64 protein-coding genes, 1 other RNA gene and 1 pseudogene (2 of these 66 only partly in view) are annotated in these 53,434 nt (G+C 64.0%); 29 read left to right on the plus strand and 37 right to left on the minus strand.

What is annotated here, in order from left to right; all coding sequences use genetic code 11:
- Positions 1-1,083 carry the end of a TonB-dependent receptor gene (locus Q0D44_RS09645; protein ID WP_294135886.1) on the plus strand. The gene continues 1,539 nt to the left of window position 1, outside the view, so only the last 1,083 of its 2,622 coding nucleotides appear in the window; its start codon lies off the left edge, out of view; it ends in the stop codon at positions 1,081-1,083.
- Between the two features lie 108 nt (positions 1,084-1,191).
- On the opposite strand, the gene rplS is transcribed toward Q0D44_RS09645, so the two are convergent.
- The 10 genes from rplS to Q0D44_RS09695 form a co-directional block, all read right to left on the minus strand.
- The gene (gene rplS, locus Q0D44_RS09650; protein ID WP_217673508.1) at positions 1,192-1,560 is read right to left on the minus strand and encodes a 50S ribosomal protein L19; all 369 of its coding nucleotides are present in this window, start codon (positions 1,558-1,560) and stop codon (positions 1,192-1,194) included.
- A 6-nt stretch (positions 1,561-1,566) separates the two neighbouring features.
- The gene (gene trmD, locus Q0D44_RS09655) at positions 1,567-2,304 is read right to left on the minus strand and encodes a tRNA (guanosine(37)-N1)-methyltransferase TrmD (protein ID WP_294135891.1); all 738 of its coding nucleotides are present in this window, start codon (positions 2,302-2,304) and stop codon (positions 1,567-1,569) included.
- Positions 2,301-2,573 carry a hypothetical protein gene (locus Q0D44_RS09660; RefSeq protein WP_294135894.1) on the minus strand — a complete coding sequence of 91 codons (273 nt, stop codon included), beginning with the start codon at positions 2,571-2,573 and terminating at the stop codon, positions 2,301-2,303. Before Q0D44_RS09660 ends, trmD begins: the two co-directional genes overlap by 4 nt.
- Before the next feature lie 56 nt (positions 2,574-2,629).
- Positions 2,630-3,004: a type II toxin-antitoxin system VapC family toxin gene (locus Q0D44_RS09665; RefSeq protein WP_294135897.1), complete on the minus strand. Its 375-nt coding sequence runs from the start codon at positions 3,002-3,004 to the stop codon at positions 2,630-2,632.
- Positions 3,001-3,270, minus strand: coding sequence for an AbrB/MazE/SpoVT family DNA-binding domain-containing protein (locus tag Q0D44_RS09670; RefSeq protein WP_294135900.1), 270 nt, complete (start codon positions 3,268-3,270; stop codon positions 3,001-3,003). Before Q0D44_RS09670 ends, Q0D44_RS09665 begins: the two co-directional genes overlap by 4 nt.
- A 31-nt stretch (positions 3,271-3,301) precedes the next feature.
- Positions 3,302-3,796 carry a ribosome maturation factor RimM gene (gene rimM, locus Q0D44_RS09675; protein WP_294135903.1) on the minus strand — a complete coding sequence of 165 codons (495 nt, stop codon included), beginning with the start codon at positions 3,794-3,796 and terminating at the stop codon, positions 3,302-3,304.
- Positions 3,797-3,801: 5 nt separating this feature from the next.
- Positions 3,802-4,266 carry a 30S ribosomal protein S16 gene (rpsP, locus tag Q0D44_RS09680; RefSeq protein ID WP_294135906.1) on the minus strand — a complete coding sequence of 155 codons (465 nt, stop codon included), beginning with the start codon at positions 4,264-4,266 and terminating at the stop codon, positions 3,802-3,804.
- A 129-nt stretch (positions 4,267-4,395) separates the two neighbouring features.
- Positions 4,396-5,871, minus strand: a complete 1,476-nt coding sequence (gene ffh / locus Q0D44_RS09685) for a signal recognition particle protein (protein WP_294136181.1) — start codon at positions 5,869-5,871, stop codon at positions 4,396-4,398.
- A gap of 215 nt (positions 5,872-6,086) precedes the next feature.
- Positions 6,087-6,341, minus strand: a complete 255-nt coding sequence (locus tag Q0D44_RS09690; protein WP_294135908.1) for a BrnA antitoxin family protein — start codon at positions 6,339-6,341, stop codon at positions 6,087-6,089.
- Positions 6,334-6,582, minus strand: a complete 249-nt coding sequence (locus Q0D44_RS09695) for a BrnT family toxin (RefSeq protein ID WP_294135910.1) — start codon at positions 6,580-6,582, stop codon at positions 6,334-6,336. Before Q0D44_RS09695 ends, Q0D44_RS09690 begins: the two co-directional genes overlap by 8 nt.
- Before the next feature lie 101 nt (positions 6,583-6,683).
- Between Q0D44_RS09695 and Q0D44_RS09700 the strand changes: the two genes are divergently transcribed.
- Positions 6,684-8,090, plus strand: a complete 1,407-nt coding sequence (locus Q0D44_RS09700) for an amino acid permease (RefSeq protein ID WP_294135912.1) — start codon at positions 6,684-6,686, stop codon at positions 8,088-8,090.
- On the plus strand, positions 8,087-8,713 hold the full coding sequence (locus Q0D44_RS09705) for an energy transducer TonB (RefSeq protein WP_294135913.1): 627 nt from the start codon (positions 8,087-8,089) through the stop codon (positions 8,711-8,713). The genes Q0D44_RS09700 and Q0D44_RS09705 overlap by 4 nt, the downstream gene beginning before the upstream one ends.
- Before the next feature lie 20 nt (positions 8,714-8,733).
- Here the strand turns inward: Q0D44_RS09705 and Q0D44_RS09710 are convergent, their stop codons facing one another.
- A complete protein-coding gene (locus Q0D44_RS09710; protein WP_294135917.1) occupies positions 8,734-9,030 on the minus strand; it encodes a HigA family addiction module antitoxin in 297 nt (98 codons plus the stop codon).
- 194 nt (positions 9,031-9,224) lie between these two features.
- Between Q0D44_RS09710 and dapF the strand changes: the two genes are divergently transcribed.
- The 4 genes from dapF to ispZ all read left to right on the plus strand — a co-directional run bounded on the left by dapF (position 9,225) and on the right by ispZ (position 12,930).
- On the plus strand, positions 9,225-10,025 hold the full coding sequence (gene dapF, locus Q0D44_RS09715) for a diaminopimelate epimerase (protein ID WP_294135919.1): 801 nt from the start codon (positions 9,225-9,227) through the stop codon (positions 10,023-10,025).
- A complete protein-coding gene (mtaB, locus tag Q0D44_RS09720) occupies positions 10,025-11,275 on the plus strand; it encodes a tRNA (N(6)-L-threonylcarbamoyladenosine(37)-C(2))-methylthiotransferase MtaB (protein WP_294135922.1) in 1,251 nt (416 codons plus the stop codon). Before dapF ends, mtaB begins: the two co-directional genes overlap by 1 nt.
- Positions 11,265-12,203, plus strand: a complete 939-nt coding sequence (ftsY, locus tag Q0D44_RS09725; RefSeq protein WP_217673521.1) for a signal recognition particle-docking protein FtsY — start codon at positions 11,265-11,267, stop codon at positions 12,201-12,203. The genes mtaB and ftsY overlap by 11 nt, the downstream gene beginning before the upstream one ends.
- A 100-nt stretch (positions 12,204-12,303) precedes the next feature.
- The gene (gene ispZ, locus Q0D44_RS09730) at positions 12,304-12,930 is read left to right on the plus strand and encodes a septation protein IspZ (protein ID WP_294135926.1); all 627 of its coding nucleotides are present in this window, start codon (positions 12,304-12,306) and stop codon (positions 12,928-12,930) included.
- Positions 12,931-12,970: 40 nt separating this feature from the next.
- Here the strand turns inward: ispZ and Q0D44_RS09735 are convergent, their stop codons facing one another.
- The gene (locus Q0D44_RS09735) at positions 12,971-13,534 is read right to left on the minus strand and encodes a urate hydroxylase PuuD (protein ID WP_294135929.1); all 564 of its coding nucleotides are present in this window, start codon (positions 13,532-13,534) and stop codon (positions 12,971-12,973) included.
- Between the two features lie 212 nt (positions 13,535-13,746).
- Here Q0D44_RS09735 and Q0D44_RS09740 point away from each other — a divergent pair, with 212 nt between their 5' ends.
- Positions 13,747-14,361: a superoxide dismutase gene (locus Q0D44_RS09740; RefSeq protein ID WP_294135932.1), complete on the plus strand. Its 615-nt coding sequence runs from the start codon at positions 13,747-13,749 to the stop codon at positions 14,359-14,361.
- Positions 14,362-14,457: 96 nt separating this feature from the next.
- Positions 14,458-14,928: a hemerythrin domain-containing protein gene (locus Q0D44_RS09745; protein ID WP_294135935.1), complete on the plus strand. Its 471-nt coding sequence runs from the start codon at positions 14,458-14,460 to the stop codon at positions 14,926-14,928.
- Positions 14,929-14,933: 5 nt separating this feature from the next.
- Here Q0D44_RS09745 and Q0D44_RS09750 read toward each other — a convergent pair whose 3' ends face one another.
- From Q0D44_RS09750 to mscL, 13 genes are all read right to left on the minus strand, one after another.
- Positions 14,934-16,466, minus strand: coding sequence for a methyl-accepting chemotaxis protein (locus tag Q0D44_RS09750; RefSeq protein ID WP_294136184.1), 1,533 nt, complete (start codon positions 16,464-16,466; stop codon positions 14,934-14,936).
- Positions 16,466-16,759: a hypothetical protein gene (locus tag Q0D44_RS09755; RefSeq protein WP_294135937.1), complete on the minus strand. Its 294-nt coding sequence runs from the start codon at positions 16,757-16,759 to the stop codon at positions 16,466-16,468. Before Q0D44_RS09755 ends, Q0D44_RS09750 begins: the two co-directional genes overlap by 1 nt.
- A gap of 53 nt (positions 16,760-16,812) precedes the next feature.
- Positions 16,813-17,151, minus strand: a complete 339-nt coding sequence (locus Q0D44_RS09760) for a (2Fe-2S) ferredoxin domain-containing protein (RefSeq protein WP_294135939.1) — start codon at positions 17,149-17,151, stop codon at positions 16,813-16,815.
- Complete coding sequence (locus Q0D44_RS09765) at positions 17,124-17,672, minus strand: J domain-containing protein (RefSeq protein WP_119747805.1); 549 nt, start codon at positions 17,670-17,672, stop codon at positions 17,124-17,126. The genes Q0D44_RS09760 and Q0D44_RS09765 overlap by 28 nt, the downstream gene beginning before the upstream one ends.
- Before the next feature lie 179 nt (positions 17,673-17,851).
- An RNA gene (rnpB, locus tag Q0D44_RS09770) (RNase P RNA component class A) lies at positions 17,852-18,240 on the minus strand.
- A gap of 41 nt (positions 18,241-18,281) precedes the next feature.
- The gene (locus tag Q0D44_RS09775) at positions 18,282-18,980 is read right to left on the minus strand and encodes an N-acetylmuramoyl-L-alanine amidase (protein WP_119747904.1); all 699 of its coding nucleotides are present in this window, start codon (positions 18,978-18,980) and stop codon (positions 18,282-18,284) included.
- A gap of 99 nt (positions 18,981-19,079) precedes the next feature.
- Positions 19,080-19,958, minus strand: coding sequence for a protein-glutamate O-methyltransferase CheR (locus tag Q0D44_RS09780; protein WP_294136189.1), 879 nt, complete (start codon positions 19,956-19,958; stop codon positions 19,080-19,082).
- Positions 19,958-21,040 (minus strand): chemotaxis protein CheB, encoded by a 1,083-nt coding sequence (locus tag Q0D44_RS09785; protein ID WP_294136193.1) that lies wholly within the window; start codon positions 21,038-21,040, stop codon positions 19,958-19,960. Before Q0D44_RS09785 ends, Q0D44_RS09780 begins: the two co-directional genes overlap by 1 nt.
- 72 nt (positions 21,041-21,112) lie before the next feature.
- On the minus strand, positions 21,113-21,478 hold the full coding sequence (locus tag Q0D44_RS09790; protein WP_006958812.1) for a response regulator: 366 nt from the start codon (positions 21,476-21,478) through the stop codon (positions 21,113-21,115).
- A 115-nt stretch (positions 21,479-21,593) separates the two neighbouring features.
- On the minus strand, positions 21,594-22,031 hold the full coding sequence (locus Q0D44_RS09795; RefSeq protein WP_294135956.1) for a chemotaxis protein CheW: 438 nt from the start codon (positions 22,029-22,031) through the stop codon (positions 21,594-21,596).
- A gap of 4 nt (positions 22,032-22,035) precedes the next feature.
- Positions 22,036-24,423, minus strand: coding sequence for a chemotaxis protein CheA (locus tag Q0D44_RS09800; RefSeq protein ID WP_294135959.1), 2,388 nt, complete (start codon positions 24,421-24,423; stop codon positions 22,036-22,038).
- A gap of 131 nt (positions 24,424-24,554) precedes the next feature.
- Positions 24,555-24,824 carry a hypothetical protein gene (locus tag Q0D44_RS09805; protein ID WP_119747796.1) on the minus strand — a complete coding sequence of 90 codons (270 nt, stop codon included), beginning with the start codon at positions 24,822-24,824 and terminating at the stop codon, positions 24,555-24,557.
- Between the two features lie 144 nt (positions 24,825-24,968).
- Positions 24,969-25,406: a large conductance mechanosensitive channel protein MscL gene (gene mscL, locus Q0D44_RS09810; RefSeq protein ID WP_217673532.1), complete on the minus strand. Its 438-nt coding sequence runs from the start codon at positions 25,404-25,406 to the stop codon at positions 24,969-24,971.
- Positions 25,407-25,507: 101 nt separating this feature from the next.
- Here mscL and Q0D44_RS09815 point away from each other — a divergent pair, with 101 nt between their 5' ends.
- From Q0D44_RS09815 to Q0D44_RS09830, 4 genes are read left to right on the plus strand one after another with little or no spacing between them, the layout of a single operon-like run.
- Positions 25,508-26,110: a LemA family protein gene (locus Q0D44_RS09815; protein WP_119747792.1), complete on the plus strand. Its 603-nt coding sequence runs from the start codon at positions 25,508-25,510 to the stop codon at positions 26,108-26,110.
- A 4-nt stretch (positions 26,111-26,114) separates the two neighbouring features.
- Positions 26,115-26,903, plus strand: a complete 789-nt coding sequence (locus Q0D44_RS09820; protein WP_294135970.1) for a TPM domain-containing protein — start codon at positions 26,115-26,117, stop codon at positions 26,901-26,903.
- Complete coding sequence (locus Q0D44_RS09825; protein WP_294135972.1) at positions 26,903-27,580, plus strand: hypothetical protein; 678 nt, start codon at positions 26,903-26,905, stop codon at positions 27,578-27,580. The genes Q0D44_RS09820 and Q0D44_RS09825 overlap by 1 nt, the downstream gene beginning before the upstream one ends.
- Complete coding sequence (locus tag Q0D44_RS09830; protein ID WP_294135975.1) at positions 27,577-28,107, plus strand: NUDIX hydrolase; 531 nt, start codon at positions 27,577-27,579, stop codon at positions 28,105-28,107. The genes Q0D44_RS09825 and Q0D44_RS09830 overlap by 4 nt, the downstream gene beginning before the upstream one ends.
- A gap of 4 nt (positions 28,108-28,111) precedes the next feature.
- Here Q0D44_RS09830 and Q0D44_RS09835 read toward each other — a convergent pair whose 3' ends face one another.
- Entirely contained in the window at positions 28,112-28,570 is a 459-nt protein-coding gene (locus tag Q0D44_RS09835; RefSeq protein WP_294135978.1) for a DUF6456 domain-containing protein, read from the minus strand.
- A 103-nt stretch (positions 28,571-28,673) separates the two neighbouring features.
- Here Q0D44_RS09835 and Q0D44_RS09840 point away from each other — a divergent pair, with 103 nt between their 5' ends.
- The gene (locus Q0D44_RS09840) at positions 28,674-29,237 is read left to right on the plus strand and encodes a helix-turn-helix transcriptional regulator (protein ID WP_217673537.1); all 564 of its coding nucleotides are present in this window, start codon (positions 28,674-28,676) and stop codon (positions 29,235-29,237) included.
- Positions 29,238-29,295: 58 nt separating this feature from the next.
- Positions 29,296-30,471 carry a glycosyltransferase gene (locus tag Q0D44_RS09845; RefSeq protein ID WP_294135983.1) on the plus strand — a complete coding sequence of 392 codons (1,176 nt, stop codon included), beginning with the start codon at positions 29,296-29,298 and terminating at the stop codon, positions 30,469-30,471.
- 104 nt (positions 30,472-30,575) lie between these two features.
- Here Q0D44_RS09845 and Q0D44_RS09850 read toward each other — a convergent pair whose 3' ends face one another.
- Positions 30,576-32,192 (minus strand): molybdopterin-dependent oxidoreductase, encoded by a 1,617-nt coding sequence (locus Q0D44_RS09850; protein WP_294135986.1) that lies wholly within the window; start codon positions 32,190-32,192, stop codon positions 30,576-30,578.
- Between the two features lie 107 nt (positions 32,193-32,299).
- Between Q0D44_RS09850 and modA the strand changes: the two genes are divergently transcribed.
- Positions 32,300-33,067 carry a molybdate ABC transporter substrate-binding protein gene (gene modA / locus Q0D44_RS09855; protein WP_294135988.1) on the plus strand — a complete coding sequence of 256 codons (768 nt, stop codon included), beginning with the start codon at positions 32,300-32,302 and terminating at the stop codon, positions 33,065-33,067.
- A gap of 2 nt (positions 33,068-33,069) precedes the next feature.
- Here modA and Q0D44_RS09860 read toward each other — a convergent pair whose 3' ends face one another.
- The 7 genes from Q0D44_RS09860 to thiS form a co-directional block, all read right to left on the minus strand.
- Positions 33,070-34,350, minus strand: a complete 1,281-nt coding sequence (locus tag Q0D44_RS09860; RefSeq protein ID WP_294135990.1) for a capsular biosynthesis protein — start codon at positions 34,348-34,350, stop codon at positions 33,070-33,072.
- Positions 34,343-35,869 carry a beta-3-deoxy-D-manno-oct-2-ulosonic acid transferase gene (locus Q0D44_RS09865; protein WP_294135992.1) on the minus strand — a complete coding sequence of 509 codons (1,527 nt, stop codon included), beginning with the start codon at positions 35,867-35,869 and terminating at the stop codon, positions 34,343-34,345. The genes Q0D44_RS09860 and Q0D44_RS09865 overlap by 8 nt, the downstream gene beginning before the upstream one ends.
- Before the next feature lie 37 nt (positions 35,870-35,906).
- Positions 35,907-37,202: a glycosyltransferase family 1 protein gene (locus Q0D44_RS09870; protein ID WP_294135996.1), complete on the minus strand. Its 1,296-nt coding sequence runs from the start codon at positions 37,200-37,202 to the stop codon at positions 35,907-35,909.
- Positions 37,203-37,256: 54 nt separating this feature from the next.
- Positions 37,257-37,697 carry an HIT family protein gene (locus tag Q0D44_RS09875; RefSeq protein WP_294135998.1) on the minus strand — a complete coding sequence of 147 codons (441 nt, stop codon included), beginning with the start codon at positions 37,695-37,697 and terminating at the stop codon, positions 37,257-37,259.
- 7 nt (positions 37,698-37,704) lie between these two features.
- Positions 37,705-38,364, minus strand: a complete 660-nt coding sequence (locus Q0D44_RS09880; RefSeq protein ID WP_294136001.1) for a CoA transferase subunit B — start codon at positions 38,362-38,364, stop codon at positions 37,705-37,707.
- On the minus strand, positions 38,364-39,074 hold the full coding sequence (locus tag Q0D44_RS09885) for a CoA transferase subunit A (RefSeq protein WP_294136004.1): 711 nt from the start codon (positions 39,072-39,074) through the stop codon (positions 38,364-38,366). The genes Q0D44_RS09880 and Q0D44_RS09885 overlap by 1 nt, the downstream gene beginning before the upstream one ends.
- Before the next feature lie 82 nt (positions 39,075-39,156).
- Entirely contained in the window at positions 39,157-40,158 is a 1,002-nt protein-coding gene (thiS, locus tag Q0D44_RS09890) for a sulfur carrier protein ThiS (protein WP_294136007.1), read from the minus strand.
- Between the two features lie 123 nt (positions 40,159-40,281).
- Here thiS and aroQ point away from each other — a divergent pair, with 123 nt between their 5' ends.
- The 7 genes from aroQ to Q0D44_RS09925 all read left to right on the plus strand — a co-directional run bounded on the left by aroQ (position 40,282) and on the right by Q0D44_RS09925 (position 44,350).
- Complete coding sequence (gene aroQ, locus Q0D44_RS09895) at positions 40,282-40,722, plus strand: type II 3-dehydroquinate dehydratase (RefSeq protein WP_294136010.1); 441 nt, start codon at positions 40,282-40,284, stop codon at positions 40,720-40,722.
- Between the two features lie 107 nt (positions 40,723-40,829).
- On the plus strand, positions 40,830-41,306 hold the full coding sequence (gene accB / locus Q0D44_RS09900) for an acetyl-CoA carboxylase biotin carboxyl carrier protein (RefSeq protein WP_294136012.1): 477 nt from the start codon (positions 40,830-40,832) through the stop codon (positions 41,304-41,306).
- Positions 41,307-41,319: 13 nt separating this feature from the next.
- The gene (gene accC / locus Q0D44_RS09905) at positions 41,320-42,669 is read left to right on the plus strand and encodes an acetyl-CoA carboxylase biotin carboxylase subunit (protein ID WP_294136015.1); all 1,350 of its coding nucleotides are present in this window, start codon (positions 41,320-41,322) and stop codon (positions 42,667-42,669) included.
- A gap of 42 nt (positions 42,670-42,711) precedes the next feature.
- On the plus strand, positions 42,712-42,984 hold the full coding sequence (locus Q0D44_RS09910; protein WP_294136017.1) for a BrnT family toxin: 273 nt from the start codon (positions 42,712-42,714) through the stop codon (positions 42,982-42,984).
- Positions 42,965-43,189, plus strand: a complete 225-nt coding sequence (locus Q0D44_RS09915; RefSeq protein WP_294136019.1) for a hypothetical protein — start codon at positions 42,965-42,967, stop codon at positions 43,187-43,189. Before Q0D44_RS09910 ends, Q0D44_RS09915 begins: the two co-directional genes overlap by 20 nt.
- On the plus strand, positions 43,186-43,530 hold the full coding sequence (arsC, locus tag Q0D44_RS09920; protein ID WP_294136021.1) for an arsenate reductase (glutaredoxin): 345 nt from the start codon (positions 43,186-43,188) through the stop codon (positions 43,528-43,530). Before Q0D44_RS09915 ends, arsC begins: the two co-directional genes overlap by 4 nt.
- A gap of 70 nt (positions 43,531-43,600) precedes the next feature.
- Complete coding sequence (locus Q0D44_RS09925) at positions 43,601-44,350, plus strand: ParA family protein (protein WP_294136023.1); 750 nt, start codon at positions 43,601-43,603, stop codon at positions 44,348-44,350.
- Here Q0D44_RS09925 and Q0D44_RS09930 read toward each other — a convergent pair.
- Entirely contained in the window at positions 44,347-46,644 is a 2,298-nt protein-coding gene (locus tag Q0D44_RS09930; protein WP_294136195.1) for an EAL domain-containing protein, read from the minus strand. The genes Q0D44_RS09925 and Q0D44_RS09930 overlap by 4 nt on opposite strands.
- A gap of 128 nt (positions 46,645-46,772) precedes the next feature.
- Positions 46,773-48,533 (minus strand): fatty acyl-AMP ligase, encoded by a 1,761-nt coding sequence (locus Q0D44_RS09935; protein ID WP_294136026.1) that lies wholly within the window; start codon positions 48,531-48,533, stop codon positions 46,773-46,775.
- Positions 48,534-48,682: 149 nt separating this feature from the next.
- Here Q0D44_RS09935 and Q0D44_RS09940 point away from each other — a divergent pair, with 149 nt between their 5' ends.
- From Q0D44_RS09940 to Q0D44_RS17485, 4 genes and pseudogenes are all read left to right on the plus strand, one after another.
- The gene (locus tag Q0D44_RS09940) at positions 48,683-49,207 is read left to right on the plus strand and encodes a regulatory protein RecX (RefSeq protein WP_294136029.1); all 525 of its coding nucleotides are present in this window, start codon (positions 48,683-48,685) and stop codon (positions 49,205-49,207) included.
- A gap of 47 nt (positions 49,208-49,254) precedes the next feature.
- Entirely contained in the window at positions 49,255-49,791 is a 537-nt protein-coding gene (locus Q0D44_RS09945) for a DUF192 domain-containing protein (protein WP_294136032.1), read from the plus strand.
- Between the two features lie 222 nt (positions 49,792-50,013).
- Complete coding sequence (locus tag Q0D44_RS09950; RefSeq protein ID WP_294136035.1) at positions 50,014-50,412, plus strand: NADH:ubiquinone oxidoreductase subunit NDUFA12; 399 nt, start codon at positions 50,014-50,016, stop codon at positions 50,410-50,412.
- Between the two features lie 233 nt (positions 50,413-50,645).
- Positions 50,646-50,816 (plus strand): annotated as a pseudogene (locus Q0D44_RS17485) (DUF2155 domain-containing protein); the annotation flags it as partial.
- Positions 50,817-50,851: 35 nt separating this feature from the next.
- On the opposite strand, the gene aat reads toward Q0D44_RS17485, so the two are convergent.
- Complete coding sequence (gene aat, locus Q0D44_RS09960; RefSeq protein ID WP_366009341.1) at positions 50,852-51,601, minus strand: leucyl/phenylalanyl-tRNA--protein transferase; 750 nt, start codon at positions 51,599-51,601, stop codon at positions 50,852-50,854.
- A gap of 103 nt (positions 51,602-51,704) precedes the next feature.
- Here aat and Q0D44_RS09965 point away from each other — a divergent pair, with 103 nt between their 5' ends.
- Together Q0D44_RS09965 and Q0D44_RS09970 are read left to right on the plus strand one after the other, a co-directional pair.
- A complete protein-coding gene (locus Q0D44_RS09965) occupies positions 51,705-52,802 on the plus strand; it encodes a potassium channel family protein (protein WP_294136041.1) in 1,098 nt (365 codons plus the stop codon).
- Between the two features lie 46 nt (positions 52,803-52,848).
- A protein-coding gene (locus tag Q0D44_RS09970) for a dipeptidase (RefSeq protein WP_294136044.1) crosses the window boundary here: on the plus strand, positions 52,849-53,434 show its 5' end (the start). The gene runs 644 nt beyond the window's last position; only the first 586 of its 1,230 coding nucleotides appear in the window; it begins with the start codon at positions 52,849-52,851; its stop codon lies off the right edge, out of view.

The following is a 53,434-nucleotide window of genomic DNA, read 5'->3' on the forward strand; positions in this document are numbered from 1 at the left end:
AGCGGCTATGGCGGCACCAGCCCGGATGCAGCCGACAGCTTTTCGCAGAATTCCTATGCCGGCTATCTCAGCGCAGAGGTCGACTTGACCGATACATTGTCGGTGGGTGCCGCTGGTCGCTATGAGCATTATAGCACATTCGGGTCAGCCACGGTCGGCAAGGTAAACGCGCTGTGGAAGATCACACCGACAGTCTCGGTACGCGGCACGATCGGCACCGGCTATCACGCGCCGTCGCCTGGCCAGAGCAACGTCCAGATTCTGACGACGGCCTTCACCAACGGTATTCAGGTGCAGACGGGCACCTATCCCGTCGGCAATCCGATTGCGCAATATTTCGGCGCAACGTCGCTGAAGCCGGAGAAGTCCACCAACTATGGTTTGGGCTTCGTGTTCAAGCCCATGCCGAACCTGACCGTGACAGTCGATGGCTATTGGATCAAGATCAAGGATCGCATCGGCACATCGCAGACCTATAGCGTCACAGCTGCGGACATCATTGCCCAGCCTGCTCTTGCGGCGGTAGGAGAAGGCGGTGATGTGAATTATCCCACGAGCGCCTATGATTCACGCACCGCCGGCATCGATTTTGTCAGTAGCTATCGGACAGGGTTAGGTGCAGGCTCGCTCAATCTGACACTTGCCTATAACTATAATGAGACCAAGGTAACGAAGTTCGATCCGGTCATCATCAGCGCCTCTCAGAAAAAGGATATTGAAGGCACGATTCCAAAGCATCGCGCCACTTTCACCGGCAACTATGCCATCGGCGATTTCACGTTTACGGCCCGCGAGAACTTCTACGGCTCGTTCATTCTGGAAGACGCTTTCCCTGGTCAGAAATTCAGGTCCAAATTCACCACCGACCTGGAACTCAGCTACACGATTGCCAAGCACTATACGCTGGCGGTCGGTGCAACCAATTTGTTCAACACCTATCCGGACAAAATCAAGGCGACAGCCGCCAACCCGATCTATGTCCTGACAAACAGCCTGTCCAATGGCCAAGTCTATCCCAACAGTGGTGGGCCTTTCGGTGCCAATGGCGGCTTCTGGTACGCCCGTCTGAAGGTGAAAATCTGACAGCCAGCGTAACGCAAAAAGAAATCGGGCGCCTTTCGGCGCCCGATTTTTATGTCTCGTCGCGAAGTGGCGAAGAAGACGCTCGCAGCGCCTTCAACATCCAGCCCTTCAACCCTCGGTGCGCACGTCGCGGCGTTCGGCGATGCGCGCGCGCTTGCCGGTGCGGCCGCGCAGATAATAGAGCTTCGCACGACGCACAACGCCACGGCGGACGACGACGATCGAATCGAGGTTGGGCGAATAGAGCGGGAATACGCGCTCCACGCCTTCGCCGAACGAAATCTTGCGGACGGTGAAGTTGCTGCCCATGCCCTTGTTCGAACGCGCGATGCACACGCCTTCGTAATTCTGGACGCGGCTGCGTTCGCCTTCGACCACCTTCACGCCGACGCGCAGCGTGTCGCCGGGGCGGAAATCGGGAATGTCCTTGGCGAGGGCGGCAATGCTTTCCGCCTCGATCTGCTGGAGGATGTTCATGAAACGTCAGTCCTTCAAGTCGCGTTGCGCGCCAGAGGGCGACTGGACCCGAACGCCGATGTGACGTTCCCAAAGGTCCGGCCGCCGTGACCGTGTATCAACCTCCGCCTGCTGTTTCCGCCAGGCAGCGATCTTCGCATGATCCCCCGATCGCAACACTTGCGGGATCGTGCGCCCCTCCCATTCAACCGGTCGGGTATAGTGCGGATATTCGAGCAGCCCCGTTTCAAAGGACTCCTCCACCCCGCTGGAAGCCGCGCCCATTACACCGGGAAGCAGCCGGACGCAAGCATCCAGCAGCATCAAAGCGCCCATTTCCCCGCCCGACAGGATGATGTCGCCCATGCTGACCTGCTCGATCGGCCGGGCGTCGAAAATCCGTTCGTCAAATCCCTCAAATCGCCCGCACAAGATGGTCGCGCCCGGACCGTCCGCCAGTGCGCGGATGCGGGCCTGGGTGATCGGCGCGCCGCGCGGGGTCATGGCGATGACCGGCAGGTCGGGCCGCTGTTCCAGCGCATGATCGACCGCCCGCGCCAATATGTCGGCGCGCAACACCATGCCCGCGCCGCCACCCGCCGGGGTATCGTCAACCGTGCGGTGCTTGTCGGTCGCGAAATCGCGCATCTGGATCGGCGCGCAGGACCAGCGCCCGTCCGCCAGCGCCCGCCCCGCCAGCGATACGCCCAATGGCCCCGGAAACATCTCCGGGTAGAGCGTCAATATCTGCGCGGCAAAGCTCATCGCCGCCGCGCGCGCAGCCAGGCCGCCGACACACCGCCCGCCAGGCACAGCGCACCACAGGCGAGCAGTGCCAGCCCGATAGCGCGCAGCAGGTCGGCAAAGGGCCGCTCAGGATGAATGAGGCCGGGCAGCAGCACCAGCAACGGCACCGGACACACCAGCGCCACCGCCGCGGCGATCTTGACGCGACGCGACCAGCCAAGGCCAAACAGCCGCCAGCCAGCAGCCAGCATCGCAAGAAGATAGAGAGCGGTAAGGATCTGTGCCATGATTGCCGCTTAGGCGATGGAGGCGGCATCGTCCAGTTCCCGGCGGGCGGCAAGCGTCAGCGCGTCCAGTCCTCGACTTGCAAACCGGGTATGTCGGCGAAGTCGGCTTCGTTGCGGGTCACCAGCGCCACGTCCAGAGATAGGGCATGGGCCGCGATCAGACGGTCGAAACTGCCGCGCCGAAAGGGAAGCGCTGCATAAGCCTGCGCCGCCGCCTCATCGAAGGGAAGGATGGCGATCTCCGCGACAAAGGCCGCCAGCGCTTCGGGTGGCGGCGGTTTGCCCCGCACCGTGCCGTAGGCCAGTTCGGCATAGGTGATCGACGATATGAACAGGCTGCCCGCCGCCTGCTCCGCCATTCTGGCAATCAGCGACGGATAGATGCCGGTAAAGGCATAGATGCAGCTATTGGTATCCAGCAGCCGCATCATGCCCCGGACGCATCACGACCCAGCAGGTGCCAATCGCGAGGGGAATCATCAAAATCCTCGCGCGGCAGAGGTTCCAGCCACGGCGCCTTGCCCGCGAATTTGCTGACGTCGATCTTGCGATCATTCTGGGCCGGCTCGAAGGTGAAGCGGCCATGATCCTCGCGCAGCGTCATTTCCGCGCCTTCCTTGAGGCCAAGAGCCTTGGGCAGGCGCAAGGCCAGGCTGTTGCCCGACTTGAAAATCTTGGCCTTATACTCTTCGCTCATCGTGGACCTCCGTATATACAGGACGTATATACTATTCCACGAACGCCGCGTCAATCACCGCCCGCTCCGCGTCCAGCGTGACCGCGTGCATGGGTGCCATGAAACGTTTGCCGGGCTTGCCGTCCACCGACGGCCGCTGGACCTCGATAATGTCGCCAGCGCCGAAATTCTCGATGGCGATGATCTCGCCCAGCGCTTCGCCGTCGCTCGACAGGCAAAGCAGGCCGATGACGTCCGCATGATAATATTCGCCCTCGCCCAGTGGCGGCAGGGCGGAGCGCGGGACGGTCAGCGCCGTGCCGCGCATGGCTTCGGCCGCGCTGCGATCGCCGATTTCGGCGAAGCGCGCGACCGCACCATTGGAACCGGGGCGCAGCGACTTCAATGTCAGCCTGCGCCCGCCCGCATCGAAACTGCCATAGGCTTTGAGGCTTTCGACCCCTTCGCCAAACAGTTTCAGGCGGACTTCGCCCGCCACCCCATGCGCACCGATAATCGCGGCGAGAGTGACGGGCTTGTCGGTCAAGAGGATCAGCCCTCAGCCTGTTCGGCAGCCGCTTCTTCAGCAGGCGCTTCGGCAGCAGGAGCCTCTTCAACGGCAGGCGCTTCGACAGGAGCCTTGGCGGCTTCCTCGGCAGCGATGCGGGCTTCTTCGGCCTCGGCCAGCTTGGTCGCACGATCTTCGGCGCGATCCTTGGCCTTCTGGCCCGGCACACCCTTGTTCGGGTTGTTGCGCACGATCCGCTCCTTCACGCCAGCGGCGTCGAGAAAACGGGCGACGCGATCGGTCGGCTGCGCGCCGGCGGCAACCCAATGCTTGGCGCGTTCCACGTCCAGAACGACGCGCTTTTCGTCACCCTTGGGCAGGACGGGGTTGTAGCTGCCGATGCGCTCGATGAACTTGCCATCACGCGGCGCGCGGCTGTCGGCCACGACGATGCGATAATAGGGGCGCTTCTTGGAACCACCGCGCGAGAGACGAATGGACGTTGCCATGGGACTTACCTTTCTGACGTAAACTACGAATATATTTATATTAATCGTCATGCCGGACTTGATCCGGCATCCAGAGCGGCTGGTCATTCCCATCCGACACTGGAGTCCGGCATCCGCCGGAATGACGGGCTACTTCTTCATGAAATTCTGAAAACCAGGGGGTAGTTTGGGCATGTTACCGCCCAGTCCGCCAAGGCCGCCCAGCCCCGACAGGTCGGGCGGGCCACCGGCCCCGCTATCGGGACCACCCAATCCGCCCATGCCACCACCGGTGAACATCTTGGCCAGCCCTTTGAGGCCACCCATTTTGCGGATCTTCTTCATCGCGCCTTCCATTTCCTGATGCATTTTCAGGAGCCGGTTGACTTCCTGCACCGTGGTGCCGGAGCCTTTGGCGATGCGGATCTTGCGCTTGGCGTTGATGAGCGCGGGGCGTTCCCGCTCCTTGGGCGTCATCGATCCGATCATCGCGTCGAGATGGATCAGCGTCTTGTCGTTCGCGCCGCTATTGGCCATCGCCGCCTGCGCTTTTTTCAGGCCAGGGATCATCCCCGCCAGCGCGCCCAGCCCGCCCATGCGGCGCATCTGGCCCAGCTGCGCGCGCAGGTCGTTCATGTCGAACTGACCCTTGGCCATTTTCTTGGCCAGCTTGTCAGCTTCGTCCGCGTCGATGCTCTCGGCGGCACGCTCGACCAGCGACACGACATCGCCCATGCCCAATATGCGCTGCGCCACGCGCTGCGGGTGGAACACCTCGATCGCGTCGAGCTTTTCGCCGGTGCCCGCAAATTTGATCGGGCGACCCGTGACCGCCCGCATCGACAGCGCCGCACCGCCGCGCGCATCGCCGTCCATGCGGGTCAGCACCACGCCCGTCAGCGGCACCTGCGCCGTGAAGCTCTGCGCGACATTGACCGCGTCCTGACCCGTCAGCGAATCGACCACCAGCAGGATTTCGGCAGGCGTAGCGACATCGGCCACCGCCTTCATCTCGTCCATCAGCGCCTGATCGACATGCAGACGCCCGGCGGTGTCGAGCATCACCACGTCGAAGCCCTGGAGCTTGGCCGACTGGAGCGCGCGGCGGGCAATATCGACCGGCTGCTGCCCGGCGATGATCGGCAGGGTGGCGACATCGCACTGGGTGCCGAGCACGGCGAGCTGTTCCTGCGCGGCGGGGCGCTGGACGTCGAGCGACGCCATCAGCACCTTCTTGCGGTCTTTTTCCTTCAGCCGCTTGGCGATCTTGGCGGTCGTGGTCGTCTTGCCCGACCCCTGAAGCCCGACCATCATGATGACGGCGGGCGGGGTCACGTCTATCATCAGGTCCGATGTGTCGGAACCCAGCGTTTCGGTGAGCGTGTCGGAGACGATCTTGACGACCATCTGCCCCGGTGTAACCGATCGCAGAACGTCGCTGCCCACCGCGCGCTCGGTCGCCTGATCGACGAACTGGCGCACGACGGAGAGGGCGACGTCGGCTTCGAGCAGCGCGATTCGCACCTCGCGCATCGCGGCGCGGACATCGTCCTCCGTGAGCGCACCACGCCCCCGCAGCTTGTCGAATACCCCACCCAGACGATCGCTCAGCGAATCGAACATCATCACCTCAATTGGCCCAAGGGCCTGAAAATCCTTGCATTCCCATCAAACGACAAAATCGCCGGTGGGCGAAACCTCGCCAACCAGCGTCCATACAAAGCGCCTGATGCTTGTCCCTTTGCAGGGTGCGCGCTCAATGGATATGTCAGGGACCGAACGGCAAACCGCCCGATTGCAGACGCGCCCCTAGCGGAAAGCCCGCCGCCGCGCAAGCAAAGCTACAGCTTGGCGGCTCGGAGTATTGCGTTGATCCGCGTCTGCCACCCCGGCCCGGTCGCGCGGAAGCGTGCCAGCACATCCTTGTCGATCCGCAGCGCGACTTGCTCCTTGTTGGAGCCGCGCGGGCGACCGCCTGCTTTAGAAAAGGCTGCGCGGATATGCGCAGGAGCCTGATCAAATGGCACGGCGCGTGCGAAATCCTCGTCGGTCCATTCAGGGTTTTCGTCATCGAATATGATCGAGGTATCAGACATAGCGTTTCATCTCCTTGGCGCGCGCTCGACGCAGACTGATGACGCGCACCTTTCCATCACGCGCGGTGCCGGCCACGCAATACGCTTCACCGTCAATCAAGCCAGAGAGACGAAACCGCGGCTCGATAAAGCGATCATCGTCCACATAGGCAAGCAAATGGAGATCGGTCGCGCGCGACAGGGATATGCCGTGCTTGTCAATATTGACGGCATCTTTCGCAGGATCGAACTCGATTTCCACCTGCGTTTATGTATATACAAAAACATCGTTCGTCAATCTCAACTCTTGCCAGTCCCGCAGCTTTCGGCATGGTGGCGCGACAATCAGGGGAGCCGATGATCATGAGCTGGACACGCCGCAAGCCGATGGAGGCGATGACGCCAAGCGGCGACCAGCATCGCATGGCGCGCACTCTGTCCTGGCCGCATCTGCTGGCGCTGGGCGTCGGCGCGATCGTCGGTACGGGCATATTGACGCTGATCGGCGTCGGCGCGGACCGGGCCGGGCCAGCCGTCCTCCTCTCCTTTGCGATTGCAGGCGCGATCTGCGCCTGCGCTGCGCTCGCCTATGCCGAACTGTCGACCATGATGCCCGCTGCGGGCAGCGCCTATAGCTACTCCTATGTCGTGCTGGGCGAAGGCATTGCCTGGATCGTGGGGTGGAGCCTGATCCTGGAATATAGCCTTGTCGTGTCGACCGTCGCGGTCGGCTGGTCGGGCTATGCCGCGCCGCTGCTCACCGCGATCGGCTTTCCCGAAACGCTGACGCAGGGACCGGAACTGGGCGGTCTCATCAACCTGCCCGCCATCTTCATCATCGCTGTGGTCGCGGGCCTGCTGATGCTCGGCACCCATGAAAGCGCGCGGCTCAACACCATTCTCGTGCTGATCAAGATCGCGACGTTGAGCCTGTTCGTCTGGGTCGCCCTGCCCGCCTTCGACGCGCAGAATCTGGAGCCGTTCATGCCCTTCGGCTTTGCCAAGCATATGGGTGCCGACGGGGTCGAGCGGGGTGTCATGGCAGCCGCCGCCATCATCTTCTTCGCCTTTTACGGCTTCGACGCCATCTCGACCGCGGCGGAAGAGGCCAAGAACCCGGAGCGCGATCTGGCCATCGGCATCGTCGGATCGCTGGTCGTCTGCACGCTGATCTATGTGCTTGTCGCCGCCGCCGCGATCGGCGCGATGCCCTTCACCCGCTTCGCCGACAGCCCGGAGCCGCTGGCGCTGATCCTGCGCGAAATGGGCCGGGGAGAAGTAGCGCGGATCGTCGCCATCGCTGCCGTCATCGCCCTGCCCACCGTGTTGCTCGGCTTCCTCTATGGCCAGAGCCGCATCTTCCTGGTCATGGCGCGCGACGGCTTTCTGCCCCAAAGTCTCGCCAAAATCTCCAAACGCGGCACGCCTGCACGGATCACGCTGGTCACCGCCATATTGGTTGCGATCATCGCCGGGCTGCTGCCGATCGATGAAATCGCCGCGCTCGCGAACGCCGGCACGCTGATCGCCTTCACTTCAGTCGGGCTGTGCCTCCTCGTCCTGCGCCGTCGCCTCCCCGACATGCGCCGCCCCTTCCGCACGCCTGCTGCCTGGTTCGTAGGCCTAGGCGCGATGGGCGGCTGCGCCTATCTGTTCATCAGCCTGCCGATGCAGACGATATTGGCCTGCTTGGGGTGGAATGCGGTGGGGCTGGTGGTGTATTTTCTCTATGGGCAGAAGCGGGCGACGGCGGCGGGGGCGAACAGATGAGTTTGATATTGAGCGCCATGCTTGCGGCTTCGATGACGCAGGCGACGCCGGCGAATAATCCGGCAAGCTGGACGAGCGATCTGGAATATCCGCAAAGTGCCATGCAGCGTGATGAGGATTTGGCGGTCGATTTTTCGCTACTTGTCTCTCCAGAAGGCCGGGTAAAGCGTTGCGACATCACACAATCTAGTGGGTTTCCTGAATTTGATCGACAGACCTGTGCCGCATTGACCAGTGGCGCCAGGTTCAAGCCTGCAACAGACGAAGCGGGCCAAGCCGTCTATAATATATATGATGGAATCGTGGCGCTAAGTTTGAATCGTCATGGTCGGGCAGCCAAAGGGCGTACCCCATCACTTCCCGCCGCAGACATGGAATTGCAAGTTCAGCGGCTTCCCAACGGCGTGCTGGAAGAAAGCGTCGGGATCATCACGAAGGTCGACACGACAGGCCATGTCATTGCCTGCGAACCGTTAAGTCAAAAGGAAGGCCTAGCAAGGCTGGCCGAAATCGCCTGTTCGCAGGCGAAGAGCCTGTATAACTTCATTACCAAAGATGATGCGGGCAATCCCATCACCCTGATCCGTAGCCTGCGCGTGACGTTCAAGGCAGCCCCCAAATAGCAGCAATGCGCGCCCTCAGGTCACGCCGTCAGCGGCTTGATCTCCAGCGCAGCGGCATGTTGCCCCGCCAGCGCCAGATCATGGCGCACTTGCATCCGCATTAGCGTATCGGCGTCGATGCCGAACAGTTTTTCAAGGCGAATCGCCATGTCAGCCGTCAAATCCTGACGCTGGTTGAGCAAACGACTGACGGTCTGCCGCGTCACTCCCAGATGATCGGCCAGATCGCCAATTTTCAGGCCATGTGCCTCTACCATTTCAGTCCTCAGCCAGTCGCCGGGATGAACTGCCAGCGAAGCGTGCATCTTAAGCGCCATTGTTGATCTTCTTCTCCGTTTGGGCTGAGCCTGTCGAAGCCTCGTCCTTCTACTTCGCGCTGCGTGCCTCTCGCCGCCATTGCGCGAGAAAAAGCAGAAAGGCAGGCCTTCGACAAGCTCAGGCCGAACGGAGGAAGCGTTCACGCTCCCGCCTCTGGCACTTTTCTTCATTTCCCCCTACATGCGCCCCCATCATGGGACGTTTTTCCAAAATGCATGGCCTGGGCAATGATTTTGTCGTGATCGACGCGCGCACCGATGCGGTCGAGATGACGGAAGGCCGCGCCCGCGCCATTGCCGATCGTCATGCCGGGATAGGCTGCGACCAGCTGATCCTGATCGGCAATGCGCCCGACGCCGACGTGTCGATGCAGATTTTCAACGCCGATGGCAGCGAGGTCGAGGCGTGCGGCAATGCCACGCGCTGCGTGCCGCTGTTCGTGGGCCGCGACGTGCTGATCCGCACGCAGGCGGGCCTGCTGGACGCCAAGGCGGTCGATGGCGGCGCAAGTGTCGATATGGGCGCGCCGCGCTTCGAGTGGGACGCGATTCCCTTGGCCTATGCCATGGACACGCTGACCATGGGTGCGAGCTGGGAGGATTTGCCGCCGCCCGCCGCCGTCAATGTCGGCAATCCGCATGTGATCTTCTTCGTTGACGATCTGGACGCGGTGGACAGCGCGCGGCTTGGCCCGATCATCGAGACGGACCCGCTCTTCCCCGCCCGCGTCAACGTCAACTTCGCGCAGGTCGTGGGCGACAATCATATCCGCCTGATCGTGTGGGAACGCGGCGCTGGCCTGACCCGCGCCTGCGGCACCGGCGCCTGCGCCACCGCCGTTGCCGCCGTTCGCCGCAAGCTGGTCAGCGGTCCCGTGACCGTCAGCCTGCCCGGTGGCGACCTCATCATCGACTGGGCGCCGGGCGGCACGATCCGCATGACCGGCCCCGCCACCCATGTGTTCGATGGCGAGGCCGACTGGTCGCGCTTCTAATGCCCGGCCCCGACATCATCACCATGGGCTGCCGCCTCAACATTGCCGAGAGCGAGGCGATCCGCGACATGGCGGCGGATCAGCATGACCTGATCGTCATCAACAGCTGCGCCGTCACCGCCGAAGCCGTGCGCCAGACACGGCAAGCGATCCGCCGCGCCCGCCGCGACCGGCCCGACGCGCGCATCATGGTCACCGGCTGCGCCGCGCAGACCGAGCCGGAGACCTTCGCCGCCATGCCCGAAGTCGATGCCGTCATCGGCAACCGGGAGAAAATGGAGGCGGCTTCCTTCGCGCCCAAGGCGGAGAAAGTCCGCGTCGCCGACATCATGACCGTGCGCGACACCGCGCCGCATATGGCCAGCGCCTTTGCCGATCATGCCCGCGCTTTCCTTGAGGTGCAAAATGGCTGCGACCATCGCTGCACCTTCTGCATCATCCCCTATGGCCGGGGGAACAGCCGCTCCGTCCCCGCCGGGGCGGTGATCGAGAAAGCGAAGGAACTGGTCGCGGCGGGTTACAAGGAAATCGTGCTGACCGGCGTGGACGTCACCAGCTACGGCCCCGATCTGCCCGGCAGCCCGTCGCTCGGCCTGCTGGTGGAGCGCATCCTGAACGGTGTGCCGGACCTCCCCCGCCTGCGCCTCTCCTCCATCGACAGCGTGGAGATTGACGATCGGTTGTTCGACCTGATCGCCCACGAACCCCGGATGATGCCCCATCTGCACCTGTCGCTCCAGGCGGGCGATGACATGATCCTGAAACGCATGAAGCGCCGCCATAGCCGCGCCGACGCCGTCCGCATCGTCGATCGCCTCACCAGCGCGCGCCCGGACATCAGCATCGGCGCGGACATCATAGCCGGTTTCCCGACCGAAGATGAGGCGATGTTCGCGCGCAGCCTGGCGCTGATTGCCGATTGCCGTATCGTCCACGGCCATATCTTCCCCTATTCGCCCCGCACCGGCACGCCCGCCGCGCGGATGCCGCAAGTGGACCGCGCGACTATCAAGGCCCGCGCCGCCCGGCTGCGCGCCGCCTGCGAAGCGCAACGCGCCGACTGGCTCGCCAGCCTAGTCGGCACCCGCCGGTCGGTACTGGTCGAGCGCAGCGGGCTGTCCGGCCATGCGGAAAATTTCGCCCCGGTGCGCTTTGCCACCCCGCAGACGCCCTCCTCTATCGTGCGCGCAACGATCAGCGGCCTTGAGAATGGCGCGCTGATCGCGCAAGAGGCCAGCCATGACAGATAGTGGCACATCCTGGCGCGATCGCCTGTTCGGCGGGCTTCGGCGCACTTCCGACAAGCTTGGCGAAAATCTGACCGGCCTGTTCGGTAAGGCCGCGCTCGACAACCAGACGCTGGACGAGATTGAGGAAGCACTGATCGTGTCCGATCTTGGCCCGGCCATGGCGGGTCGGGTGCGCGAACGGCTGGCCGAAGGGCGGTTCAACAAGGAACTGACCGAGGAATATCTGCGCGAAATCATCGCGGAGGAGATCGAAAAGGTGCTGGCCCCGGTCGCCCGCCCGCTGGAGATCGAGGCTTTCCCGCGCCCGCAGGTCATCCTCGTCATCGGCGTCAACGGGTCCGGCAAGACCACCACCATCGCCAAGCTGGCGCATAATTTCCTGGAGCAGGATTATGGCGTCATGCTGGCGGCGGGCGACACGTTCCGCGCCGCAGCCATCGGCCAGCTCAAGGTCTGGGCCGACCGCCTTGGCATCCCCATCGTCGCGGGCAAGGAAGGCGGCGACGCAGCGGGTATCGTGTTCGACGCGGTCAAGCAGGCGACCGCCACCGGCATCGACGTGCTGATCGTCGACACCGCAGGCCGCCTCCAGAACAAGAGCGAGCTGATGGACGAGCTGGCCAAGATCCGCCGCATCCTTGGCCGATTGAACCCGGCGTCGCCCCACGACGTTGTGCTGGTGCTGGATGCCACCACGGGACAGAATGCGTTGAGCCAGATCGAGGTTTTCAAGGAAGTCGCCCATGTCACGGGCCTCGTCATGACCAAGCTGGACGGCACCGCGCGCGGCGGCGTGCTGGTCGCGGCGGCGGAAAAATATCGCCTGCCGATCCATGCCATTGGCGTGGGCGAAAAGATCGAGGATCTGCGCCCCTTCGATCCGGGCGACATGGCGCGGGCCATCGCCGGGACCGCCTATGCACGGTGATATTTAGGAAAACCGTTCAGGCTGAGCTTGTCGAAGCCCTGCCCTTTCTTGAAGTAAAGTACGGCCCTTCGACAGGCTAAGGGCGAACGGAAAACGGAATATGACCGACACCAAAATCACCTCGAAACCCGCCCACTCCGGCACGCTCAGCCTGGCGCTCGATTTCGGGCCGCTGCTGGTGTTCTTCCTGGGCTATAAATTCTTAGGGATGATCGTCGGCACCGGCGCCTTCATGGCCGCTATCGTCGTCGCGGTGATCGTGTCGAAATGGAAGCTGGGCAAAGTATCGCCCATGCTGTGGCTGTCCGCCGCGCTGGTGCTGTTTTTCGGCGGCCTCACCATCTATTTCCACGACCAGAGCTTCATCCAGATCAAGCCGACGATCATCTACAGCTTCTTCGCGCTAATGCTGTTTGGCGGGCTGCTGCGTGGCAAGCCTTTGCTGAAATATCTGCTCCAGGCCGCCTATGATGGCCTGTCCGAAACCGGCTGGCGCAAGCTGTCGCGTAACTGGGCGATCTTCTTCGTCGCCATGGCGATCGCCAATGAAGTGATGCGCCGCACGATGAGCTTCGACAGCTGGCTGGCGGTCAAGGTGTGGGGCGTGACCATCGTGTCGGTGGTTTTTGCCGCCGCCAATATCCCGATGCTGATGCGCCACGGCCTCAATCTGGGCGACAAGCTCGACAGCGACGAGATTGGCGGCACGTCCCCGCCACAGGGTTGACGGACATGCCGGGGCGGAAACCCCGGCAGCCATCAATCCATCAACCGCCGTTGAAGTTGATCATGCAATAGAGCATCGCCAGCGACAGCAATGTGTTGGTGCGCGAGACGATCATCGCGGTGGTCGCGGCCTTCGCCTTCACCGCATCTTCGGCAGGGACCAGCCCCAGCGCCTTCTTCTGGTTCGGCCAGATCACGAACCACACATTGAACGCCATGATCAGCGCCAGCCACATGCCGATGCCGATCAGCACGAAGCCCGGCTTGAAGGTCAGCGCCTCGACCAGATAGAAGCTGCGCCAGGCGATGACCAGGCCGGTCAGCACGGTGAACGCGGCGGACCAGCGGAAGAAGAACAGCGCAGACGGCGCGATATATTTGGATACGCCCGGTTTCAGCTCGGCCGGCACTTTGGGCATGGTCGGGATCTGCACGAAGTTGAAATAATAGAGCAGGCCGATCCAGGTGATGCCGAAAAACAGATGGAGCCAGCGCAAGATCGCCTGCTCTGGTATCGTGTTCGCGGGGACCGCGAGAATGACCAGCAGCGCAAGGACAAGCCCCGCCGCCAGAACGAGATGCAGATTGCCGAAAAACTTCGCCATGACCCTACCCCCATTTTCCGGCCGCCGCATGTGTCGGGCGGCCTGACCGGAAAGTCTATGTCATCGTTACGGATATGTCACATGGATATTTCCTCAATTTAGAGTGAAAATATCCTGTTTTCCGCAGCGCAATAAGCCTGCTACGGGCACGGAGCCTTAAGGCCGCAGCTTCGTTATGTGGCCAATCCCATCCATGAACCGAGGAGTATTTCATGGCCTTCACCCTGCCCGCCCTGCCCTATGCCAAGGATGCCTTTGGCGACATTTTGTCGGCCGAAACCTTCGACTATCATCATGGCAAACATCACAACGCCTATGTCGTAAAGGCCAATGAACTGGTCGCCGCCGATGCCGCCCTTCAGGGCAAGTCGCTGGTCGAACTGATCAAATCATCCAAGGGCGGTCTGTTCAACCAGGTCGGCCAGATCTGGAACCACAGCTTCTACTGGCTGTGCCTGTCGCCGGAAAAGAAAGCGCCTTCGGGCAAGCTGCTCGACATGATCAACGAAGCCTTCGGGTCGGTCGACGCGCTGGTCGAAAAGCTCAAGGCCGAAGCCGTCGGCCATTTCGCCAGCGGCTGGGCCGCACTGGTGCTCAAGGACGGCAAGCTGGAAGTCACCTCCTATCATGACGCCGACACGCCGGTCGCGCATGAAGGCCATGCGCCGCTGCTGATCCTCGATGTGTGGGAACATGCCTATTATATCGACTATCGCAACCTGCGCCCGGCCTATGCCGAAAAGCTGCTGAAGGAAGCGATCGACTGGGATTTCGTCGCGCTCAACCTGGATGGCGAAGGCGTCAGCCGCGCCGACCAGCCGGGCTGATGATGCAGAATGCCCCCGCGCTGCCATGGTGCGGGGGCATTATCTATCGCGTCCATTATGATGGCCGCGGCAACGCTTTATTAAGTCGCTGCACCCATGATCGGCTTTCCGTGGGGACGGAAGGGCGAAGCGATGGACATGGCCGAATTGCGCTGGCAGCATGACGAGATCAGCCATACGGCGCACAGACTGGCGCAAGCGACGGCTGACCGCGCCAACCCGCGCAGCGTGGGCGCCATACGCTGGCAACTTGCGCGCCAGTTGATGGCCCATCTCGCGCTGGAGGACCGCATCCTCTATCCCGCGATGCAACGCGCCGCTGATGAGCGCACCCGCACCACCGCCGCCACGCTCCAGACCGAAACCGGCGCACTCGCCGAAAGTTTTTCCCGCTACATGACCGCGTGGAGCGACGATCGCGTCGCGCGCGAATGGACCGATTTCTGCGTCGAGACGCAGGCCATCATCCGGGCGCTGAGCGAACGGGTCGACCGCGAAAACCGCACCCTCTATCCTCTCGCCGACAAGGTTGACGACAGCGCGTCACGCATCGCCCGCGCCGGCTGAACCGATCAGGCAGCTTCCAGCTGCGCCACGAACATGTCGGTGGCCCGCTGCAACTCCTGCGCCGTGCGGGACAGGCCGGTCGCCGCGCTCGACACCCGGCCGGACAGACTTTCGGTATCGCGGGCGACGTCAGCCACCCCCTCCATCTGCCGCGTCATGATCGTGGCGTCGCGCGCCGTATCGCGGGCAGCCTGCTCGATCGCGCTGGTTGCGTCGCGCTGATCGGCGACGGCGCGCTGGATCGCATCGGCGGCCTCTGCCAGCTGTTCGACCGCGCCCGCCACATCCGAAAGGGCGCCCTGCGCTATGCCTGCACCCTCGCGGGCGGACCAGGCCAGCGATTCGATCTCGCCGGTTGCGCTGGCCGTCTGGCTGGCCAATTGCTTGACCTCGCCTGCCACGACCGCAAAGCCGCGGCCGACCTCACCCGCACGGGCCGCCTCGATCGTCGCGTTGAGCGCCAGCAGGTTGGTCCGCGCGGCAATGCCGGTGATGGATCCTGCAAAGCTGGTGATCGACGCCGTCCGTTCCTCCAGATCACGCACAGCCTCATGCCCCGCGGTCGACACGCGCTGCGCCTCTCCGCCCAGCACCGCCTGCTGCTGCGCGGCCGATGCAATGGCGGTAATCGATGCGGACAATGTCTCGATCCGTCGCGCGAGCAGGGCTGCACTGGCGGACGACTGTTCAGCCGCCGCCGCCGTTTCATGCGTGCCGGTGCTGGCGTCTCGCGCCAGGCCGTTCAGCAATCGCGCCGATTCTTCCAGATCATGGGCCGCGGCGCCGACCGCCTCGACAATGCCGAACACGGACCTGCGGAAATCCTGCACCAATGCCAGAGTCGCCGCGCGCCGTTCGGTCGCCATGCGCGCCTTGTCCTGTTCCTGTGCGTGGCGCAGCGCCGCTTCGCGCAAATCCGCGTCCCGGCTGGCGGCCATCGCCGCCTCCGCCGCAGTCCGCCCGCTTTCCGCCGCGTCCGCCAGCTGCGCAGATTGCGCGATCTGACCATCCAGTGCCAGCAGCAGGGCGCGCAGCCGGATGGTGAGATAGCAAAGCACGGCAGTCAGCAGCAGCACAGCGACCGCATGAATCGCGACCCGCTCCAGATCGCCGCTGCCCGGAAATACCCAGGCAGGTAAAAGGCTGTTGAGCAGGAGATGATGCGCCGCCGTCAGCACCGCCCCCAGCACGATCGGCCGCCAGTCATACAGCAGCACCAGCCCGGCCAGCGCGACGAAGAAGAACATATGTCCGTCCATCTGCCAGACATGGCCGGACAGCAGATAGAGGCCGATGGCAGGCTGCACCGCCGCCAGCGTCCCCATCGCCAGCCGCGTTTCGACATCCAGCCTTTTGCGCAGAATCATGATCGTCGGCAGGGCATTGACCAGCACAGACAGCGCCATCGCCTGCCCGCCGCGTTCCACCCCCAACAGCAGGGACATAGAACCCAGCGCGATCGTCCACAGCCAGCTGGCAAACAGCAGGACACGCAACCCCTGGAGGCGCAAGCGCCCAAGGCTCGATTCGGCCTGCATCACGCAGCACCTCCGCAACCGGTGCGGTTCGTCGCGACGGCGATGACGCCATGGCCTAGCATCGTCAACGCCAGCCGATCACGCCGTCCCTCGATCAACAGCGATCCCGCCCATGGTCCCGCCGCCACCAGTCGCGCGCCATGCGCAATGGCGACAGGCGCCAGCGCCAAGCGGGCGTGCGCGGTCAACGGCACCAGCAGCATCCGCCCGCTGACGGGCGGCGACAGGATCAGCGCAACCAGGCCAAGCAGGATCAGACTGCATTGACCCACGATCGGCATAACGCGTTGCACAGAAAGGAAATATCTCATTCCATCCGTTTAGGCTGGAATTGGTAAGGATTGCTTTAACGATGGTCGGTCGGCGCAAGCCCCAGCGTATGGGCCAACTCGTCCAGATCGGCGCCCGGCTGCACCAGCAGCCATTCCCGGCTGGCCGCGCCATTCACCACCGTCACCGCGCCCTTGGGACAGACGCCCAGGCAACTGACCTCGACAATGCCCGCCGCAGCCTTGCGCCCCTTCTTCAGCGACAAATGCCGCTTGAGCGCCTTGGCCAGCCGCGTATTGCCATCGGTACCAAAGCCGCCGTCCAGCTTCTTTTCGCATTTGCGGCAGACGAGCACGGCATTCTGCCAGTTGGATCGGACCAGCGACTTCAATCCACTGCCCCGCGCGGCTTCCACGTCCGCCGCTCCTCGGCGGCGCGCAGCACTTCATAGGCGGCCTGGATCGTCTGGAAACGGGCAGCGGCCTGCGCATCGCCCGGCTTGACGTCGGGATGATATTCCTTGGCCAGCGTGCGCCAGCTTTTCTTCACCGCCTCGAAATCGGCATCATCCTCAAGGTCCAATGCTTTCAGCGCATGAAGTTCGTCGCGCGACCGGCTGCCATCGCCCGGCCCGCCCCAGCTATGATAGGCGCTGCCCTGATAGCCGCCCGCATCGCGCCGCTCGTCCCGCTCGCGCTGTTCGCGTTCTTCCTGGTCCAGTCCCTGAAAATAATCCCAGTTACGGTTATATTCGCCCGCATGATCGGGGCAGAAATACCAGCGTTCCGGGCTGTTGGGGGATTTGGGTGCGGGGCAGTCGCCCGGCTTGTCGCAGCCAAAGCGGTCGCACATCCGCACGCGCTGCGCCTCACGCGATGCACCATAGGCACGCCAGCGGGGAAAGCCCCAGTCATTGGATCGGCTATTTCGTGCCATTTGCCCGAATTAGGGAAGGTGCGGGCGGAAAGCCACCCCATCGCGCCATATTTTGAAAATGCGCGAAAGAGCGCATTTTGAAGCCCGCACCGGCCCGCGCCCCCACCCGGCCACCCACAGAATATCCTGAATGGTCGGCCGGGTGGGGGAGCGGGCCGGTGCGGAAAATATCTCAAATAAATGCCAGAGGGCCTGTAAGCCGGGTTCTGTCCACCCCGTCTCCGGGGATAGGCGACCATTCCTCTAGGGAACGGATTGCTCCGTTCCTCAAGCAACCAACCCGGACGGTCTCGGTCGAAACAGACCTAGCAGCATGAAGCTGCGCGCCGCCCCTATTCGGTCTTGCTCCCGGTGGGGTTTACCATGCCGCCTTGCGTTGCCGCAGACGCGGTGCGCTCTTACCGCACCCTTTCAATGTCACTGGGCCGAAGCCTTAGCGACCTGCTTTCTGTTGCACTGTCCCTTGGATCACTCCAGCCGGTCGTTAACCGGCACCGTCATTTCGTGGAGCCCGGACTTTCCTCGCCGTGGAAGTTACCCGCCACGCCGCGGCCGCCCGGCCCTCTGGCGGAACGTCCCCTAGCCAGCTTCGGGCCTGCCGTCACGCCCTTATTCATCACCCCTGGGCTTGGGCAGCAGCAACGCCAGCAGGATGGCGCGACATTCGCCGCAAATCACCCCGTCGATCAGTTCGGGGCGAAAACGCCGCTGAAACGCCACCACTGCCGCTTGCGGATCGGCAATATCATAGCCGAACCGTTCGAGCGCCAGCATGAAGCCGCCATCGGTCCAGTGCGGGTCCATCAGATTCTTGGTGGGGCGCGGCAAGGCCAGCCGCAGCCGCGCCAGTTGCGCCCAGGGGAACAGCTCCCCCGGATCCTGCTTGCGCGCGGGCGCGATGTCGCTGTGACCGACGATATTGCCGCGGGTGATGCGGTGCCGCTGGACGATGTCATGCACCAGCGGGATCAACGAACTCATCTGGGTTTGCGGAAAGGGCCGGTAGCCCCATTCATGCCCCGGATTGACAATCTCTATGCCGATGCTGGCGCTGTTTATGTCATCCACCCCGCGCCAGTGGGATCGCCCCGCGTGCCAGGCGCGCTTGGCCTCATCAACCATGCGGATGATCTGGCCATCCTCCGTCACGACATAATGGGCGGAAACTTTGGATTCCGGGTTGGCCAGCCAGTTGATCGCACTCGCCGCGTCCGGCATCCCGGTATAATGCAACACCAGCATCGAGACCGGCAGGCTGCGCTCGTCGAAATTGGGCGACGGCGTTTCGATCATCGGCAGCTCGTTCATCATGCCCTTTCGGCCCGCCCGTGCAGTCGCGCAGCCTGGGCGTGACAATGGCGCAGGCAAGCGCGGCAATCAAGCATGGTTAAGGATTGACCCGAATCCTCAGCCCGTCCGTCGCACCCGTCCGATCGCGCCTTCGGGCAATGCCGCCTGCCGCGCATAACCGCCGCGAAACTCGGGATGGGCGGTAAAATCATCGCCCTGCCCGATCACCGTTTCACCCGCGCCCAGCAACAATATCGACCCGGCATGGCTGTGCCGGGCGAGCAGCGACAGCACCGCCTGCCGCCGTTCCGGACTGAAATAGAGCAGGACGTTGCGGCACAGCAGCAGGTCGTAGGCACCGGTCGGTGCCTTGGCATCGAACAGATTGTCGTGGCGGAAATCGATCATGCGCCGCAATTCGGGGCTGGCGCGCCAATCCTCGCCCGATGGCTCGAACCATTTGAGCAGGTCGCCGACCGCCAGCCCGCGCTGCACATCCATTTGCGAAAATATGCCTGATCGCGCCTGATCGATCGCGGCGGTCGAAATGTCGGTCGCCAATATCTCGATCCGCCATCCGCTCCAGCGCGCCGCGTCGTTGCGCAGGCGGATCGCCAGCGAATAGGCTTCCTGTCCGGTCGAACAGCCCGCGCTCCAGATGCGCAGCGTCCGGTCGGTCTTGTCTGCATGAATGGCGGGCAATATCTGCCGGTGGATCATGTCGAAAATCTGAAGGTCGCGAAAGAAGCTGCTTTCATTGTTGAGCAGCGCATCGACCACTTCCTGCTCCAGCCGTGCGTCGCCCTTGCGCAGCAGCTTGGCGGCCAGTTCGTCCATGTCGGTTAGGCCATGATCGCGCAGCACGGGTCGCAGCGCGGTTTCCATCCGCCACGCCCGGCCTTCAGACAGGACTTGCCCGGTGCGCGCTTCCAGCAGCCCGGACAGGATGCGCGCCGCGCCCTGTAATGTCGATGCAGGCGAAGGGGGCATGACCATCAAACAAGCACCTTTCCGCGCCGGGACACGAAGTCCATAATAGCTAGCGGCTCCATCACGGCGCAGGTCAGGCCTGCTCCCGCAACCGATCCGGGCATCCCCCAAACCACGCTGCTGGCTTCATCCTGCGCGACGATCCAGCCGCCCGCTGCGACAATGTCGCGCGCACCGACCGTGCCGTCGCGGCCCATGCCGGTCAGGACGATACCCACAGCGCCCGCACCATATACATCCGCCATGCTGGCGAACATCGGATCGACACCGGGCAGGTTGCCAGCTGGCGTGCGTTCCGGGTTCAGCGTTATCGTCACCCGGCCATGCAGGCCGCGCCGCAGTTGCAGATTGGCGTCGCCGGGGGCGACATAGACGGTGTCGGCCATCAACAGATCGCCGGTTTCGGCGACCTTGACCCGTAGACTGGTCATGCGCGCCAGTTGCTGCGCGAAATAGACGGTGAAGCTGGCGGGCAGATGCTGGGTCAGCAGCACCGGCACGCCCAGCGGTGCGGCAAGACCTTCAAACAATTGGCTCAGCGCATGGATACCGCCAGTCGACGCACCAATGCCAAGGCAGGCAAGCGGCTGCGCGGCTGGCTGGACGACAGGGGGCGCAAGCGGGCGCTGCGGCGGCGATGGGGCGGGACGATCGGTGAACAGGCGGTTCAAACGTTCGATCAGCGTCTGGGGAAAATGCTCGCCAAAACTGCCGCTGCCCGGCTTCGACAATATGTCGCTGGCACCCAGCGCCAATGCCTCGATGGCCGCCGCGCTGCCCTCCTCGCACTTGCCCGACAGGATCGCGACCTTGACGTCGGGATTGGCGTGCAAAATGGCCGGCAGCGCCGCCAGCCCGCTCTGCCCCGGCAATTCGATGTCGAGCAGCACCAGATCAACATCATGCCCCGCCAGATAGCCCAGCGCCTGTTCGGCACTGTTCGTCTTATGGACCACGGCATAGGCCGGATCGGCATTGAGGATGCGTTCGATAACGGTGCGGACGACAACCGAATCGTCAACGACCAGCGTGCGAACCGACTTGGGTTCGCTCCTGCGACTGGTCATGATCGGCGCGATGAAGGTCATCACGGGACTTTCTGCACGAAGGACGAAGAAAAGGTCGAAATTCTCCCAAGGATGAGGACTGTGTCCCGCCCGCTAGATCACCCCGACGATGACCAGCTTGCTTTCCAGCGTTTCCCGGTCAAACGGCTTCATCACATATTCGTCAGCCCCGGCCTCGACCGCCGCCTTGATATGGCCAATGCCATTTTCGGTGGTGCAGAAGATGATCTTGGGCCGTGCCGTCATCTTCGCGCTCGACAGCGCCTGAAGAAACTCCATCCCGCTCATCACCGGCATGTTCCAGTCGAGCAGGACGACATCGGGCGCGGACGCTTCGCACTGGGTCAGCGCGTCCTGACCGTCCACCGCTTCGCTGACCGTCAGGTCCAGCGATTCAAGGATATGACGCGCCACCTTGCGGATGACCTTGGAGTCGTCAACGACCAGGCAATTCTTCATGAGGCGTCCCTTTGGTTTTTGCGTCCCGGATCAAGGCTTAACCGGCAAAGCCGAGGAATTGGTAAACAAGAGAAGGATGATTTTTCGGTTGGTCGCAAATTCTGTCCGCCCGTCCTTACGCCGCCTGCGCCAGCGCCCCACCCTCGATAAACGCAGCAAGCGAGACCAGCAGCCAGGGATGCCCTTCATGCTCCACAATGGCGCGGGCATAGGGTGCCCAGGCCGGGCCGATCTGGCCGCGCAGGGGCAGTTCGCCTTCCGGCACACGGCAAATGTCGGTGACGCCATCGACCATCAGGCCATAGCTGTGGCCGCTAATGTCGGCGATGATGGCCAGCCCCCGCTCCACCCGCGGACTGGCGACGCCATGGATCAGCGCCGCGACGTCGATGATGGTCAGCACCCGGCTGCGCAAAGCCGAAAGCCCGGCAATATGTGCGCCCATGCCCGGCACGGGCGACACGTCGGTCAGGCGGACGACGGCCTCGACCTCGCCCGTCTCGACCGCGATGCGCGTGCCTGCCAGCGTGGCGAAAAGATAGAGTCTGTCCATGGCCTTACCCCTGCCCTCCGGCGATCGCCGCCATCAGCGCGTCCCGATCATAGCGATAGATGCTGCTATCCTGCGGCCCCGCCGCGCGCGGCGAGGCGCGCAGATGGACGATCCGGCATCCGATCATCCCGGCCATGACGCCAGCCGTCTGCGCGGCGTCATGGCCGGTCAGCAGCAGCACGTCGCGCGGATCGACCGCTGCATCATCGGGCAGGCCCATCACCACCTCTTGCCCCGCCTGCCGCAGCAGCGGCGCCAATATGTCGCGGGTCCAGCCATCATCGCTGTCGGCCAGCAGACAGCGCCCCCGCACCCGCTCGACAATGCCGCCATCGGGCAGGCTGGCAAACAGCGCAAAGGGATTGATCACTTCCAGATGCTCGCCATCGATCACCGCGACGCCGCTGACATGGCCATGCATCGCCACCATGTCCGGCACCATCGGCATTTGGACGATGTCCAGCACGGCCGCGACCGGATAACAGGCTTCCACCGAACCATCGCGCAGGCGCAGCGCGGAAATCTTGTCACGCCCGAAATCGGTCAGGCCATTGGCGACCGGCACCAGCCGACCGTCTAGCCGGACGAAGGCGTTGCCGCCCGACCGGCCGAACAGCGACGCATCAATATCCTCGACCCGCTCGATCAGCGAAAGTTGCAACAGGCGGCGTTCGCCCGAACATTCCTCGAACCGCAGCGCCGCGACCATCTCGACCCCGCTCTGCGCATCGGCCTCCTGGTCCGATTGCCGCGCGGCGCGGTCGTCGATCATCGTCGGCAATTTGGCCGCGCTGGCGATGCCCGCCGCGTCGAGCAGCAGCATCGGCTTGCCATTGTCGGGCAGGGTCATGCCTGCATAGACGCCCGACGCCATCACCAAAGGGGATGCTGGACGGATCACCAGTTCCTCATGATTGTCCACCGCCGACACCCCCATGGCAAAGGGTACGCCAGTCGCCGAACGCACCACCATGATGGCGCGCGGCCCGGTCTCGACCGGCTTGTCCATGCCCAGCACATCTTCCAGGTCGATCATCGAATGGCGCAGGCCACGGATCGTCGCGATCTTCGCCCCGCCCACTTCGCTGATCTGGAGCGTGTCATTATTGTCGTGCAGGATCTCGACCACAGCCGCGCGCGGGATCGCAAAATGCAGCCCACCTGCGCGGATGATCAGGCCGGGAATGATGGTCAGCGTCAGCGGCACCCGCAAAGTGATGCACAGGCCGCGCCCCGGATGATTGTCCAGCGCGATCAGCCCGCCGATCCGCTCCACATTGGCGCGCACCACGTCCATGCCGACGCCGCGCCCGGAAATCGCCGTCACCTGATTGGCGGTGGACAGACCGGCCTGGAATATCAGTTCCAGCCTGTCCGCCTCGCTCATGCGGGCAGCGGCTTCCGGGGTCAGGCGGCCAGCGGCAATCGCCTTTTCAACCAGCCGCGCCGTGTCGATGCCCGCCCCGTCGTCGGTGACGACGATAACGATCTGATTGCCCGACTGGCGCGCTTCCAGGCGCAACTGGCCCGTTTCCGGCTTGCCCGCCGCCCGGCGCTTTTCCGGGGTTTCGATGCCATGGTCGATGCTGTTGCGCACGATGTGGGTGAGCGGGTCGACGACCATCTCCACCATCTCGCGGTCCATCTCGACGTCGCCGCCTTCCAGGGTCAGGTCGATGCGCTTGCCCAGATCCCGGCCCAGATCGCGCACCATGCGCGGGATCGCGGCAAACAGCCGCTCGACCCGCTGCATCCGCGTCTTGCTAATCACGTCGCGCATGTCCGCGACGCAGGTCGAGAGCCGCTCGAACACTGTGTCCAGCTCAGTGTCGACCGAGCGTTCGCGCAGCTTGCGCGACAATTCGTTGCGCGCCAGCACCATGTCCGACACGCCGTTCATCAACTGGTCGATCAGGCTGAGCGGCAGGCGAATGGTGCGCGGCCCGGACTGGCCGCCCTGCCGCGCTACCGCGACGGGGGCCGCGGCATGGCCATGCTCCACCTCCACCGTCAGAGTCGCGTCGGATGGCGTCGTCAGCGCAGCGATCAGAAATTCGTCATTCTCATTGGGCAGCGCCGCGCCCATCGCCACCGCCTCGGCCAGTTCGCCGATCCGGTCCATCAGGCCCAGCACCGCACTTACCGTCGATGGATCAGCGACGCGCTTGCCCGCGCGAATGTCGGACAGCACATCCTCGGCCGCGTGGCTCAGCCGCTCGAACCTGGGCAGGTTCAGGAAGCCGCAGCTGCCCTTCACCGTATGGAAAAAGCGGAAGATCGCATCGAGCCGGTCCCGGTCCGACGGGTCGGCTTCCCAGGCGACGACTTCGCCTGCCAGCGCCTCCAGCGTTTCCTGGGTCTCGGAAATGAATTCTTGTAACAGTTCGTCCATGCCCATGGTCCCACGGATGCGCGCAGAGGGCACCATGGCGGGACGTGGTTAAGAGCGGGTTAAAGCGCAAACAAAAGGGACGCCGCGATCCAATCGCGACGCCCCTTTCGATATTGGTCGGCGAAAAGCGCTTACTGCTGCTTTTCGACCGCATCCTCGGCCTTGTCGCCCGCTTCGCGCGTGGCTTCAGCCTTGTTTTCCAGCGCGTCGGCGGCGTTTTCAGCCGCGTTTTCGGCGCTGCCGGTCAGATTGTCTGCCATGGCTTCCATATTGTCAGCCTGATTGTCGATCGCATCCGCCTTGTTTTCGTACGCATTCTCGACCTGATTTTCCTTGGCCGAATCGCACGCGGCGAGGGCGACAAGGCTGGCAAGGCCAAGGATTTTGACGAAGGTTTTCACGGCGTTTTCTCCTGTTGCGCCCCCTGGGGCAGACGGCATTGTTCAACGGGTGGAAACGGCCTCAGCCGCTCCCAACCCTGACCGCGATCAACCGGTCACGCCGCCGATGGTTCCCGCCAACCGCTCCGTTCGTCGCATAGAGCCTTATTTTTGCAGCGAATCGCGAATTTCGCGCAGCAGGATGATGTCCTCCGGCGTCGCGGCGGGCGCAGCAACCTCCGGCTCCGGCTTGACCGTTAGCCGGTTGACCGCCTTGACCAGCAGGAAAATGATGAATGCCAATATGACGAAATTGACCATGACCGTCAGAAACTGGCCCCAGCCGAACATGGCGACGCCTGCGGCCTTCAGGTCGGCATAGCTTTGCGGATTGCCCTTATAGTCGGCTGGCAGGTCGCCCAGCCGGATAAAATAGCCCGAAAAATCCGCCCCGCCGAAAATATAGCCCACCACCGGCATGATCAGATCATCGGTCAGCGACTTTGTGATGGTGGCGAACGCCCCGCCGATGATGACGCCGACCGCCAGGTCGATCACATTGCCACGATTGATAAAGGTCTTGAATTCGCTGATCAGTCCCATGTCCGCCGCTCTCCCTTTCAAAGATAATCACTGGATGGCCCGTTGCGCGAAACAGGGCAACCGCCTATTTCAGGGCGCAGATAATAGCTTGAGGATCTTCCATGACGCTCCTGCGCCGCTTTGCCCCTTTCCTGCTGCCGCTGCTGGGGGTTTTCGCCCTGTCCGCCTGCGGCATCAACAGCGTCCCCACGGCCGAGGAAGAGGCCAAGGCCAAATGGGCCGACGTTCAGGCGCAATATCAGCGCCGCTCCAATCTGGTCGGCAACCTCGTCGCCACGGTGAAGGCAGCGGGCAAGCAGGAGCAGGACACGCTGGTCCGCGTCACCGAAGCGCGCGCCAAAGCCACATCGGTGCAGGTCAATGCAGAGGATCTGTCCGATCCGGCCAAGGTCGCCCAGTTCCAGGCCGCGCAAGCGCAGCTGAGCCAGGGGCTTGGTCGCCTGCTCGCCTCGGTAGAGGCCTATCCAGACCTCAAGACCAACGCCAACTTCCTGAACCTGCAATCGCAGCTGGAAGGCACGGAAAACCGCATCGCCGTCGCCATCCGCGACTATAATGAAGCGGTGCGCGCCTATAACACCCGCATCCGCACCTTCCCCGACGCGATCGGCGCCAAGATCATCCACGGCGCCAAGCCCATGACCCCGTTCCAGGCGACGACGCCCGGCGCGGAAGAAGCGCCGAAGGTCGATTTCGGCAATTGATAGCGTGATCCGCCGCCTGCTGATCCTCCTCGCGCTGTTGGCTTTTGCGCCGGCAGCGCAGGCCCAATCTTTCCCCAAGCTGACCGGCCGGGTAGTGGACGATGCCGCCCTGCTGTCCCCGGCGCAGGAACAGGCGCTGACCGACAAGCTCGCTGCACTGGAAACCCAAAGCGGGCGGCAACTGGTGGTTGCGACCATCCCCGACCTTCAGGGCTATGACATAGCCGACTATGGCTATCGGCTGGGGCGCGAATGGGGGATTGGTGACAAGGCGAAGAATGACGGCGCACTGCTGATCGTCGCGCCCAATGAGCGCAAGATACGGATCGAGGTCGGCTATGGCATGGAAGGCCTGCTGACCGACGCCCAGTCGTCCCAGATCATCCGCGACGCCATCACCCCGCGCTTCAAGGCAGGCGACATGCCCGGCGGCATCGATGCTGGCGTGGCGGAAATCGGCGCGATCATGACCCTGCCGCCCGAAGAGGCGAAGGCCCGCGCGGCGGCGGCGGAAGCGGCAGCGCGCAAGGGATCGGGCGGCCATGTCAGCGGCATGGCGATGATCTGGGTCATCGTCATGGTCGTGGCCTTCATCGCGCTGGCGTCGCGTCGGCGTGGCACGGGCAAACGCTATCGCAGCGGTTCGGGCGCGCCGATCATCCTGTGGGGACCGGGCGATTCCGACTGGGGCGGTGGCGGCGGCTGGGGTGGCGGCGGCTTTGGCGGCGGCGGTGGTGGATTTTCGGGTGGCGGCGGCAGCTTCGGCGGCGGCGGCGCGTCGGGGGACTGGTGATGCAGCTTCATCTTTCAGCAGCCGACCACGCCCTTGTGTCCGCCGCCGTGGCGGAGGCGGAGGCGCATACGTCCGGCGAAATCGTGACGATCGTGACGCGCCGGTCGGACGCCTATCATGATGTCGGGCTGCACTGGGCAATCGCGGCGGTGTTCATCGCCCTGTCCGTGGCAGCGGCCTTTCCAGAGCATCTGCGCCATTTCCTGTCCGCCCTGCTGCGCGACTGGGAGCATGAGCTGGCGGACTGGAAATTGCTGACCGGGCTGCTCGGCCTGCTGATCCTGAAATTCCTGATTGTCCGCTATCTTCTCGCCATCCCGGCGCTGCGCATGGCAATGACACCGCGCGCGACACGGGCGCGGCGGGTGCGCCGACGCGCGATCCTGCTGTTCCGCACCGCCGCCGAAGCGCGCACCCATGGCCGCACCGGCGTGCTGATCTACCTCTCGCTCGACGAGCATCGCGCCGAAATCGTCGCCGACGCCGCGATCAATGGCAAGGTCGCGCCGGAAGAATGGGGCGCGGCGATGGCAGCGCTGATCAACGCCATTCGCGACGGTCGCGCGGGCGAAGGGCTGGCGCAGGCCGTGCGGCAGGTCGGCATCGTGCTGGCCACCCATTTCCCCCGCGCCGATGACGACATCAACGAACTTCCCGACAGGCTGATCGAATTATGAGCGACCCTGATGCGTCCGCGCCTGAAGAAGTGATGTGGGCCGGACGCTTCATCACAGCGAAACGGCGCGGCAAATGGGAATATGTCGGCCGCGCACGGGGCATCAGGGCGGCGGTTATCCTCGCGTTCGATGACGGGCATGTGCTGCTGGTGGATCAATATCGCGTGCCGCTGGGCAAACGCTGCATCGAACTGCCCGCAGGGCTGGTCGGCGATCATGACGCGGACGAGGATGCCAGCATCGCCGCCAGCCGCGAGCTGGAGGAGGAAACCGGCTATCGCGCCGCCCGCCTCGAATCGCTGGGTGAATTTTTCAGCTCGCCCGGCATGGTCGCGGAAAGCTTCACCCTGTTCCGCGCCCATGATCTGCAAAAAACCGGCGACGGCGGCGGCGTGGATGGCGAAGATATCCACGTCCACCGCGTGCCGCTTGCCGGGCTAGGACGCCAGGTCACCGCCTGGCGTGAAGAAGGCTATGCCATCGACGTCAAGCTGCTGTTGCTGCTGGGCGCAGGCATGATCGTCTGACGCCTCACCCAACCCGATACCATCCCGCCACCCGATCGAGCGCCAGCGTCAGCACCAGCTTGCCCGCGCGGCTGGGCCAGCCCAGCGCCCGCTCCGCCGCAACCAGCCCTTCGCCAGCACACACCACTCGCCACAATATGTCCGCCAGCCCCGGACCCGCCGCGCCTATCGCCCCGTCGAAGCGTTCGCGCGCCGACAATTGCATCAGTGTCGGGTCCGGCTGCCGCCCCGGCATGGCCCGCCCACCCGCGCGCGGCGCTGCGTCCCAACGCATCGTGACCCGCGCCCCCAGCCCCGCTTTCTCCCAGTCGGTGCGTAGCCGGTCGCCCGCGACATAATGCCGCTCGCTCAGATGGCCGCGCGCATGGAGCCAGGCGAGCGGCGATTCGCCGATATGGACCAGCACTGTCTGATGGCGGCCATGGGGGTCCTCGATCGTCTGTTCGATATGGGTGGCGGTCATGCGGCCTTCTCCTTTTGACGATGGGGAATCGGGAAATCAGCCTTGCCATGGCGGATAGTTTGTAGGAAAGAGAAAACCAAATAGGTTATTCAGCGAGGCAGATATGATCACCCGCATCCGCGAAGTCCGCAAGGTGAAGGGGCTGACGCTGGAACAGGTCGGCGCACTGTGCGATCCGCCCACCACCGCTCAGACGATCGGTCGTCTGGAGACCGGCACCCGTACCGTGTCGATCAAATGGCTCAACCGCATCGCGCTGGCGCTCGGCGTCACCAGCGCCGAACTCGTCGCCATGCCGGGGCAGAGCGAGGTGCCGGTCGCCGCCCTGCTGGGGCCGGACGGGGCGCGCGCGCCCACGCGGCCGCTGGCCTTCCCCTCGCCCGTCGCCGCGGATGGCATGGTCGGCGTCCATGTCAGCGCCAGCATCGGCGACTATCGCAGCGGCGATGCCATCTGGTGCCGCCGCATCGCGCCAGAGGATTTCGCCAGCGCGCTCAACCGCGACATCCTCTTGCCCCGCCCCGCTGGCCGCTTCCTGTTCGGACGCCTGATCGGGCGGGAAGGCGACCGTTTGCAACTGTTGCCACTGGGTTCCGGTGCGCGCCAGCTGGTGCTGACCGACCCGCCATGGGCCGCAGTCGCGGAACAGCTCGTCCGACGGCTCTAGCAAAAAGGTTGGTGGCATCTTAACCCAATAGCAAAGGCTCCTGCGCGAAAGAGAGGTCATGACGCTCAACGTCCTCATGCTATCGACCCTCTTTCCCGACATCAGCCGTCCGACCTTCGGCGTGTTCGTGGAACGGCAGGCGCGCGAACTGGTGAGCCGCCCGGAAGCCAACGTCACCGTCATCGCCCCGGTCGGCCTGCCGCCATGGCCGCTCTCGCTCGCCCGGCGCTACGCCCCGCTGCACGCGCTGCCGCGCCGCGAGAAATGGCGCGAACTGACCGTCTATCGCCCCACCTTCCCGATCATCCCCAAATTTGGCGGGCGCACCAATGTATGGACCATGACCCGCGCCATCCTGCCGCTGGTCAAGCGGCTGCACGCGGAAAAGCCGTTCGACGTGATCGACGCCAGCTTCTTCTTCCCCGACGGCCCGGTGGCGCAGCGCCTGTCGCGCGCGCTCGGCATACCCTATTCGGTCAAGGCGCGCGGCGCGGACATCCACCATTGGGGCAGCCAGCGCGGCACCCGCAAGCTATTGCAGCGGGCTGGTGACGGCGCGGCGGGCCTGCTCGCTGTATCAGACGCCATGCGCCGCTCCATGGTCCGCATGGGGATGGATCAGGACAAGATCCGCGTCCATTATACCGGGGTCGATCTCGACACGTTCGAGATTGCCGATCGGGCGGAGGCGAAGGCCGCACTCGATTTTGATGGGCCAGTTGTGCTGTGCGTGGGTGCCTTGATCCCGCGCAAGGGACAGGATTTGCTCGTCCGCGCCTTGCCTTTACTCCCCGACGTCACCTTGCTGCTGGCCGGACAGGGGCAATATCGGCGTCATCTTGAAAATCTGGCGCAGGAACTGGGTGTCGACCGGCGGCTCGGCTTTCTCGGCTCCGTCCCCCACCATAAATTGCCACGCATCTTCGCCGCCGCCGATGTGATGGCTTTGCCCTCGGCCTCCGAAGGGCTGGCCAATGCCTGGGTCGAGGCGCTGGCCTGCGGCACCCCGATCGTGATCAGCGATGTCGGCGGCGCACGCGAATTGCTCGACCGGCCGGAAGCGGGGCAGATTGTCGATCGCGATCCCGAAGCGATCGCCGCCGCCATCCGCGCGATATTGGACAATCCGCCCGACCGCGAAGCCGTGCGCGCCGCCGCGCTGCGCTTCACCTGGGCGGCCAATGGCGACGCCCTGCTCGCCCATCTTCAGGACATCGCAGCAACGCCCCGCTGACGGGCTGTCCTACATCGGCCCAAGGCGATAAGATCGCATGTCGGCATTCCGATAGGATCAGGGACACGCAACAAAATATCGCATTTACCGGGAAAAGTGCGAAGTTAAGCGAATCTCGCCCGTCCGTCCGGGGTCGGAAAATGCCCGCCATCGAATGGCACCTCGCCCCAGCGCCAGGGCGTCAGCTCGTCATAGGCCGGGTTGGAAATCGGCGCGTGCCGCCGCAGGTTCAGCAGGCGCGCACCATCATTTCCATAGACGGTCAGCCGCGCATGTTCGCGATAAATGTCGGCGGGCCGCTCATAATGGAAGGCATCGCTCCACCCCATCGCCTGCGCCACTTTGGTCAGCATCCACCAGTCCGGCCGCGCCTCTCCGGCCAAGGGGAACAGCCGCCGCTGGCGACTGACCAGCCGGTCCATCCCCGTCAGCGTCCCGTCCTTTTCGACCCAGGCGGCAGAGGGCAGCAGGACCGACCAGCCATCGCCCTGCTCCGCCAGCATGTCGGTCGACCGGATCGCCAGCGGGATCAGGCCTCGCGCCTCGCCTAACCACGCCTCCGCCGCCGGGTCCGCGCCGATGCTCCACAACGCTTTGACCCGCCCGTCGCGCATCGCCTGCAGCAGCGCTTCCCCCTCCAGCCCCGGCCCGTCCGCCAGCAGTCGCGCGCCCCAGAAGCGGGCAGTGCTGGCGCGGGCATCAGCCGTGAAATCGCGATGAGCGGCCATACTGTCCGCCACGCAACCGGTTTCGCGCGCGCCCATGCCATTGGCCGCACCGGTCATGGCAAAGGGTGTCGCGCCGGGCCGTCCGATTCGTCCGCTGGCGAGATGAAGGTTGATGACCGCAGCGGCCAGATCGGAAGATTGGCTACCATCAAACAGGGTGACGACCCGCTCGGTCGTCGCCCATTCCTCGTAAAAAGCCCGGATCGCCGTAGGCGTCAGCCCGGTCGCACGGGCGACCGACCAGATATCATGCCCCGGTCGCAACCCGGCCCAAAAGGCGTCCGGCACCGCGAGGCTCCGCGCCAGATAATCCGCGTCATGCTGCCCCTTGTCATGACCATGCAACAGCGCGCCAGCCAACAAAGATGCGGCACTGCCGGGCTTCACGTTCAAATGCAGATCCGCCTCGATCGCAGCCCCCTCGCCTGCCAGCAGGACCAGCCGCACACCCGCCTGCCGCGCCGCCTGCACCCGTTCCAGCAAGACCGGATGCGCCATGATCCCGTCCCCCACCAGCAGGATCGTCGCCGCGCGACCAATATCCTCATAGGTGGCGGGCATCACATCTTCGCCGAACGCCGCCCGTTGCGCCGCGCTGCTTCCGTCGCGCCACGGCGTATGGATATGGGCCGACCCGAAAAAGCCCTTCATCAGCTTGTTGGCGACATAATAATCTTCGGTCAGCAGGCCGCCACCGACATGCAGCGCAATGCTGCCCCGACCATGGCGAGCCAGGATGGTCGAGATTCGCCGCGCAACCTGCGCGATCGCCCGCTCCCATCCGACGGGTCGCCCATCGACCAAAGGCTGGAGCAACCGCCCCTCCAGCGTCATCGCGGGATCGCCCAGCGCCTGCCCCCGGTCGCACAGCAGCCCGCCATTGGCCGGGTGCAGCCTGTCGCCCTCTATGATGACGCGACGATCCGTGTCGGTGATCGCGCGGATTCCGCAGCCGACGCCACACTGGCCGCACTGGCTTCTGACGATCGCCATGTCAGCGCGGGTTCCTGATCATGCGACCTCCTCTAGCCGATTGATCCGCGCGACAAAAGCATGGTGCGACGCTTGCATCGCCAACAGCGCGAAGGCAGACAGACGGCATGATCCAACGCTTGCTATCCGCCATCGCGCTGCTCCTGCTTCTGGCCCCGACGGCACAGGCCGCCCCAGATGATCGCGGGCCGCTGGTGCTGGCGGCGGCGAGTATGCAGGAGGCGATGACCGCCGCTGCCGATGCATGGACCAGGCAAGGCCATGCCCGCCCCGTCCTGTCCTTCGCCGGTTCCTCCGCCTTGGCGCGGCAGATCCGGGCGGGTGCGCCCGCTGACCTCTTCCTGTCGGCGGACCAGGACTGGATGCGCGATGTCGAGCAGGCCGGGTTCGTCGTGCGCGGCACCCGCACCAATATGGTCGGCAACCGGCTGGTGCTGGTGACGCCGAAGGCCAGGCCAGTGCGCCTGCGGATCGGTCGCGCCATGCCGATCGCACGGGCGCTGGGCAATGGGCGACTGGCCATGGCAGACCCCGACAGCGTGCCGGCGGGCAAATATGGCAAGGCGGCGCTTACCAGCCTTGGCGTATGGCCCAGCGTTGCTGGCAGAATCGCGCGCGGCGACAATGTCCGCGCGGCGCTCGCGCTGGTCGAACGGGGTGAGGTGCCACTGGGGATCGTCTATGCCACCGACGCGCGGGTTGCCAGCGGCGTTGCGATCGTCGGCGCTTTCCCGGCGCGCAGCCATCCGCCGATCCGCTACCCGATCGCGCGCCTGACCAGCAGCCGCCACAAGGAAGCCGAAGCATTCCGGCGCTTCCTGCTCTCGTCATCAGGCAAAGCGATCTTCACCCGCTACGGCTTTACCGCCCCTTGAAATCAGGGCGCGGTGTTCGACGCAACGAAATCGCTGACCTTGGGCGTGACCAGTTTCAGATGGCCGCGGGTTGACCGCTTCACCGGCGCCAACCGTTCCGCCGCATTATCGACCAGCATCTGCAAGCCTTCGTCGCTCAACAGTCCGCCGCGAATCAGGCAGCGATCGGCCAATACCTGCCGGAAGGCCGAATAGAGCGCCATGTCGGGTGGTGACGGGTCTGTCCAAAATGCGTCCAGCCCCTTCACACTGACCATGCCGGGCACCTTGTACACCGCATGACCAAGGACCACGACCGGCTTTCCGCTGTTAAGCGCCAGCGTGCCGACTGTGCTGTTGACCGTGACCACGCCCACCGCCTTTTCAACGACCTCGGCAATGTCCCAATCCGACAGATAATGAATGCGATCCGCGACGCCATAATCGGTCGCCAGCCGCCGGATCAGCCGATCCCAGGCGACTAGGCCGGAATCGAGCGGATGTTGCTTGATGACCAGCAACACGTCGGCGGGGGCATGATTGGCAAAACTTTTGATGACGAAGCGCAACGCCGCGCGCATATCACCAAAGGGCGAATGGATGCGCAACTGATAATCGGAATTGAGCTGCAACGGCAGGGTGAAATAGCGCCTCCCTTCGACCTTGGCCCAGGCTTGCGCTGACTGCTGCATATCACGGCGACGCATCAACAGTTTGCGCCCCCAGGACAGCGATTCCATCAGGAAACTGTGCGGCCGGTGCGTGCGGTAGAAGGGGAACAAAGGCCGCAACACTGCAGCGGCAAGGCCAGTGCGCATGGTATTGCGGGCGCGGGTGCTGAAATTCGAAGGGATCGTCGGTTGATTCTCGTCCAGCGGGGGCAGGCCGCGCGCCTGGTCGCGATACCATTGCGGGTCGAGCGGCAGCGTGGAATTGCCGTTCACGCCATCGGCCTGAAGCGTCAGGAAATCGGGGCGGATATAGCCTTCCTCCACCACATGGACGCGCAGGTCGCGCAACCGCGCCATGCCATGCGCGCTGGCATGATAGGGGCGGCAATCGCCGTAGAGGATCAGGTCGGTGACGCCATGGGTGACGACGAAATCGTCGAAGAAGAGCGGCCAGTTGCGGAATGTGCCGCGATAGTCGGTCGCATCGTCGGGCCAGTCGACCTTGTCGCCGCCATTGATGTTGATTCGCAGCGCAGCATGGCCCCGCGCCCGCAAAGCGTCGGCCAGCATCGCGAAATAGGGACCATGCGGTCCTTGCAGGAACAGAAATGTCTTGGATGGGCGGTTAGCCATGTAGAAACTCAGCGGACAAGGTCATAAAACGTCGAAACTTCCCCTGTAGCGCCCGCAACGCGATGAGCCAGGTCATCGGCGGCGTCGATCCATCCGCCATGCGATCCACCATGATTTCGGGACCGCACGGCAACCGCGTTACCGGATCTAGATAGCGAGGATAGAGAATGAGAGCGGCCGCGACAAGCTGATCCACGCTGAGTTGACGCCCGCGCCGCGCACTGGGCTGGGCCAGATCGCGCGTCAGCCCCCACCCGGCATAGAAGGGCATCCCGTGGACCGTTACGGAACGGCCGCGCATCAGCGCCTCGAAACCGGTCAGGGAAGAGAGGACATGCAATTCATCGATCGCCTGCACCAGCTCCATCAAAGGCGCACCCGTGTCGATCGCATCGGCATGGGTGAGGACGACTGCGTCAGGCAAATGCCCCTTGCGATGCCCCGCCTGCACGTCGGGATGGGGCCGATAGATAATCCACGCATCCGGTTCGGCACGACGCACCCGCATCAGAAAATCGAGATTGCCATCGACCCCGGCCCCGCCCAGTCGCACCGACAGGTCGTCATCCACCTGGCCGATCGCCAATACCGTGCGCCTGCCCGCTGGCAGGTCGATCATCCGCCCCGCTTCCGGCCCATATTTGGTCACACCGGTCGCGCAGACCCTTTCACGCAGGCGGCGGGCGCGATCGACCAGCGCGGGCGGAAAGTCATACGTCGCCAGCAGCGTTTCCAGATCATTGGCAGCGCGCGCATTATAATAGATGCCGGTCCGATCGACCACGACGGAGCCGGGCGGATGCAGCCCCGCCCCCAGTCCGCGCGATCGCAGAAATCCATCCTCCACTCGCGCCAGCGCAACGCCCTGATCGGCGGCATCCTGCGGCAGGGTGACCGGGACGCGCGATGGCCAGACCGCCAGCGCGCCCTTGTCTCGCCGGGCGCGGCGCAGACCCCGCTCGGCGGACAGGAAGAGCGGAGAAGCAATGCCGTCCCACAGGAAATGACGGATCGCGTCGCGCTTCCAGAAGGCCATGCCGCTGGCCGCGACGATGCCGCGATTTCCATCAAGATGCCGTCGCCAGTCGGCAAGCTGAACTACCGCCTGCATGGCATCGACCGGCTGCCCGGTGAAACAGTCGCGATAGCGGGCAGCAGCGATTAGCGCTTTGAGGGTGGCGCGCAGCTGATCAGGGTCGATGACCGCGCCATCGGGACCGATGACAGGAACGCCCAGCAGGCCCGCAATCAACGCCAGTTCGTCGTCGGCCTGCGCCTGGATAGACTGCGCCTGCGCGACCAGCGCCCAGGGATCGCACTCGCCTCCTTGGGATTGGCCCAACGCATCCGGTCGCGCGCCCCAGAATGTGCCGCCAACCCGCGCCGCAACGATCGCGTCCAGCACCGCGTCGTCAACCGGCGCGCCAACCTCGCCCGCGTCGCGCAACAGGCTGACAGCGGCGAGAGACGTGTCGATTCCGGGAAAGGGCGGGGACCGCAGGAAGGGCGTGGACATCATGATGGCAGTCAGTTCATGGGCTTGGGCCGATGCAAGGTCAAGAAACAGAGCTTGTCACATCTTCCAGCAGATCGGTCACGATGTCGAAATAGTCGCGCCAGGTGGGTGCGCGCCAGACCGACAGCCGGGCAAGTTGGGCCGCGCGATCAGGCGAATCCGGCTCACTATAGTTGCGAATCGCCTTCATCCATCCCAGCCCGTCGAGCGGATCGAGATAATCGGGCGCGTCGCCGCCCACTTCCCGATGGGCCATGATGTCGCTGCATATCACCGGCACGCCTGCGGCCAGCGCCTCGACCACCGGCATCCCAAAGCCCTCGGCAAAGGAGGGCATCAGCATCGCGCGCGCATTGGCGACCAGCGCCTGCATCCGCGTGTCGGACACTTCACCCGCTTCGATCACATGGCCGCGCAACGCTTCGGCACGATCGAGCAAGTCGACGACATTCTCATTTTCCCAGCCGCGCCGGCCGATCAGCACCAGCACCGGGGCTGCATCGCCCAATTGCTCGACCAAGCGCCGCCAGATGGTGAGCAGCAGCAGGTGATTCTTGCGCGGTTCGATGGTCGAAATATAGACGAAATAAGGGCGGTCGGGCAGCACTTCGCCCCGACCGCCAAATATGTCCGGGGCGTCCGCGCCGAAATGGGCGACGCGGACCGCCCGCCCCGCCAGGCCGTTCGCCATGTGCGGTTCCAGCGCATCGATCGTCGCCTGGCTGTTGCCGATGATGCCGCTGGCAAAGCGGTCGATCGTGCCTACCCGCCGCCGATGTTCGTCCGCGCCCTGCGGCCGGGCATATTCGGGGTGGCTGAGTGGGATCACGTCATGCACCAACGTCACGAATTTCGCACCCTCGGCGCGCAGGATCGCCCCGACCTGATCGGCATCGTCCAGATGGTGCGGCGACACCTGCAAATAGAGGCGCGGCCCGGTCGCGCGTGGGACTGGGCGGGGGCGCAGCGCGAACATGTGCCGCACCGTCGCCGCGCGGCTCTCCCGCGCGTCGGCAACCCCGGCATTGCGCCATTTGGCCGCCGTGAAGGCCAAAAACTGCCGCACCGCCGCACTATCGAGCCGGCCATAATAGCCGCCCGCCGGGTGGACGGCGGCAAAAGACAGCCGATCGGGAATCCGCTCCAGCAATTCGCGGGCATAGACATATTCGACCCGGTCGATGCCGGTCGGCGCGGGGTGGAAGGAACGCGACAGCAGGCGCGACAGGTCGAGAATGACCTCACTCTCGCCGCGCTTGCCCTGAAACAGCGGGCTCGCCCGCTTGGTGCGGAGCGCCAGCCGCGCGCCTGGCACGTTGAAGGGACGCAGGCCCATATCAGCGTCCGCCGGCAAAAAGGGGCGCGCGCCCCGCAAAGCGATGGAGGCGCATCAGAGGTGCGCGCGAATCTCTTGCGCCAGCGCTTTGAGCGCATCGGCGTCCGCGAACCCGCCCTGCCCGTGCGCGGCAAAGCCGGTCGCCTGCCCCGCCCAGCGCGGGACGATGTGGACGTGGAGGTGGAACACGGTCTGCCCCGCCGCCGCGCCATTGAACTGGGCGATATGCAGGCCGTCAGGGTTCAGCGCGGCGCGGATGGCGGTCGCGACCTTGCGGGTCGTCGCCATCACCTGCGCCAGCGCATCCTCCTCTATCTCCAATATGTTGCGCGCCTTCGACCATTTGGAAATGACCAGCGCATGACCTTTGGACTGGGGCTGGATATCCAGGAAGCAGAGCGTATCGGCATCCTCATACAGGGTGACCGAAGGGATCTTGCCCGCAAGGATGAGGGCAAAGACATTGCCCTCATCATAGACACCGTCGAGGCTCATGACGCTATCAGACCAAATAATGAGCGGTGGTCTTGGCGGCGACTTCTTCTGCCGTGACGCCGGGCGCCATTTCGACCAGCTTGAAGGGGCTGTCATGGTCGGGGCGCTGGAACACGCACAGGTCGGTAATGATCATGTCGACCACATTCTTGCCGGTCAGCGGCAGGGTGCAGGCCGGGATGAATTTTGGATCGCCATTTTTGGACGTATGTTCCATCACGACGATGATCTTCTTGACGCCAGCGACCAGATCCATCGCGCCGCCCATGCCCTTGATCATCTTGCCGGGGATCATCCAGTTGGCGATGTCGCCATTTTCGGCAATCTCCATCGCGCCCAGGACGGTGAGGTCGATATGTCCGCCACGGATCATCGCGAAACTGTCGGCCGAGCTGAAATAGGCGGTCTGCGGCAATTCGCTGATCGTCTGCTTGCCAGCGTTGATCAGGTCAGCGTCCTCTTCGCCCTCATAGGGGAAAGGGCCGATGCCCAGCATCCCGTTTTCCGACTGAAGCGTCACTTCAACGCCAGCCGGGATATGGTTCGCGACCAGGGTCGGGATGCCGATCCCGAGGTTGACGTAGAAACCGTCTTGCAGTTCCTTGGCCGCGCGCGCAGCCATCTCATCACGGGTCCAGCCCTTGGCGATGCCATCATGCGACGTCATTATGCGGCTTCCTTCTGACGAACGGTGCGGAATTCGATCTTCTTGTCATATGGCGCGCCAATGATCATGCGCTTGACGTAAATGCCGGGCAGGTGGATCGCATCCGGGTCCAGGCTGCCGGTCGGCACCACTTCCTCGACTTCGGCGACGCAGATTTTGGCAGCAGTCGCCATGGGCTGGTTGAAGTTACGCGCGGTCTTGCGGAAGATCAGGTTGCCGCTCTCGTCGGCCTTCCAGCCTTTGATGACCGCGACATCGGCAAAGATGCCGCGTTCGAGGATATAGTCCTGCCCGTCGAAGTTCTTGACTTCCTTGCCCTCGGCCACGGCAGTCCCAACGCCAGTCTTGGTGTAAAAGCCGGGGATGCCCGCCCCCCCAGCGCGGCAGCGTTCGGCCAGCGTCCCCTGCGGACAGAACTCCACCTCCAGCTCGCCCGCCAGATATTGGCGTTCAAATTCCTTATTCTCACCAACATAGGAGGAGATCATTTTTTTGACCTGCCGCGTGCGGAGCAGCTTGCCCAACCCCTCGCCGTCGATACCGGCATTGTTGGACGCGATGGTCAGGTCCTTGACGCCCGAATCGCGGATCGCGTCGATCAGTCGTTCGGGAATGCCGCACAGACCAAAGCCACCCGCGCACAAATGCATACCGTCAAAGAGGAGCCCCTCCAGCGCGGACTCGGCATCGGGGTAGAGCTTGTTCACCATCGCTATTCTCCTCCTCAACTTGCCCCAGCCCATAGGCGACAAGATGGGCAATGGTCAATTTGCTGCATGGGCGAAAAGCGCGTCAGATCAGCCCTGCCAAGGGGCTGGACGGATCGGCATACATGCGCTTGCCCATGCGACCGGCGCGATAGGCCATGCGGCCCGCTTCCACGCCCGCCTTCATCGCGGCTGCCATCAGCACCGGGTCTTTCGCTTCGGCGATCGCGGTGTTCAACAGCACGCCGGTACAGCCGAGTTCCATCGCCTGCGCCGCTTCGGACGCAGTGCCGACCCCCGCATCGACCAGCACCGGCAGCTTGGTGCCTTCCACGATCAGGCGGATGGTGACCCGGTTCTGGATGCCCAGCCCCGACCCGATCGGCGCGCCCAGCGGCATGATCGCCACCGCGCCGACATCCTCCAGCCGCTTGGCCGCGATCGGATCATCGACGCAATAAACCATCGGCTTGAAGCCTTCCTTGGCCAATATCTCGGTCGCGCGCAGCGTTTCGACCATATCGGGGTAGAGGGTGCGCGCCTCCCCCAGCACTTCCAGCTTCACCAATTCCCAGCCGCCAGCCTCGCGCGCCAGCCGCAGGGTGCGGATCGCATCCTCGCCGGTGAAGCAGCCCGCCGTATTGGGCAGATAGGTGATGACCTTGGGGTCGATATAGTCGGTCAGCATCGGTGCCTTGGGGTCCGACACATTGACGCGGCGCACCGCGACGGTGACGATCTCCGCCCCCGATGCCGCGACCGCCGCGGCATTCTGCTCGAAACTCTTATATTTGCCGGTGCCCACGATCAGGCGCGAACGAAAGGTCTGACCCGCAACGGACCAGCTGTCGTCGGCAACCGAGGCAACATCGCCACCACCGACAAAATGCACGATTTCCAGCTCGTCGCCATCCTCGACCATGACCTGCGCCAGTGTCGATCGCGGCACGACCTCGAGATTGCGCTCCACCGCCACCTTTTCCGGCACGAAGCCCAGTTCACTGGCCAGCCCGGCCAGCGTCAGCCCTTCGCGCACGCGGCGATGTTCGCCATTGATGTGGATGGATATGGTGCCGTCGACGCTCACGATATGCGGTCCCGTTCATGCAAGATGGAAACGTGTCTCGACTTGGCGCGACACGAAAGGCTAAAGATCGTCGCCGCATATAGGGGCGCTTGTCCCCTGCTCGCAACAACCAAGGGGAACGCCGTGGCGGATACGCGCAAAATCTATGTGCTGAACGGTCCCAACCTCAACATGCTGGGAACGCGCGAGCCGGAAATATACGGCTATGACACGCTGGACGACATTGCCGAGCGGATGGAGGATGCGGCGACGCGCGCCCATGTGGCGATCGATTTTCGCCAGTCCAACCATGAAGGCTATCTGATCGACTGGTTGCAGGAGGCCAATCAGGAGGCGGCCCATGCCGTCATCCTGAACCCCGGCGGCCTGACCCACACATCGATCGCGCTGCACGACGCGATCAAGGGCGTTAGCGTGCCGGTGATAGAGGTCCACCTGTCCAACCCCCACAAACGCGAGCCATTCCGCCACAAAAGCTATGTCGGCATGGCCGCCAAGGGGACTATCGCGGGCTTTGGGCCGATGTCCTATATGCTGGCGCTGGAAGCCGCGCTCGAACTCTAGCGGCCATTGCCCTGCTTCGGGCGAACGCTACAAAGTTGCGCTTTGGCGCAAATCGGCATAGGCGCTGGCCGCAATTATCACGTCTAGATGCGAAACAAGGGTCAACCATGAACGACAAGCAGGAAAAGGGCGCAATGCAGGTGGATGTCGCGCTGGTGCGCGAACTGGCCGCACTGCTCGACGATACCCACCTGACCGAGATCGAGGTCGAGGATGGCGATCGCAAGATCCGCGTCGCCCGCAAGGCTGGCGGCGGCGCGCCCATCTATGCGCCCTCCTACGCCCCTGCCCCCGCCGCTCCGGCTGCGGCCCCGCTGGCCGCGGCAGCCGCCGAACCGGCAACGCCTTCGGGCACGATGGTCCGTTCACCAATCGTCGGCACCGCCTATCTGTCGGCCGAGCCGGGCGCAGCTCCCTTCGCCCGCATCGGCGCGCAGGTCGCCGCTGGCGAGACGGTCCTGATCATCGAAGCGATGAAGGTCATGAACGCGATTGCCGCGCCAACGTCCGGCACGGTCAAGGCAGTACTGGTCGACAATGGCCAGCCGGTCGAGTTCGACCAGCCCCTGATCGTCATTGAATAAGGCCGCGACACCCATGGCCATTGAAAAGCTGCTGATCGCCAACCGCGGCGAAATCGCGCTGCGCATCCATCGCGCCTGCCATGAAATGGGCATCAGGACGGTCGCGGTCCATTCCACCGCCGACGCTGACGCCATGCATGTGCGGCTGGCAGACGAGGCAATCTGCATCGGGCCGCCTGCCGCCAAGGACAGCTATCTGAACGTCGCGGCAATCATCTCTGCCGCCGAAATCAGCGGCGCGGACGCGATCCATCCGGGCTATGGTTTCCTCAGCGAAAACGCCAAATTCGCTGAGATCGTCGAAGCCCATGGCATCGCCTTCGTCGGCCCCAAGCCCGAACATATCCGCACCATGGGCGACAAGATCGAGGCGAAGCGGACCGCTGGCGCGCTCGGCCTGCCGCTCGTCCCCGGTTCCGACGGCGCGATCAGCGATCTGGAAGAGGCCAAGGCGATAGCGGAAAAGGCCGGCTATCCGGTCATCATCAAGGCCGCGTCCGGCGGCGGTGGTCGCGGCATGAAGGTCTGCACCTCGCCCGATGATCTGGAAACGCTGATGCAGCAGGCCGGGTCGGAAGCAAAGGCCGCGTTCGGCGATGCGACCGTCTATCTCGAAAAATATCTGGGCAATCCGCGCCATATCGAAATTCAGGTGTTCGGCGATGGCAATGGCAATGCCATCCATCTGGGTGAGCGCGACTGTTCGCTCCAGCGCCGCCACCAGAAAGTGCTGGAAGAAGCCCCCTCCCCGATCCTGAGCCAGGCCGACCGTGACCGGATCGGCGGTATCTGCGCCAAAGCCATGGCCGACATGGGCTATCGCGGCGCAGGCACGATCGAGTTCCTCTGGGAAGATGGCGAATTCTACTTCATCGAGATGAATACCCGGCTTCAGGTCGAACATCCGGTGACCGAAATGATCACCGGGGTCGATCTGGTCCGCGAACAGATCCGCATCGCCGAGGGGAAGCCGCTGTCAGTGGCGCAGGAGGATCTGCGCTTTACCGGTCACGCCATCGAATGCCGCATCAATGCCGAAGATCCCCGGACCTTCGCACCATCGCCCGGCACCGTCACCCGCTATCATGTCCCCGGCGGGATGCATGTCCGCGTCGATAGCGGCCTGTATCAGGGCTATAAGGTGCCGCCTTATTATGACAGCATGATCGGCAAGCTGATCGTCTATGGCCGCACCCGCGAAGGCTGCATCATGCGCCTGAAACGCGCCCTGCAGGAATATGTGATCGAGGGGATGAAAACCACGATTCCGCTGCATCAGGCGCTGCTGGAGGACCCGGAGTTCCTGAACGGCGACTATAGCATCAAATGGCTGGAAGAGTGGCTGGCGCGGGACGGAAACTGACGAGCGACGGTTGCAAAATTATACCATTTTGGTAATATGCTGATGTTCGAATTTGATCCCGCCAAGAGCCAATCCAATCGGGAGAAGCACGGGATCGATTTCGTCGCGGCGCAAAATCTGTGGCCCGACGAACGACTGCTGTTCGTTCCGGCGCGGGATGGTGAACCACCCGAACGGCGCTGGCTAGCGATCGGACAGATCGACGGACACCACTGGTCGGCGATCTTCGCCGAACGGGATGACCGCATCCGCATCATATCAGTGCGGCGCGCAAGGCGGGAGGAGGTGAACGTCTATGACCGGGAAGAGCCTTGAGGATCGTTTTGATGATGGCGAGTCCGTCTTGCAGGATTTTGACCTGTCCGCCGCGACCCGTCCCAATCTGACGCTGCGCCGGGTCAATGTGGATTTCCCCAGTTGGATGATCACCCGGCTGGATCAGGAAGCGCGCCGACGCGGGGTTTCGCGGCAGGCGCTGATCAAGACATGGCTTTCGGATAAATTGGATAGCGCTGCATGAACGCCACCATCTGGCATAATCCCCGCTGTTCCAAGTCGCGCGCGGCGCTGGCGATCTTGGAGGAGACGCCGGGCGTTGACGTGAGCGTGGTGGAATATCTCAAGACGCCGCCAAGCCGCGCCGAGATTGCCGCCGTGCTGGAGAAGGCGGGGGTGACACCTCGCGACGCGCTGCGCAAAAGCGAGAACGTGGTCAAGGACATCGCCCTCGACACCAGCGACGACACCGCGATTCTAGACGCCATGGCCGCGCATCCTATCCTGATCGAGCGGGCCATCGTGATGACAGACAAGGGCGCGGTCATCGCCCGGCCGCCGGAAAAGGCGCGTGACGTCCTGTAACGTCACCACAGCGTAACATTGCCATGATTGAGGACTTGCTTTGGCGGGAGGAAGCCGTAGCCTTCACCCCATGGCAAAGGAACCGGCATTGGCGACCATCGCCGTTTACAGCCTCAAGGGCGGGGTTGGTAAAACCACCTTCGCGATCAATCTCGCCTGGGCGTCGGCAAGCATATCGAAACGGCGAACCTTGTTGTGGGATTTGGACCCGCAGGCGGCATCAAGCTGGCTGATTTCCACCGACAGCAAAAGCCGCGACGCCGCGCAAGCGATCTTCAGCAAGGATGTCGAGGTCCGCAAGCTGATCCAGCCGTCGACCGTACCGGGGCTGGACCTGATCGCCGCAGACACATCGCTGCGCAGCCTGGACCATCTGTTCCGCGAGATGGACAAGAAGAAGCGGCTGTCCAAGCTGATCGAGAGTCTGGGCAAGGATTATGACCGCATCATCCTCGATTGCCCGCCGGGCCTCACCGAAACCAGCGAGCAGGTGCTGCGCGCCGCCGACCTGATTGTCATTCCGGTCATTCCGTCGCCCCTGTCGCAGCGAGCAATGGGCGAAGTCGCACGCTATCTGGTGCAGCGCGGCGGCAGCCATGCCCCGATCCTGCCGGTCTATTCCATGGTCGATCGCCGCCGGACCTTGCATCGCAAGGCGCTGGACGAACAGCCCGGCTGGCCTGCCATCCCGATGGCCAGCACGATCGAGCAGATGACGGTGCGTCGCAAACCGCTGGGCGCCTTTGCCCCTGCGTCACCGCCAGCCAAGGATTTTGCCGCGCTGTGGACCATGGTCGAGCGACAATTGCAGAGTAGTTAGGCCCGCGCTCTTTCCTGCTGCGACGGGAACAGGCCAATCGCGTCCTGCGCGGTCATGGGGCGGCCGAAATAATAGCCCTGCACCTTCTTGCAGCCCAGCCGCCGCACCATCTCCAGTTCCACCTCGGTCTCCACGCCTTCGGCCGTGGTCGCCATGCCCAGACTGTCGGCCAGCGTCACGACCGCGCGGATGATCGCTAGGCTTTCGGGCGTGTTTTTCGACGCGCCGACCACGAAGCTGCGGTCGATCTTGATCGTGTTGAAACGGGTGCGGCTGAGATAGCCGAGCGAGGAATAGCCGGTGCCGAAATCATCGAGCGAAAGCTGGATGCCAAGGCCAAGCAACTGGTCGAGCACCCGCAGCGCGCCCGCATCCTCGTTCATGAACACGCTTTCAGTGACTTCCAGCTCCAGCCGCCGCGCCTCCAGTCCGCTTTGCGCCAGCGCCGATATGACCGCCGACACGAAGCTCGGATGGGTCAATTGTTCGGCCGACACGTTGACGGCAATCCGCACATCATCGGGCCAGCGCATCGCTTCCATACAGGCGGTGCGCAGCACCCATTCGCCGATCGGTGCGATCAGGCGCGCCTCTTCGGCGACCGGCACGAATTTGACTGGCGAAATCGGCCCCATTTCCGGGTGAGTCCAGCGCACCAGCGCCTCAAAACCCAGCACCGCGCCGCTGATCGCATCGACCACCGGCTGGTAGAGGACATGAAGCTGATCCTTGGCCAGCGCCTCGCGCAGCGCCAGTTCCAGCAATCGCCTTTCTTCCGCCTTGGCATGGAGTTGCGGTTCATAGGCGCAATGCAGCCCACCGCCCTCTCCCTTGGCACGATAGAGCGCCAGGTCCGCACTGCGGATCAGGGATTCCGATTCGCGCCCGTCCATGGGCGAGATCGCCGAGCCGACCGATGCGCCGACATAGAGCATATGCTGATCGAACTGATAGGGGGCGGACAGCGCGCCGATGATGGCAGAGGAGAGCTGTTCGATCCGATGGCTGTCAGCGACGGTGGGAATGACGACGCCAAATTCGTCGCCGCCGATGCGCCCGCAAAATTCCGGGCCTGAACAAATTTGTCGCAGACGGCGCGCGACCTGGCTGAGCAGCTTGTCGCCGGTCTGATGCCCCAGCGTGTCGTTGATCGCCTTGAACCGATCAAGGTCGATCATCAGGAAGCCGCAGCCGGACGTTCGCCCCTGCGTCGCGGCCATCGCCTGATCCAGCACTTCACGCAAATGGCTGCGGTTGGGCAGGCCGGTCAGCGGATCGAAGCGCGCCAGCATGGCGATCTTGTCCGCCGATTCGCGCTGCGTCGTGACGTCAGACGCAACGCCGCGGAAGCCCAGAAATATGCCGTTTTCATCATGGCGGGGCGAGGCGGACAATTCCCACCAGCGGGTCTGGCCCTGCACTTCGACCGGAAGGACCAGATTGCTGAAACTTTCGCGCCGCTTGAGATGGTCGGCCAGACTGTGCAGCCCGGCAGCGAAACGGCCGCTTTCCCAGCCGCTGCCAGCCAATATCTGGACCAGCGGCTCCCCTTCCAACTGGGCAGGCTCCAACCCCATGGTTTCGGCAAAGCGCGCCGAAACGCTGCTGATCCGGCGCAGCGGATCGGTCTGCCACAACCAGTCGGCCCCGCCGCCCTCATATTCGCGCAGCAGCAGGCTGACGACTTCGCTCTTTTCCTCCAGTTGCACCGTGGTGCTGTGCTGACGCGCGAAGGTACGGGCATAGATGACGCAGCCGACCAGTAGCGAGAGCGCATAGCTGGTCGCCAGCGCGCGCAACGGTAACTGGCCACCGTCATGGAACATGGCGAACAGCCCCGCGATGCAGGGCAAGAGGAAGGCGGTAGCGGACAGCGGCGTCGCGGCATAGCTGATGGCGCCGCACACCATGATGCAGCTGATCACCGTCCAGAGCGCAACCAGCTCCTCCGTTTCACCCGATCGCGAAACAAGGACCATGCAGGCCGCCCATACGATGCCTTGCAACAGCGCGCCAAAGCCGTGCCGGCGCAGATCGCGGGCCGTGAGGCCGATATTATTGGCTTTACGGCGGTCACGGTCGATCACGACACCGACCAGGGTGCAGCCGATCAACGCGACGCTCCACAGCCCCAGCATGACCGGCGAACAGCAATGGACAAAAACCTGCCAGATGAACAGCAGGGCGCACAGGTTCATGACCTGCCGCAGCAGGGCCACGCTGTCCGCGGTGCGCAGCTGCGATTCCAGCACCCGCGTTCCGGCGTCGCCACTTACACAGCAAAGGCCCATCATCGCGCGCAACGATGCACGCGCCTGACGGTCCGGTTCGGCGATATGATCCTGCTTGCTACCCACGGTCCCGCGATAGCAGCCATGGGTTATGATTTGGTAAGCCCGACGACCGCGAAGCGATCAGCCTGTTACGCTGCTATGTCGTAGGGTCTGATTTCCCCGGTCAGATAGAGGTTGCGCGCCTTGGACCGGCTCAATTTGCCGGAGCTGGTGCGTGGCAGGGTGCGCGGCGGCACCAGTTCGACGACGCAATTCATGCCGGTGATCGCACGCACCCGCTCGCGAATCTGGTCGCGCAGGCGGGAGCGTTCGTCATTGTCGGACGTGCGGCAATGGACCAGCACGGCGGGCGCTTCTTCCCCGCCCGGCGTGGTGATGGCGAAGGCGGCAATGTCGCCCTGCTTGAAGCCGGGCAGTTGCTCCACCGCCCATTCAATATCCTGCGGCCAGTGATTCTTGCCGTTGATGATGATCATGTCCTTGGCGCGGCCGACGATGTAGAGATAGCCGTCGCTCAGATACCCCATATCGCCGGTGTCGAGCCAACCGTCCGCCATGCAGGCGTCGGTCGCGGCCTGGTCCCGGAAATAACCGACCATCAACGATGGCCCGGTGGTCCAGACCTTGCCGATCTGGCGCTCGTTCAGCGGGCCGCCATCCTCGTCACGGATTTCCACGGTCATGCCGCGCGCGGGCTTGCCGCAATTGACGATGGAGCGGAAGCGCTGCGGGCGGCCTTCGGTCGCGTCGCCGCCCGACAGGTCGGTTTCCTCGACCAGTTCAACGATGATCCCCTCGCCCGGCGGCATGATGGTGACGGCCAAAGTGGCTTCGGCCAGGCCATAGCTCGGCAGGAAGGCGTTGGGTGAGAAACCGGCGTCGGCAAAGGCGTCGACGAAGCTTTGCATTACGTCGGGGCGAATCATGTCCGCGCCATTGCCGGCCAGCCGCCAGCGGGACAGGTCGAACCGGTCCTGCGCCTTGGTCTGGCTGGACATGCGACGGGCGCAAATGTCGTAGCCGAAGGTCGGCGAGTAGCTGATCGAGGTGCCTTCGTTCCGGCTGATCAGGTCCAGCCAGGCCAGCGGACGGCGGGCGAAATCCTCGGTCTTCATATAATCGGTCGACACCTGATTAGCGACGACCGACAGGAAGCAGCCGACCAGCCCCATGTCATGATACCAGGGCAGCCAGCTGATGCAGCGGTCGCTGTCCTGCACTTCCATGCCATGGCTGTGCGCCGCCAGATTGCTGAGCAGCGCATGATGCGTCACGGCGACGCCATGGGGGAAGCGGGTCGATCCGCTGCTATATTGCAGATAGGCGATGTCCTGCGTCTGCGCCTGCGGCAGATCGGCGGGGATCACGTCGCGGGCGATGAAATCCTCGAACGCGATGCTTTCGACATTCTTCTGGCGACCGGATTCACCAGCCATTTCAGCCAATTCCCTAGGGAAGAGAAACAGCATCGGGTCGCAGCTGGAAAGCTGGACGTTGAGCTGGTCGATATAGCTTTCCTTGCCGCCAAAGCTGGTCGGCAACGGCAGCGGCACCGGCCAGGCGCCCGCATAGATGATGCCGAAAAACAGTTGGGCGAAATCGACACCGGTTTCAGCGACCAGGGCGACGCGGTCCTGCGGCTTGACCCCATGGTCGATCAGGCGATAGGCGCAGCGAAGAGCGTCGGCGCGCAACTCGCTGAACGGATAGGGCCGCGCCAGATTGCCACGGGCATCGTGGAAATTGAGGCCGCGAACGCCCTGCGCCGCATAGTCGAGCGCCTCGCCCAGCGTCTCGAAGTCCGAGAAGCGGCGCGGCAGAACATCAGTGGTCGGCGTCGGTGCCATCATCTCTTGCGAACCCGTCATATTGGTTTCACCCAATGTCATAAATTATGTGATCGGCGCGGCCGCTATCATCTTTGACCGCGACATGCACCGGATATTCCATTCCAGTCCGCCCTTGTAGCGCATAAGGCACGGTGAAATTCCGGCCCGACTGTGGCATAAACATGGCGGCTGGCGCATGATGGTCCAACATGACCAGCAAACGCCCCCGCCCACCGCTTGACGAGGACAGCCTGCGCGAAGCCGCGCTGCGTTATGTCAGCCGGTTCGCGACCAGCCGGGGCAAGTTGCTCGCCTATCTGCAACGCAAGGTCAAGGAACGCGGCTGGGGCGGGGAACAGCCCGCAGACTTGCCCGCCTTGGTCGAACGGCTGGCGGCGCTCGGCTATGTCGATGACAGCCAATATGCAGTGATGAAGAGCGCGGCGCTGGGCCGCCGGGGCTATGGCGCACGCCGGATCAACGAAAGCCTGCGCGCGGCGGGCATTGCCCCGGCCGACCGGACGGATGCGGACGCGCAGGTGGACGCAGAAACCTGGATCGCGGCGGAACGCTATGCCCGGCGCAAACGGGTCGGTCCCTATGCCAGCACGATGCCCGACCCAAAGCAGCGGGAAAAAGCGATCGCCGCCTTCCTGCGCGCCGGCCATAGCTTTGCGATCGCGCGGCGCTGGGTCGATGCCGCGCCGGGCGAAGTGCCGGAGGCAGAGGAATGAGGGTTAATCCCCTCCCCATGAGCCACGAATCGCATTAGACAGGCGGGATGACGCGCGTTCCTGCCCTGATCGCCCTCGCCCTTCTGGTCGCCTGTTCCACCCAGCCCCAGCCGGTCGAAAACAATACTGCCAGCGCAGCGGTCCCCACTGCGCTGCTGCCTTTGGTGATCCAGACCGAAAAGGGCGCGCAGCGCTTCACGGTGGAGGTTGCCGCGACCCCGCAGCAGCAGGAAGCGGGCCTCATGTTCCGCAAGTCACTGGCGGACAATGGCGGGATGCTCTTCCCCATGGACCCGCCGCGCACCGCCAGTTTCTGGATGAAGAATACGCTGATCCCGCTCGACATGCTGTTCATCCGCACTGACGGGACGATCGCCTTTATCGGTGCCAACACCGTCCCTTATTCGCGCGAACCGGTGTCGGCGGGTGTCCCTGTAGCCGCCGTGCTGGAACTGCGCGGCGGGCGCGCGGTGGAACTGGGGATCAAGGAAGGCGACGTCGTGCAGTGGGGACCATGCTCGCTGGCCACACCACGCAAGCAGGGCACGGTGGGCGGCTTAAATTTCTGCCCGCCAGCCTTTTAGAAGAAAGCTATTTTCGCGTGCAATGTCGAGCCTTTAATTGGACCCGTTCGGGCTGAGCCTGTCGAAGCCTCGTCCTTCTTCTCAAGAAGTGCGGCCCTTCGACAGGCTCAGGGCGAACGGATATGTGGTAGATTGGTCCGGTTCGTTGCATCCCGATCCGACTTGCGATTCTCGCATATCCACCTTGCCAATCCCCCGCTCCAGCGGCTAAGCGCGTGGGCCATGGGAATTCTCGGCAAGATCTTCACCTGGTGGGATGGCGCGACCATCGGCACCTCGCTGTTCACCGCTCGCAAGGGCCAGAAGATCGGCGAGGATATCCAGGGCAATGTCTATTATGAAGGCGGCAGCGACGTCCATGGCGTGCCGCGCCGCTGGGTAATCTATAATGGCGCGAACGACGCCAGCCGGGTGCCGGCCGAATGGCATGGCTGGCTGCATCACTCGATCGAAGGGACGCCCGAAAGCTTCCTGCCGCCGCCGCGCATCTGGGAACGGGAATTCACCCCCAACGCCACCGGCACCGCGCTAGCCTATCGCCCGTCCGGCGCAATGGAAAAGGGCGGCCTGCGCCAGATGGCGACCGGCGATTATGAGGCATGGAGCCCCGACGCATCATGATCCGCCGTCCGGCGGGGGCTTGCCTGTCGATCCTGCTTGGCGCGCCGCTGCTGGCGCTGACCGCCTGTGGCGACAATGACGTGCCTGCCGCCAACCAGACCGGCCCGGTCCGGGTGCAGGGGACGCCGATCCGGTCGGGCAATGCCGCCACCCTGCCCGGCACGCCGATGGCGGAGCGCACCGCCGTGATCGGCCTGCTCAACAAGCGCAACGGCCTGACCCGCGACCTGACGATGAAGCCGGGCGAAGCGATGCGCGTGGGCGACGCGATCGTGCGCTTACAAGCCTGCGAAACCAGCGCGCCATGGGAAAATGTGCAGGAAACCGGCGCCTTCGTGCAACTGGACGTGCGCAGCAGCGCCGACGGCAAATGGCGGCGCAATTTTTCCGGCTGGCTGTTCCGCGAACGGCCCGACCGCAATGTCGTGCAGCACCCGGTCTATGACGTGTGGGTCAGAAGCTGCGCGATGGCATGGCCCGAAAGCGGCCCCGATTCGGTGAAGATCGGCGGCAAGGGCGAACCGGTCACCGCCTCCCCTGCCAGTGGCGCGAACGCCAGTTCCGCGGCGACGCCAGCGCCTGCCGACAGCACGCCCGCCCCTGCCCCCAGCGACACACCCTCGACCGCTGCGCCCAGCAACTGAAGATAGTCGCGCTGGGCGATCTCCACCGCACCGAGCGAGTGGAGATGGTCGGTCATGAACTGACAGTCGAGCAGGGTGAAGCCGCCAAAACGCAGCCGCGCCACCAGCCAGGCCAGCGCAACCTTCGACGCATCGGTGCGGCGCGACACCATGGATTCGCCAAAGAAGGCGCGGCCCAGCGACACGCCATAGAGGCCGCCGACCAGTTCCTCCCCTTCCCACACCTCTATCGAATGGGCAAAGCCATGGGCGTGGAGCTGGCGGTAGGATTGTTCGATCGGGCCGTTGATCCAGGTTGATGGCCGATCCGGCGCGGCCTGCGCACAGAGCGCCACGATCCCGGCGAAATCGCGATTGGCGGTGACGCGAAAACGGTCGCGCCGCAGCGTTCTCGACAGTGAGTGCGACATATGAAAGCCGTTGAGCGGCAGGATCGCCCGGCGCTTGGGTTCGACCCAATAGACCTCCTCCGCCTCCCGATCGTCGGACATGGGGAACACGCCGATGGCATAGGCTTGCAGCAGGAGCAGCGGGTCGATCGTCATCACGCTACGCTCTAGCGTGAAGCATCCCGCCGGTCATCAGCGGACTCGACAGCGACGCGCAAAAGCGCCACCACTATGCAGGCTTCGGGGGGAAGCAGGGACCATGGCACAGGACCGGACGGGCAGCGACGCCGCCAGCCTCTTTGCCTCGCCAGCACGGCTGCTGGTGGGGACGCTGATCTTTGTCGGCATCGTCTTTGTAGGGGCGGTATCGGCCTATGTCGCGGCGGGATGGCCGATCGCGGACGCCGCCTATATGGTAACTTTAACCATATTTTCAGTGGGTTATGGCGAAGTCCGGCCGATCGCCACGCCCTATTTGCGCGCCGTCACGATCGCCACGATGGTGCTGGGCTGCACCGGGATGATCGTACTGACCGGCGCGCTGGTGCAGATGTTCGCGGCCATTCAATTGCGCCGATTGCTGGGACTGGATCGTATGCAGACTTTGATCGAACGGCTGAGCGGCCATGTGGTGATTTGCGGCTTTGGCCGGATCGGCGTGCAACTGGCCAAGGAGTTGCACGCGGCGGGCACGCCCTTTGTCATATTGGAGCGCGACGGCGGCAAGATCGCCGAGGCGCAGGCGCTGGGCTATCTGTGCCATCGCGGCGAGGCGACCGAGGAAAGCGCGCTGCGCACCGTCCGCATCGACCGGGCGAAAATATTGGCGACGGTCCTGCCCGATGATGCCGCCAATGTGTTCATCACCCTGTCTGCCCGCAACATGAATCCGGGCCTGGAGATCATCGCGCGCGGCGAGGCACCGACCACCGAAAGCAAGCTGCTGCACGCGGGCGCGGACAAGGTGGTGCTGCCCACTCATATCGGCGCGGAGCGGATTGCCGAGATGATCCTCTATCCCTCGACCGCCGGGTTCGTCGCCAATTCCGCCGAGATGGGCCAGATGAAGCGCGGCCTGCACGAATTCGGGCTGGAACTGGAGATGGTGGTCGTACCGGACAAGGGCGCGATGACCGGGGTGACCGTTGGGGAGGCCGAGCGGCGCGGCCGGGGCGCTTTCTTCGTCGTCCAGATCGACCATGCCAATGGCAAGAGCATCCAGCATCCCGGCGAGGAAGTGCGGCTGGAGGCGCAGGATCAGGTGCTGCTGGTGGTGCGCGGCAGCCGCGTGTCGGCGGGCGCGATCTTCACCGCCCCGGCGCAGCGCCAGCGCACCGGGCGCACCTTCTTCGGCTGACGCGCGGGCGATTGACTTGGGGGCGGGCGCGCCTACCCTCCCCCTCATGAAAAGCCTTTGTCTCGCGGCGCTGCCGCTGCTGCTCGCCGCCCTGCCCGTTCAGGCCGCGCCCGATCCCTATGCTGCGCGGATCGCCAAGGTGCTGAAAGCCACGCCGCTGATCGACGGCCATAATGACTGGCCCGAAGCGCTGGCGGAGAAGGCGAAGGACGCGCGCTGGACGATGGACCTGACCCAACTGGACCCCAATCACTATCATACCGATATCAAGCGGTTGAAGGCGGGTGGCGTCGGCGGGCAATTCTGGTCGGTCTGGGTGTCGGCGGACCTGCCGCAGGTGCAGCAGGTCAAGGACACGCTGGACCAAATGGGCATGGTCCATGCGCTGGCTGAGCGCTATCCGCGCGACTTCGCGATGATCACGACGGCAGCGCAGCTGCGCGCCGCGCACAAGGCGGGGCGGATCGGGTCACTGATCGGGGTAGAGGGTGGCGGGCAGATCGACGGCAGCCTCGCCGTCCTGCGCGCCTACCGGCAACTGGGCGCGGCCTATCTGACGCTGACCCACAGCCGCACGATCGACTGGGCCGACAGCGCGACCGACAACCCGAAGCATGACGGGCTGACCCCCT

Origin of the sequence: Sphingobium sp. (genome assembly GCA_023266575.1) — a bacterium.
Classification (GTDB): Bacteria; Pseudomonadota; Alphaproteobacteria; order Sphingomonadales; family Sphingomonadaceae; genus Sphingobium.

What these genes read in the sequence shown, in the direction of transcription:
- rplS (WP_217673508.1), bottom strand. Translation starts at nt 1,560, where the DNA reads ATGAACATCCTCCAGCAGATCGAGGCGGAAAGCATTGCCGCCCTCGCC.
- trmD (WP_294135891.1), bottom strand. Translation starts at nt 2,304, where the DNA reads ATGAGCTTTGCCGCGCAGATATTGACGCTCTACCCGGAGATGTTTCCG.
- Q0D44_RS09660 (WP_294135894.1), bottom strand. Translation starts at nt 2,573, where the DNA reads ATGGCACAGATCCTTACCGCTCTCTATCTTCTTGCGATGCTGGCTGCT.
- Q0D44_RS09665 (WP_294135897.1), bottom strand. Translation starts at nt 3,004, where the DNA reads ATGATGCGGCTGCTGGATACCAATAGCTGCATCTATGCCTTTACCGGC.
- Q0D44_RS09670 (WP_294135900.1), bottom strand. Translation starts at nt 3,270, where the DNA reads ATGAGCGAAGAGTATAAGGCCAAGATTTTCAAGTCGGGCAACAGCCTG.
- rpsP (WP_294135906.1), bottom strand. Translation starts at nt 4,266, where the DNA reads ATGGCAACGTCCATTCGTCTCTCGCGCGGTGGTTCCAAGAAGCGCCCC.
- ffh (WP_294136181.1), bottom strand. Translation starts at nt 5,871, where the DNA reads ATGATGTTCGATTCGCTGAGCGATCGTCTGGGTGGGGTATTCGACAAG.
- Q0D44_RS09690 (WP_294135908.1), bottom strand. Translation starts at nt 6,341, where the DNA reads ATGTCTGATACCTCGATCATATTCGATGACGAAAACCCTGAATGGACC.
- Q0D44_RS09700 (WP_294135912.1), top strand. Translation starts at nt 6,684, where the DNA reads ATGAGCTGGACACGCCGCAAGCCGATGGAGGCGATGACGCCAAGCGGC.
- Q0D44_RS09705 (WP_294135913.1), top strand. Translation starts at nt 8,087, where the DNA reads ATGAGTTTGATATTGAGCGCCATGCTTGCGGCTTCGATGACGCAGGCG.
- Q0D44_RS09710 (WP_294135917.1), bottom strand. Translation starts at nt 9,030, where the DNA reads ATGGCGCTTAAGATGCACGCTTCGCTGGCAGTTCATCCCGGCGACTGG.
- dapF (WP_294135919.1), top strand. Translation starts at nt 9,225, where the DNA reads ATGGGACGTTTTTCCAAAATGCATGGCCTGGGCAATGATTTTGTCGTG.
- mtaB (WP_294135922.1), top strand. Translation starts at nt 10,025, where the DNA reads ATGCCCGGCCCCGACATCATCACCATGGGCTGCCGCCTCAACATTGCC.
- ftsY (WP_217673521.1), top strand. Translation starts at nt 11,265, where the DNA reads ATGACAGATAGTGGCACATCCTGGCGCGATCGCCTGTTCGGCGGGCTT.
- ispZ (WP_294135926.1), top strand. Translation starts at nt 12,304, where the DNA reads ATGACCGACACCAAAATCACCTCGAAACCCGCCCACTCCGGCACGCTC.
- Q0D44_RS09735 (WP_294135929.1), bottom strand. Translation starts at nt 13,534, where the DNA reads ATGGCGAAGTTTTTCGGCAATCTGCATCTCGTTCTGGCGGCGGGGCTT.
- Q0D44_RS09740 (WP_294135932.1), top strand. Translation starts at nt 13,747, where the DNA reads ATGGCCTTCACCCTGCCCGCCCTGCCCTATGCCAAGGATGCCTTTGGC.
- Q0D44_RS09745 (WP_294135935.1), top strand. Translation starts at nt 14,458, where the DNA reads ATGATCGGCTTTCCGTGGGGACGGAAGGGCGAAGCGATGGACATGGCC.
- Q0D44_RS09750 (WP_294136184.1), bottom strand. Translation starts at nt 16,466, where the DNA reads ATGCAGGCCGAATCGAGCCTTGGGCGCTTGCGCCTCCAGGGGTTGCGT.
- Q0D44_RS09765 (WP_119747805.1), bottom strand. Translation starts at nt 17,672, where the DNA reads ATGGCACGAAATAGCCGATCCAATGACTGGGGCTTTCCCCGCTGGCGT.
- Q0D44_RS09775 (WP_119747904.1), bottom strand. Translation starts at nt 18,980, where the DNA reads ATGAACGAGCTGCCGATGATCGAAACGCCGTCGCCCAATTTCGACGAG.
- Q0D44_RS09780 (WP_294136189.1), bottom strand. Translation starts at nt 19,958, where the DNA reads ATGGTCATGCCCCCTTCGCCTGCATCGACATTACAGGGCGCGGCGCGC.
- Q0D44_RS09785 (WP_294136193.1), bottom strand. Translation starts at nt 21,040, where the DNA reads ATGACCTTCATCGCGCCGATCATGACCAGTCGCAGGAGCGAACCCAAG.
- Q0D44_RS09790 (WP_006958812.1), bottom strand. Translation starts at nt 21,478, where the DNA reads ATGAAGAATTGCCTGGTCGTTGACGACTCCAAGGTCATCCGCAAGGTG.
- Q0D44_RS09795 (WP_294135956.1), bottom strand. Translation starts at nt 22,031, where the DNA reads ATGGACAGACTCTATCTTTTCGCCACGCTGGCAGGCACGCGCATCGCG.
- Q0D44_RS09800 (WP_294135959.1), bottom strand. Translation starts at nt 24,423, where the DNA reads ATGGACGAACTGTTACAAGAATTCATTTCCGAGACCCAGGAAACGCTG.
- mscL (WP_217673532.1), bottom strand. Translation starts at nt 25,406, where the DNA reads ATGGGACTGATCAGCGAATTCAAGACCTTTATCAATCGTGGCAATGTG.
- Q0D44_RS09815 (WP_119747792.1), top strand. Translation starts at nt 25,508, where the DNA reads ATGACGCTCCTGCGCCGCTTTGCCCCTTTCCTGCTGCCGCTGCTGGGG.
- Q0D44_RS09825 (WP_294135972.1), top strand. Translation starts at nt 26,903, where the DNA reads ATGCAGCTTCATCTTTCAGCAGCCGACCACGCCCTTGTGTCCGCCGCC.
- Q0D44_RS09830 (WP_294135975.1), top strand. Translation starts at nt 27,577, where the DNA reads ATGAGCGACCCTGATGCGTCCGCGCCTGAAGAAGTGATGTGGGCCGGA.
- Q0D44_RS09835 (WP_294135978.1), bottom strand. Translation starts at nt 28,570, where the DNA reads ATGACCGCCACCCATATCGAACAGACGATCGAGGACCCCCATGGCCGC.
- Q0D44_RS09840 (WP_217673537.1), top strand. Translation starts at nt 28,674, where the DNA reads ATGATCACCCGCATCCGCGAAGTCCGCAAGGTGAAGGGGCTGACGCTG.
- Q0D44_RS09845 (WP_294135983.1), top strand. Translation starts at nt 29,296, where the DNA reads ATGACGCTCAACGTCCTCATGCTATCGACCCTCTTTCCCGACATCAGC.
- Q0D44_RS09850 (WP_294135986.1), bottom strand. Translation starts at nt 32,192, where the DNA reads ATGGCGATCGTCAGAAGCCAGTGCGGCCAGTGTGGCGTCGGCTGCGGA.
- modA (WP_294135988.1), top strand. Translation starts at nt 32,300, where the DNA reads ATGATCCAACGCTTGCTATCCGCCATCGCGCTGCTCCTGCTTCTGGCC.
- Q0D44_RS09860 (WP_294135990.1), bottom strand. Translation starts at nt 34,350, where the DNA reads ATGGCTAACCGCCCATCCAAGACATTTCTGTTCCTGCAAGGACCGCAT.
- Q0D44_RS09865 (WP_294135992.1), bottom strand. Translation starts at nt 35,869, where the DNA reads ATGATGTCCACGCCCTTCCTGCGGTCCCCGCCCTTTCCCGGAATCGAC.
- Q0D44_RS09870 (WP_294135996.1), bottom strand. Translation starts at nt 37,202, where the DNA reads ATGGGCCTGCGTCCCTTCAACGTGCCAGGCGCGCGGCTGGCGCTCCGC.
- Q0D44_RS09875 (WP_294135998.1), bottom strand. Translation starts at nt 37,697, where the DNA reads ATGAGCCTCGACGGTGTCTATGATGAGGGCAATGTCTTTGCCCTCATC.
- Q0D44_RS09880 (WP_294136001.1), bottom strand. Translation starts at nt 38,364, where the DNA reads ATGACGTCGCATGATGGCATCGCCAAGGGCTGGACCCGTGATGAGATG.
- Q0D44_RS09885 (WP_294136004.1), bottom strand. Translation starts at nt 39,074, where the DNA reads ATGGTGAACAAGCTCTACCCCGATGCCGAGTCCGCGCTGGAGGGGCTC.
- accB (WP_294136012.1), top strand. Translation starts at nt 40,830, where the DNA reads ATGAACGACAAGCAGGAAAAGGGCGCAATGCAGGTGGATGTCGCGCTG.
- accC (WP_294136015.1), top strand. Translation starts at nt 41,320, where the DNA reads ATGGCCATTGAAAAGCTGCTGATCGCCAACCGCGGCGAAATCGCGCTG.
- Q0D44_RS09910 (WP_294136017.1), top strand. Translation starts at nt 42,712, where the DNA reads ATGTTCGAATTTGATCCCGCCAAGAGCCAATCCAATCGGGAGAAGCAC.
- Q0D44_RS09915 (WP_294136019.1), top strand. Translation starts at nt 42,965, where the DNA reads ATGACCGGGAAGAGCCTTGAGGATCGTTTTGATGATGGCGAGTCCGTC.
- arsC (WP_294136021.1), top strand. Translation starts at nt 43,186, where the DNA reads ATGAACGCCACCATCTGGCATAATCCCCGCTGTTCCAAGTCGCGCGCG.
- Q0D44_RS09925 (WP_294136023.1), top strand. Translation starts at nt 43,601, where the DNA reads ATGGCAAAGGAACCGGCATTGGCGACCATCGCCGTTTACAGCCTCAAG.
- Q0D44_RS09930 (WP_294136195.1), bottom strand. Translation starts at nt 46,644, where the DNA reads ATGATGGGCCTTTGCTGTGTAAGTGGCGACGCCGGAACGCGGGTGCTG.
- Q0D44_RS09935 (WP_294136026.1), bottom strand. Translation starts at nt 48,533, where the DNA reads ATGACATTGGGTGAAACCAATATGACGGGTTCGCAAGAGATGATGGCA.
- Q0D44_RS09940 (WP_294136029.1), top strand. Translation starts at nt 48,683, where the DNA reads ATGACCAGCAAACGCCCCCGCCCACCGCTTGACGAGGACAGCCTGCGC.
- Q0D44_RS09945 (WP_294136032.1), top strand. Translation starts at nt 49,255, where the DNA reads ATGACGCGCGTTCCTGCCCTGATCGCCCTCGCCCTTCTGGTCGCCTGT.
- Q0D44_RS09950 (WP_294136035.1), top strand. Translation starts at nt 50,014, where the DNA reads ATGGGAATTCTCGGCAAGATCTTCACCTGGTGGGATGGCGCGACCATC.
- aat (WP_366009341.1), bottom strand. Translation starts at nt 51,601, where the DNA reads ATGACGATCGACCCGCTGCTCCTGCTGCAAGCCTATGCCATCGGCGTG.
- Q0D44_RS09965 (WP_294136041.1), top strand. Translation starts at nt 51,705, where the DNA reads ATGGCACAGGACCGGACGGGCAGCGACGCCGCCAGCCTCTTTGCCTCG.